Source organism: Paenibacillus sp. G2S3, assembly GCF_030123105.1.
Lineage (GTDB): Bacteria > Bacillota > Bacilli > Paenibacillales > Paenibacillaceae > Paenibacillus_AQ.
Map to the genome: position 1 here is coordinate 5,017,417 of NZ_CP126095.1, position 57,671 is coordinate 5,075,087.

The window sequence follows — 57,671 nt, forward strand, 5'->3', positions numbered from 1 at the left end:
CTGCGGCTACGGCCGGATCATTGGCATTATAGTTGCTGATACCGCCCTGGTTAATCATCCACGTTGCATGAGTCAGTTCAATATCATCCATTGCATTATCCACATTAGTGCCGCCACTGAAGAAGCTGTTCTGAATTTCCGGACGTACTTCTCCGCCAACAGATTGCGTGATCCATTTATTTTCCGAACCAGCCTCCAGCATTTTGGTCAAAAACGAGTAATAGGTTCCGCCCATACTCTCCGGCTGGGTTACACTCTGCAGCGGATCACCTTCCTTATACCCGAAAGAGTCATCATGGTACCCGATATTGAACTCCGATGCGCCCGGCAAGCCGGGATACCGAACCTCAAGCTTAGTTTGATTGAAAGCTGAATCATAGGTATTGAAAATGGTTCCCATAGTTTCAGCACTAGGCATATAGTTCGGCAAACCGTCCGCATCATCCTCATCATAAGGGTAAGTATGCCACTCTCCCCATAGTCCAACGAGGCCCATATGAATAAATCCGATACGCGGATCTCCGTCATACTTTGCGCCGAAGGCTCGAATAAAGTTCGTCAAATAAGTTACCATAGCCGGGTCATCGTAATCAGGCTCGTCTTGGTCAAACGTATCGTTATGCCGCATGGCAATGCCGCTGTCATGAATAAAATCCGGGATGGCATCCTCTTTTCCCGGATATTCAAGATACACTCTGATCGCTGCCTGATTCCCTCTTGCCGCAATTGCATTCAATGCCGGTTCCAGACCAGCTTCAAATGTATAGGAGTCAGGACCGTTCATCACTGCTTTCAGCGGGACATAATACCATTCCAGGCTGTGGGGGAATGAGGTCTCCGTTTCCCAAGGATAGAAAGGTGCGAACCCCTTGAGCGGATTGTCAAGCGGACTTGGAGCATACGTCAAATCATGCTTGGTTAGTGCACTATCCACTTCAGGGCTTGGATATGGATTTGAGGGTACACGCGCCTGCTCCGGGTCCGCATTGACTGTGCCTGCAGCATTCCCAAAGCACGTACTCAGTAACAAAAATACGATGAGCAATACTTTAAATGATGCCTTCCTAGTATATTGTACGGATAATGGATTCATAGAACCTCCTCGTTAACGCTGTTATCCATCAGTGTGAACGATTTCAGAATGCCAAATAAGAAACTGTCGGTTTATCCTTTGTGCGCACTGAATGCAATTCCTTCGATAAACTGCTTTTGAAAAATAAAGAAGAGGACGATCATCGGAACTACCGCCATAAAGGCGCCTGCCATCAATACTGGGTAATCCGTTCCGAACATAGAGACTAGCGTCGCAATACCTGATGACAAAGTCATCTTCTCAGGTGAGCTGTTAATGATAAGTGGCCACTGCAGTTCATTCCATGCCCACTGCAATTGAATAATAACAATCGCAACTAAAGCCGACTTAACTAAAGGAAGCATGATATGCCAATAAATTTGAAATGGATTGCAGCCGTCCAATACTGCCGCTTCTTCCAATTCCTTAGAAATAGTCAGGAAAAATTGCCTTAAAAGAAAAGTAGCGAAAGGACTGATCAGCGAAGTAATCCAGAGGGCAGTAACCGTATTGACCAAGCCCAAGTCACTCATCATCATATATTGCGGCGTATAAAAAACAGGATTAGGTACCATCATGACCGATATAATCAATGCAAAAAGAAATGAGCTTCCTGGAAATCTAATCCGTGCAAAGGCATACGCTGCCATCGAACTAAATATAACTGGAAACACGGTTTTCATTAATGCCGTAAAAATTGTATTTAAGTAATAATGCGGAAATGCCGATTGCTTGATCGCCTCTATATATCCTCTTAAGCTGGGGGCCTCCGGAAAATAACGGATCGGAATTTGCGTGGCTTCCGTCGTTGTCTTTAGCGAAGTTAGCACCATCCATATAAATGGAACGAGCATAGCAATAGCGCTAATCATTAGAATGATATGAACAATCGAGTTAATCTTCCGCGCTGATGAGATGTGCACTTCTGACTCCCCCCTTCTTAGTCGTAGACGACCCATTTTTTTTGCAGAGCAAATTGGATCCCTGTCAGTATGACGTTAATAAACAACAATACATTTATAATTGCTGCGCCATAATTAGGATTAAAATATACGAAAGTGTTTTGGTAATAGGCATAAACAAGTGAGCGAACGGATGGAAGTGCTACATTCGTCTTCCCGATAATCAGATAGATGGAGTCGAAAATTTGCGTTGCTCCAATCAAAAGGATGATGCTCGTGAAAAAAAGTGTTGGTGTCAACATGGGAAGTGTAATATAGCGAAACTTCCCCATTCTCTTGGCGCCATCAATCTCTGCAGCTTCATAGAGTGATTTAGGTATCCCTTGCAAACCTGCAAGAATCAACAGCATATTCAAGCCAATTGCCCCCCACACGCCAACGATAACCAACACAAACATCGCATAATTGGGATTAGACAACCAGGCTACACGAGTTCCTAATATATGGTTGATGAGCCCGAAGTCCTGGGCGAATAAGACGACCCAAACCATCGCTGCCGCTGCAGGCATTGTGACTTGAGGTAAGAAAAACACGACCCGGTAAACGGACAATCCTTTAATCTTCGTATTCAGCATTACAGCAAAAAAAGTAGAAAGGGCAAGTGTAATCGGTACAAACAGAACAACATAGTATAAAGTGTTGCGCAGATTCTGCCAAAACTCTCCGTCATTAAATAACTTCACATAGTTATCAAATCCAACCCAATGATTAACGAGCCCGAAATTCTCCGACTGCTGGAATCCCAGCAGAATTGATTGGAGAACCGGCCAACCCCAGAAAACCAATGTGCCTAGGAGAGTCGGCGCGATCATGAAATAAGCCCATACATATCTGCTTCTGGAATTCAATCTGACCACTCCCTATTCATCGGGAACGTTCCTAATCTCCAAGAACGTTCCCTGAATCACTTTATTTTGGATAACTGGCTTATTTCGTTTCTTCTATCGCTTGATTCATCATTTCAGCGACCTTCTTCGCAGCTTCTTCAACCGAAATGGCTCCGCCCCACGCTTGCGACATAATCTCAGGCTCTTTCGCGAACCATACCGGATAAGCTAACGAACCACTCGGATACGGAGTCGCATCAGCCACCTGTTCAGTGAATATTTTCAGATTCAAGTGAGGTCTCGAAGTTAGCCACGCATCCTGAGTGCCATTGAATGCCGGTATAGCCGCACCCATTTCCGCCGTAATTTGCGCTGCTCTTTCAGATCCAAGGAACTTGAGGAATAACCAAGCCTCATCTTTGTTTTTACCACTTGCGGACATGACATTGCCCAGACCATTAATGATATTAGCTCGTTTCACTTTACCCTTTGGCAATTTAGCCCAATCCCATTTGCCCTTAATAATTTCGCTGCTGTCAATGTCGCTGATCCGCCAGGATCCGTCGAAAATCATCGCTAATCTGCCGGACTTGAACATTTCGGTAGCTTCCGTATCCGTCATTTGCTGATGCGTAGGAGAGGCGCCATCGACAGTCATTTGATACCGGGCCTGCAAAGCTTCAATGGAAGCCGGATCATCGTACCCCGACTTACTCATATCAGCAGACAAAATACTCCCGCCATTAGCCAATATATCGTTCCAATACCCGGTCTGAGTGTCCATTTTCGCCCCAAAGCCATAGATGCCTTTATCAGGCTGACTTAATTGCTTGGCAACCTCGGCAAGCTTGGCATAATCCCAAGTATCGTCTGGATAAGGGATCTTAGCTTGATCGAAGAGCTCTTTGTTGTACGCTAAACCGATCGTATCAAAATCCTTCGGTATGCCGTAGTTTTCACCATTCAGTGTATATATGGAAGCAAGGTCTGCCGCATAATTATTTAGATCAATTTCTCCAGCCTGTATCTTGCTTGTGATCGGCTCAATGAATTTACCTGTTGCATATTTGACAAATTGACCACCATGCATCCAGAAAACATCAGGCAGTGTACCGGCAGGAGCAGCTGCGGACATCTTTGTCCAATAATCACCCCATGGAATAACTTCAACCTTGATCTTGATATTTGGATTTTCTGCCGTAAACTCCTTTGCAATGGCTTCCATTGCCGGTTGCTGAATTTTATCCCATATGGAATAGGTAAGCGTTACGTTTTTTTGAGGCTTATCAGTCGCTTTCTCAGCATTACCGGCATTACTTTTCGGACTATTATCTGCTGTGTTGTTAGTATTGCTGCTGCAGGCAGCTGTGACCAGAGCAAAAACAGTTAAGACAGTTAGCAACAGGAATGAAAACTTGTTTCTTTTCTTCATATAACATCCCCCTAATTTGTTGTTTAGGCAAAAATTTGCGTAAATATCGACTGCAAATCACTTTGCCTCCTTACATATTGATTTTAATTCAATCACACACCCCCTTTAAATGCCTCATTTTAAAGATTTGATGCCTAAATATTAAGATAAAAAAGGTTTGCATTGAAATATAGATTAATCCATAATGTTAGTAAATAATTGCGCAAATTATTTCATACCTCAGATTGGAGTGTCTGCAATGACAATCACTGTATTGCCTCAAAAAACCGGAGAGTTCTGGTGGGGAGGTGTTATAAACGAAGGGCATTCAATGCCGTTTGGCGACCAACCACATACACGCGACTTACGTTTTACGGATGACAATCAAGCTTCTCCCTTATTACTCTCTAATCTGGGAAGGTATATTTGGTGCGAAGAGCCGTTTGCCTTTTCGTTTAATGAGAGCAGCCTTACCATCGATCACAAACAGAAGCTATGGATTGAAGAAGGACATGAATCCCTTCAAGGCGCGTACCGCCATGCATCTAAAAACCATTTTTCCCCTTCCGGTGTTACACCTGATAAACTAGCCTTCACGGCACCGCAATATTGTACCTGGGTGGAAATGTTTTACGAACCGACACAGGAAAAACTCCTCAATTACGCAAAATCCATTATTCAAAATGGCATGCCCCCCGGTGTGTTAATCATTGACGATAACTGGATGCAAGACTATGGAACATGGGACTTTGAAAAGCATCGATTCCCCGACCCCGCTGGAATGATCAAATCCTTACACGAATTAGGGTTTAAGATCATGCTTTGGGTGTGCCCGTATGTAAGTCCCGATAGTATTAAATTCCGTCAATTACTAGACCTGGGCATCTTGATGAAGCATGCTGATGGCGCCCCTGTCCTGAGGAGATGGTGGAACGGGTACAGTGCGATCGTTGACTATACAAGTACAGAAGGCTCGGCATGGTTCAGACAGCAGTTAGACAGACTGATTGAAGATTACGGAGTTGACGGATTCAAGCTCGATGCAGGAGAACCTCTATTACCTGACCTAATGGATGACATTACAAAAGAGGTCGCATGGTCACGTCCTGTTCGCCCAATGGAAGATTGTGAGTCATATGCCCGATTGGGAATCGGATACGCCCTTAGCGAACTGCGCATGTGCTGGAAACTCGGGGGACAGGCGCTCATTCAGCGGCAACGCGATAAAACACACACATGGAATGCTGCGACCGGACTGAGAGGACTTATCCCAAATGCTATTGCCCAGGGCCTGATGGGATATGCCTACAACTGTCCTGATATGGTAGGCGGAGGGATGGATGGTGACATTAATTCACCCGATTTCCGTTTTGATTCTGAACTTTTTATCCGTTTTGTTCAGTGCTCGGCTTTATTTCCCGTGATGCAGTTTTCCATGGCGCCCTGGCGGGTTTTGAATGGTGATGAATTGTCCTGGTGTATGGACGCCGTACAGATACGATCGGAGTTAGGGCCTCTGCTATCCGAGCTTGCCAGCCAAGCTGCTGAGGATGGGCTCCCAATCCTGCGTAGTCTGGAATTCGTTTTCCCGCGTCAAGGTTTCCATACAGTTCAAGATCAATTCATGGTTGGCGAAGCCATTCTGGTAGCACCAGTCATGAATAAGGGGCAAACAGCTCGAATGATACAATTCCCGAATGGCCAATGGCTGGGTGATGACGGAAGCATCGTTGAAGGCCCAGTTCAGGTCGAAGTGAGTGTCCCGCTTTCCCGTTTGCCATGGTATCGAAAAATCTAAACACTTATATTCAGGAGATAATTCTATGAAAACAATCAAATTAGCTGTCATAGGAGCAGGAGCAAGAGGTTTTTTATCCTATATGCCGTATGTCCAAAGGTTTCCCCACGAGGCGGAGGTAGTCGCAGTTGCCGAACCAAACGACGAGAGAAGAACGCGATTTGCGGAAGCATTCAACCTAACCTCTGAGCAAATTTATTCAACATGGGAAGATCTATTGAACGGGCCCAAGCTTTGCGATGCACTCCTCATCTGCACACAGGATCAGAACCATTACCTTCCTACAATTGCTGCCCTCAGGAAGGGGTATCATGTTCTTTTGGAAAAACCTATGTCCAACAACCCGACTGAGTGCATTGAAATGGAGAAGATCGCACGTGAAGAAAGACGCTTGCTTTCAATCTGTCATGTCTCGAGGTATATCCCTTTTTGGAATAAAATAAAGCAACTCATTAATGACGGTTTCATTGGAAACGTAATGTCTATTCAACATAACGAAAACGTGGGGTACCTCCATTACGCCCATAGCTTTGTAAGAGGCAATTGGAGGAATGATGTACTCTCGAGTCCAATGATATTGGCCAAGTCTTGTCACGACATGGATCTAATCCGATGGATTGCCGATGCAGACTGCAAGAGAGTTAGTTCCTTTGGTTCTTTAGGCCACTTTCGCATCGAAAATGCGCCTGCTGGATCGACCAACCGATGTACGGATGGGTGCGAGGTGGAATCCACTTGTCCATATTCGGCATTGCGCTTTTATATGCAAGACCCTACATTAAATCACTTTGCAGCACTCATAACAGATCCGCCTACCGAAACGAATAGAATGAACGCAATATTGAATGGTCCCTATGGCAAATGTGTCTATCGGACGGATAATAATGTAGTGGATCATCAAACGGTTAATATGGAATTCGAGAATGGAGTTACCGTTATTTTCAGCATGTGCGGGTTTACGCGCGATATAAATCGCACCATCCAAATCATGGGGACCAAAGGGGAAATTCGCGGTGATTTGCTAAGCGGCTGTATCGATCTATTCGAATTTTCATCAGGCACACAGTCTATCATTCATACCCCAACCAGTGACAGTGGTCATCAAGGAGGCGACGATGGGATCATGCGACAATTCCTTTCCGACCTCCGAAATGAAAGATATGTGGGTACCTTAACTTCTGCGGAAGCCTCTCTAGAGAGTCATCTCATGGCCTTCGCCGCCGAAGAATCCAGACGGAGGGAAGGCGCCGTTATAGACATGAAGCTCTTCCGCCAATCTCTTACAACGACCTCTTCAAACGACACTCTACCTGTTCAAACCTCCTAGTAAATAATATTATAATGACCGGCCCGCAGACTGCGGGCCGGTCTTGTTTTACGACGTTAACTATATTCTCCTTCGTTCGGATATAAATTCAAAGCAAATTTTTGCGCAATATCATCCCAACTTGCGTATTCTCTACCATCATCCTCGGCAGCTGGAAACGCCAAAAAGCCATCCTCGAATTGTAGTCATTGAAGGACGGCTATTTCGGATCGAGCGTAGAGCGCCTGCCTCTACCCCTTATTTACCACTTTTGCGCATGATTCCCGCTCAATTAGTTCAGTCTTCAGGCTGATTTGGACTTCTGCTATATTCTTGTTCATAATCAGCTCGGTCAGCACTTTTACGATGATAGAGCTAATATCGTATCTAAACCGTCGGACGGTAGTTAATGGCGGAACCATGAACTCTGATAGCTTTAAATCATCAAAACCAACTAAGGAGACATCCTTTGGAATGCGGATGTTCATCTCAGCCAATCCTTTCATCGCACCAAAGGCAATGATGTCGTTAAACGTAAAAAATGCGGTTATAGACGGATCCTCACTCATCAATTGCTTCACTGCCTCATATCCATGTGCAGGATCAAATGCACCCATTAGGACATTGGTTTCGGACCATGGCATTTTAAAATCGCGGAATGCATCTTTGCATCCTTCCAGCCGGTTTAAATTCACCAAATGTTGCTTAGGCCCTGCAATGATCCCAATTTTCTGATGCCCCAATTCATGCAGATATCGAATCACATTATAAGCGCCTTTACGGTTATCGTAGTCAATATAGTTATGACCGATCTTATAGGTTCTTCCATTCGTAAGCAAATACGGAATTCCGAGTTTCTCAAACTCTTCAAACACCTTGTCATTGACAAATGGGTCAAAAATGATGGCTGCGTCCACCTTTTCCTCACTTAAAAGCTTATATGCTGGAGAGGACTGCAAGTCCGTACTATGCTTCACAATATGAATCTGATGACCATAATCCTCAAATTCTTCCTTCAAGTGATTCAAGTCGGCAGAGGTAGACGGATCATTGTCGAAGAAGTCATTATTTCCCGGAACGATAACGACTATTTTATAGGATATATTTGCAAGTTTGGAGGGAGCGACACCTGGTTTTAAGTGTTCATTAGCAATTTCCAATACTTTTCTGCGTGTCTCTTCACTGAAATTACCCTGATTGTTCATGATCCTGGACACCGTGCTAATTGACACGTTTGCCTTTTTCGCAATTTCTTTTAGTTTAATTTGCTTCCCCTCCTATCTTTAGGAAATTTTTTGCGCACTAAGGAAATTATAGCGTTTATTATTGTATCGAGTCAATTTCTCCTCAACTATACTTGAGAGCAATATTTATTTACAGGGCTTCAACTTCTACAAGCTCCATACAAAACAAAAAAACCTTGATTTCTCAAGGTTTTCACTGTGATGCCAAGGATGGGGTACGTACCGCATATTTCGAGGCAATTGTTTCAACCATCAGCGACCATCGTCTGGTTTCTCCCCCTGCTCTTGGCCAGGTATAACGCCTGATCCGCCTTCTCCAGCAGCCCCTCCCGCTCCAATGCATGAACGGGATAATGGGCGATTCCCTGGGAGATCGTAACCTGTGTCGGGATTGGCCCGCTGCTTTGTTCCAGTGCCCGACGGACTCTTTCAGCTACGGTGAAAGCTTCCTCGGGTCTAGTGTGAGGCAGCAAGATGATGAACTCTTCGCCGCCGTAGCGGTGGCAAACATCGTCTGGGCGAAACGAGTTAACTATAACTTCGGCTACATGTTTCAGCACTTCGTCGCCGACGAGATGGCCGTAGGTGTCGTTCACCGATTTAAATTTGTCTACATCCAGTACAATGAGCGAAAACGGTTGCCCTGAGGCAATCCACTGGCTCATCGTATACTCTAATGATCTCCGGTTCATTAAACCGGTCAGAGCATCCGTCACAGCCTCTTGGGTCAGTTGATCCGTCTGCTTCTGAATATCCGTCACGGCAAGCAACACAGCCTTGGTTAGCAGATCTGCCTCTCGGCTCCATTGCGGCTTCGCTTCTGGCAATACAAGCTTCTCCTTGCCCATCCTACTCACCAGATTTGCCAGGTAGACAAAAGGTCGGGCCAACTTGCGCGCTACGAGAATGACGCCCATCAGGAGTATAATGAACGGAAATAACGAATACCCGAGAATTGTCCGAAGGTGACCCATCAGTTGATGATGAATGACACTAATCGGCGAAACGACCACAATTCCCCAGCCGTTGGCCGGTACGCTCGAGTATCCGGCAAGCATTTCAACGCTACGGGTGTTGCGCACTTGCTGTTCCCCGCTTTCCCCTTTCATAAGTTTCTGTACAACCTTGTTACTGCTGACATCCTCCCCAATGAGCCGCTTATCCGGGTGGTACAACAGATGCCCGCTTGAATCCACAATATAATAATAAGAGCCAGAATCGTCCACGTTGTTGTCGCCAAAAATCATAGACAAAATATTATTCTCCTGCAGATAAAATGTGCCGCTCAAAATACCGCGATATATACCATTGTTGCTGAAAATCGGCTGACTCATAAACACGATTAGTCTCTTGGTGGTTGGGGTCATGTAGGGGGAGGATATGTAAGGTTTTTTGTACGCCAGAGCTTCCAAACTGGCCTTAGAAGTAATACGGTCGCCTAATGTCCCCAAACTAGCCGGTACTACGTTGCGGACCAGCCCGTCGGCATCGACCACAGTGATAGAATTGAAGTAATTGCTACTATTGCGCATCAGTTCCAAATAATCATCCACTTGCTTCGGCGTTGAGGTATCATCATCGGAGAGTCTGGCAGCGCTGTATTCCAAACTACTGCGCATAGACTGAAATAAGGAATCCATTGTCTTGGTCATTCGGTCAGCGTTGTAGTAATTCAGATGGAGTGTAGTCTCCATCAATGATTGTTTTTTGGACTCGTAAGAACCGATCAGAAGAATGCTTGAGGTTAGTAGAACCACCAGCGTAACCAAGCCCGTAAGCAGCGATGTGAGACTGAGCTTTTTACTTTGACGCGGCTCGGCTCTTCTCAGTGTAAGCAAACTATAACCCTCCTTGAATCTTGAAAACTAGCTTAATCAATAATACAACAAATTAAGATGTTATTCGACAATAATCAATGAACTCCAATCCCTCACACCACTGTACGTACCGTTCGATATACGGTGGTTCATGAAATATTCCATATAAAAAAACTCCTCTCCAGAGCTTGTGAATTGACAAGTACTGAAAAGGAGTATTTCCAACCTGAGTTCTGTGTGCTCTGATGTGATTCCTAAGTACAAAGGACCTTTAGCTTTTAATAAAAACTTTCCTTCAAGAAAAACAAAAAAACCTTGATTTCTCAAGGTTTTCACAGTGATGCCGAGGACGGGGGTCGAACCCGTACGGTACTCACGTACCGCAGGATTTTAAGTCCTGTGCGTCTGCCTGTTCCGCCACCCCGGCATATTATGTGTTGTAGCTTCATACGATGTTTACGTATAACGCGACAAGAAATATAATATCATGAATATCGATAACGCGCAATCCCTTTTTCAAAAAAAGTTTTATCACATTAAAAATAACCCGCTCCAGCGTGTGCCGACACGGGTTATTAGGCATGTGAATTATCTGCGTTCGTCACTTCTGCTTCTCATTCCGACGAGGCCCAAAAGTCCAAACAAACCGAGCCAACCCCAATTAGATCCTCTGCTGGTAGTACCAGTATTCGTAGTTGTGCTGGTTGCCCGATATCTACCATCCGTTGTAGTGTTGGATAGTGGAGTTACCGTATTTCTGTTGTAGTTATCCCGGGTGTAATTTTCATTGTAGTTATTGGTGTTAGGTCTGTAATTTTCCCCTGTGCGAATCTTATCTCTCATAATGCTCTCATGCTGATTCATCGTTCCCGTGGTGCCGTTCATTAGATTGCCTTCTGTATTCATCATCCGAGTGTTATTCACAGTACCATCCATGCCCGTATTCGCGTTCGGGATACCGCCTAAAGCAGCTGACCCGATTGGATTAGCGTAACTAGCTCCCATTACACTCATCGACAGTACAGTGCAGCATGCAAGGCTTGTTATCAGCTTATTCACAACGTTATGCCTCCCTTTATGGTTAGTTATCATTGATAATTTCCCCTTGGGTGGCATTGTCTATACATGAATAGCTCTACTCTTTTACCACATTCACTGTCTTGCTCGCTGCATCATACGTGACCTTTGCTCCAAGCGCCTCAGCCAGAACTCGTATAGGCACGTACGTTATACCAGTATCAAGAACACCATCCGTAAGTTTACTGCCATTCAAGGTTATCGTTACTTTAACGTCTTTGTTCACCTGGTCATCCTCCCCAGTAATCCTTTTTAAAGCTTCATTGACCTGATCCGTCGTAGGACGTATACCTGCCCGAAGTTGAGTCGTGGTTAAGCCGAAGGCCATCTGCAGATGGGAATAATCTTTAAAAGACGTCCAGTCCCCTCCCCATTCAAGCCCTAGCTGTTTGCCCACCTGTACAACCTCTTGCCAGTCCGCTATCTTATCTTTATCACCATCACGATTCATATCCCAGGAAAGACTATTTCCATCCGGCAGCAAAAGCGCAAAGTCAAACGCAAGGCCATAATTGTGATAGCTGGTTCCCCCTTTGGCATTGGTAACTATAGGTCCCGGCTTACTTCTGCCCTGCGCATATAAGGCATTTTGTTCCGCAATTGACCGCAACCCCTGAGTAATCACGATGGCCACTCCTCTGGCATAACTTTGCTGAATCAAAGCCTTCGCCCCTGCTGTCAAAACAGGATGAAGCCCAACAAGCCTCGCCGCCGATTTATCCCTCACTTGATCTAAAGTCAGCATAGAATCACCCCTTGGTATAATCAATGATCCCGGCTCCCCATTCGCTTGTACTAATATCCCTGCTTGCCTTAACACACAAGCATAAACGTCTTCGGCGTCCATATAAGGAAGGACGATAAGCGTTTAAGCGAGAAATATAAGACATAAAGGATAGATGCATAACTTTCTTATATTTAAAAAAAAGACCCCGGTATCCCCGAGATCTACCCTGTAAAGTACCTATTCACAGCTTCTCCACCTTGGATCAATTCCACAAAAAAGGGCAAAATATTTGCGAAAGGTGGGAACATATATGGACATTCATAGCGATAGCTATAAAGTTGCTGCCCTGAGCGAGCAGGAAGAAGCACTCGAGATTATTCGTAATGCTGAGGCTTCCATTGCACATCTGACCGGCAATCCAACCGTGACCCTAATTGCTTATGAAAAAAGTGAAGGCAGCGGTTCTCAGCATTAGACGATGTAAACCTCAACAATATCATCCACATCGATCCACTTCCATTCCTCCGCCCACTGCAGCTTAAACTCACGCGAGTGGGTGTGAATGGAAGTCACAAAACCACTTAGTGTCGTATTCTCAAAGGGATCAAACAGTACAACAGTCACGCGCACATGACTCCGTAACGATAAGGCCAGTGTACATTCGATCTCCTCCAGCTTCTGCTCATCCAGAATAGGCTTGATGCGGCGCAGCGTCTCCCGTTCATCCCTTATAATTCTTACCTTGTGCTCCGGCAGCATCATGCGACTGCTTTCCCACAGTCCGTTTTTCTCCAGCTTTTTGCCCATGGTAATCCCTCCCTAATTCTATACTTATTCCGCTATACACGAACGTATGTTTGTATTATATCCACACCTTCGCTGAATAATCAATAATCAGGAAAAAGATACCACTTTAAAATCCTTCTCTTTTATCTAAAAGTTGTATAATAATGAATATCTAGTCGTATATCAAAGTAATACGCTCTCAGACCTCACAAAAGGAATCGTAGCTGGCTTATTTATAGGATTGGCAGTGATACCTCTGCTCAAGCTCAAAATCGCATCAAAAAGACGCTGACAGTTGAACTGTACAGCGTCTAACTTTCGATCTATTCTTGAACGTTCCCTGACTCAGTGGTGGACTGACCATCTGCATCGATGAGTCCTGTTGCTTCTCTTGCTTCATTAAGCTTGGAAATGCCGTATAACATCGCTACGTCAGCGTTCTGATTCAATTCCTCGAACTGCTCAGCAGTGACCTCTGCGGAATCAGCACCTTGAGAGGCCTGTTCTTTTAGAGAATAAGCACTTTGAAAAGCAATTTTGGACTCCTCAAGCAGCTTCCGAATGTCTTCGGGCAAGCTAGAGGAGATTTTCACTTTCTCAGCCTGATTAGATAGGTCTGTTGCGGTCTTCTGGAATTCGTTAATCTTCTTCTCCAGCTGCCTGTCCGAAATTTCTCCTGCTGAATAAGCGGCAATAGCTTCGTTGAATCCCGCTAAAGATGATTTTCCTAATTCATCAAGTTTAGACATTTCACTGTAGAAGTTTTGCACGGTCTCCTGCACTTCTTCTTCTGAGGCAGGTGCCGATGAAGTTGAATTATTATTGCTGCAGGCGCTAAGGATGATTGTCAACATTAGCGTTCCTATTAGTAACACTTTTTTCATTATTTATCCCTCCACTTAACAGAATAATGTCGGTTTGTGTAAAGCGCAAATGAAATTTATGTAAAATGACTATTATGTTATAATTATTTCAATTGTAATGAGGGAAGGAGAGTATTTATGGCTTATTGCACAACCTGCGGATCAGAATATAAGCAGGGCGCTAAATTTTGCGGGGAATGTGGATCCAGCATTGACGGCACCGCTCCAGTGACCGCCCGCCGTCCATCAGCAAATCAAAATGCTATTCAAGAAGTCGTGCTCTGGAAGGGTAAACCTGCCAGCATCTCTGATCGTCTTAAAGGAATCGTACGCCTAAACACGACTACGTATACTATTACAAGCCAGCGCATTATGGTAAAGACCGGACTTATCGGTAAAAATGTCGAAGAGATTGAATTACTGCGTGTACGCGATTTATCCGTAGCACAATCTATCATGGACCGGATGCTCGGTATCGGTACATTAACTGTATTTTCTGATGATGCTTCAGCGCCTCAGCTTCTTTTTCGAAAAATCCATAATGCCCAAACGGTCAAAGATGTTCTTCGCAAAGCCGTTCGTGACGAGAAGATCGCCAACAACATTAGCTACCGCGAACAAATTTAAGACCCTTTCACATTAAAAAAAGCCCCGAAATTCGGGGCTTTTTTCGCTCTCTTATGGAAGATAGAACGCTCCTGCTGGAATAATCCCCTTGGGTTGGCTAGGACTTTCCCACTGCAATACAATTCGCGCGTCACCTTCATTCTCATAGTACTCCACCTTTACTTCATGCAGCTTGCCTGCAATCAGATTCACGGTACCCTTTCGCTCCTGTCCACTCTGATTCACCCAGCTATCAATAATCAGCACTCCATCAATCCACACCCGCACCCCGTCATCAGAGGAGGAGTAAATAGTATAAGTCTCACTATAAGCTGCAGTTAGCTTGCCACTCCAACGTATAGAGAAAGCGTCGACACGAATGGTCGGATCGGGCGAACCCTGTTTCCACGAAAATTGAATGTTAGCATCGGTTCGCGTCAGCGCAGGAGCGCCGCTAAGGTTCATGTTATTGTAATATTGCCCCCATAGTCCACTCTGCAGTACACTATCTCCCTTAGCAGCCACAATCGCCGCTTCAGCAGCATACTCTTCCCGTGTGAATACAAAGCTGTCGTTCATAAAGGCTTTTATCACCGCATCAGTGTTCTTCTCATAAAGAAGCTTGCCCCAGGTCATCTGATAAGACCATTTGGGCTGTGATTTAGACAGTAGTGCAGGGGACGGAAGCTCTCCATTTTCTCCAATCGCGATCACTTTTCCACGACCCAGATCCCATAGACTATCATAGTGACTTCCCTTAAAATCCCCACCATAGATATCTAGTGCCAGCACATCTACTTTGTCACCGCTCGGGTAGTATTCCGCAGGGTCATCACTCCATTGATTTTTAGCATTTGGGCTCCAGACCCACAATAAATTATGCAGCTTATGATAGCTAGTAAAGCGGTCAAACATAAGGTTCCACAGTCCCACGTAGTTGCTCTTCTGCCCCCACCAGAACCATCCGCCATTCATTTCATGATACGGCCGCCAGAGCACAGGAACGCCTGCGTCATTAAGCTTTTTTAAAGAAAGGGCTATCTTATCCAGATCAGCGATCAGTGCGTTGTACTGAGTGGTACCCGGAGTTATATATTTGTCAAAATCAGCGTTGCTTATGCTCGTAGATACGTTAGCCCAAGCGGGCGCTGTCCCTGGCAACTGAGCGTGATAGCTAATCGTTACGATTCCACCGGCTTTATACCAGCGAATAGCGCTGCTAACGACCCAATCCCGCTGATTGTCTATTAGCGCCGCCGTCTGATTATTGATTGCTCCCAGCTCATAGCCGTGAAGTGCGGCGTATTGCCCACTAGTATTTTTCAGTTTCCCATTAAACTCATCCGCGCTCTCCAAATAATCATGCTGTCCACTAATCCATCCTTTTCCTTGCAGAAAATAAAGGGTATTCAACAATTGCTGAGCAGAAGGAATCGTTTCCGAATCTGCCGGAGCCATTTGTAATTTACGATACGCTATTTGCCACTGAACATCGCTCACAAACCTCGATGCCGAATCAACCATATTTCGAAGGTTGCGCTGTTCCATCCACTCTCACATCCTTTTAACTTTTTTAAGTTATAGTATGGGGATACTAGTGACATGAACTCAGCGAATGGACATGAAGTTGTAAATTAATTTAGGACAGTGTAAGGAACTGCTGAATAAATTCACGGCTCAATAAGAAAGGAGCCTAGCGGCTCCCGACCAAACTCTCCAAATTACCTCGTATATCTCAGCGGCAGTAATTCAGTAATATCATATTTGGCTAATTGGCCGTCCTCGGATACAATGACTTTGCAGTCCTTCCCATAATCAGCAATTAACTCACGACACATCCCGCAGGGAGAGACTACTTTAATCTCTCTTTCCTCGCTGTCCGGATCAGGATGCCTTACCGCAACAATCGTATCAAATTCCTTGTAGCCTTCGGATATCGCTTTTCCAATCACCATCGCTTCTGCACAGACTGTAATCCGCCCCATGCTAGCTTCTACATGCACCGCTGTAAAGATCTCACCCGTCTTAGTACGGAGCGCTGCCCCTACATGGTGTCTTTCCCATTCATAACGTCTAGTAATAATATCTTCAGCAGAGGCTATAAGCGTCTGATCTTCAATCGTAATCAAATACTCCATATCCAATTCCGTCCTCCTCTTATTTTTCCTAAGTATATTAAATCGCACTGCATTATGATATAAGATATACTATTTTAAGTTCCAAAAAAGGAGGAGCAGATTTGAAAATACAGAAATTACTCACCAGTCTCATCATTGTTGTGTTACTTGCTTTGGGCGGTTACTGGTATGAACAGAACGGAGATCCGGCAGCCCCCTCGTCCACATCTGATTCAGAAGTTGTTCAGCTGATCTTCCCATCAGATCGTTATCCTGAGACCGCCAAGCACATTCAGGACGCGATTGCCAAAGGGGAATCTGCCACATGCACCATTAACCGTGAGCAGGCTGAAGAGAACCGCAAAGAATCCTTAAAAGGGATCCCCACCAAAAAAGGCTACGACCGCGACGAATGGCCCATGGCCATGTGTAATGAAGGTGGCCAAGGGGCCGACATTGAATACATAACCCCAAAAGATAACCGCGGCGCAGGAAGCTGGGTTGGCAATCAATTAGAAGATTATGCGGACGGAACCCGCGTAGAATTTATGTTCAAATAATAAGCTAACGTGAACAATGCTTCAAAAGAATAGCCCCATCCGGTATACACCGGATGGGGCTACAATGTGCATTAGCTAGCTTAGAATAAGCAAGCTTTAGTGATGATAACCAGCAAGATGAAGAGTACCAGAATAGCTCCTGTTGAAGTCCAAGGGCTACACACCGGACCTACTGCTGCTGGGCTTACTACCGGACCTACGTTACATCCACAACCATGTTCAAATCCCATTTTCAATTCCTCCTAATGATTAATGACTACAGCACAAGATATGTAAAAGGGAGATAAGCCGTTTGGGCGAATTGGCAAACAAATGCTATTCACCTAATGAATTCGGTAGGCACAGTCGATAAACAGGATATACACAAAGGAGGTGCAATATGGATATAGCCGCATTATCAATAGCAATGAGCCAAGCATCCTTAGCTCAAAATGTAGGAATACAAGTCATGAATATTGCCAAAAATCAGGCTGAAACCCAGAGTCAAACGATGGTGGAAATGCTGGGCAAAAGCGTTGCTCCGAATTTAGGAAAAACACTTGATATTAGTGTTTAATTGCATTATGCTAAGGACACACAAGAACACTCGTTCTTATGTGTCCTTATATTTTTTACCCTACATAGCCCCTCGGGCTTTTCTTTTGTCTTATTATACGAACATACGATCCTATAATTGATTCTGAATGAGGTGAATGATGTGAATAACATGAAATCCTATTATCAAATGACTGCGCTGGAGAAGTGGACGGAAGATTTATACAAGCGTCTGAACCTTACTCAGCCTTCGCAAATTTCGATTGCTTATATTGCAGAACGGCTTAATATTTGGGTTCATTATTTGGATGTAAGAAGCAAGAGCATCGAAGCATCAGCGGGGATGTACACCATGTTTATCGACAACCGGCTTCCAGCCAGTCTGCAGCGGCTAGAGTTTCTCCATGAGCTCTGTCACCTGCTCCGCCATGGTACTAATCAAATATTGATGCCAGAGCATTTTACGCGGGCACAGGAGGATGAATCCGAGCGTTTTATTCTTTATGCAGCTATGCCCTACTCCATGATTTCACGAATGACATTGCCTGAACAACGAGAAGAGGCGATCAGCTATCTTGCAGCAGAATTTCAAGTGCCAAGCGAGCTGGCTTTACAGCGGATTGATCAAATTCAAAGACGTGTTTTTCAGGGGCAATTATTGGCCGTGATGGGAAGAAACGAAGAACGATTAACACATATTCAATAATGACTGCGGAGATAATAAGGGTAGTCGCAATGAAGGACCATTAATAATTATGGTGGAATTTCTCGCAAGGGGGAACGATATGGAAGCCATTAAAGTAATTGAATTATTGATGACTCATCCAGATTATAACGTAGATGCAGTACACCCCGAAATTCCGGATTTTGTTGGGATCGAGTCGATTGAAGTGGATCATGAAACGGGAACCTTCTCCATTTTATTGCAAGAACCTAAAGACGACTGAAGATGATTTGTGTAAGTTCATAATAAAAAGGCAGCAAGTATAGTATACCCAGGCAATTCTTTACCTACGCGGGTTTAACTATCGGTGGGAAATTTGCTGCCTTATTTGTAATTATAAGCTCTGTTATGCGACAAATTGAGTCAAACCAATAAGAATTAGAATGAGGAATATACCCACAAACCCCCAAATAATAAACCATAAGATTCTGAGACCTGGTAGCCTGGGACTAGTATGATTCTCCAATACCTTAATTCGCCGCTCCAACTCCTGTATTTTCTCTTCTTGTTCCGTCATCTTCATTCCTCCCTTCTAATGTGTAGTTACAAGATACAATAGATATGACATACCAGTCACAATATATTATCTTATAATATATACATTTTATCTAAATGGAGGGAATTAATGAAGAAAAGAACAAAAATATTCCTTATTACCTTCACTATTGTATATGGAGTCGCTTCTTTAGCGCTTCATACCTTCCGAAATCATAAGGGTTTGACCCAAACTATACATATAAACATATTGAGGAGACCCTCCCGTAAAGGGGAACTACTACTATAAAAACGCGATTGTCTCAGCAGTCATGATATGGCTGCTGGAGCAATCGCGTTTTTTTGATTCTAACCCTTGAAACAGTAAAAATATCATTTGAGTTAGATACTATTTTGGGCGTACTTTGCAGCTATCGGACACAGCTGACCTTATACGCAGCATAATCCCTCTTTTAGCTTACTAACGGACCCCATAGCCTCTATTGGCATAAAAAACACCAAATATATACCACTTGAGATGGAATAGCTGCACTTGAGTCCGAACCCCCGCTCCAAAAGCAATAAATTTGCAAATAACGACATCTGAGTCCGGAAGTCTCAGGAAATAAATTGTGACTCGGCAGTTGTTTATCCCAATCGCTAACAAATTTTCTCAGGAACATAATGTGACCAAATGCCGTCCTAAATGGTGTTATAGGTAAAGGGGGCATAGAATCATGCAACGATCCATGACCCGGCCGGGAAATCATGTGATAAAGAGTTACGAAATCTACGCAGATATGCTGTTCCGGATTGCTTTGGTCCATTTAGGCAGCCGCCAAGATGCCGAAGAAGCCACTCAGGATACCTTCATCAAGCTAATAGAAAAAGCGCCAAAGTTCAAAGACGCTGAACATCAGAAAGCATGGCTGATCCGGGTAATCACCAATCATTGTAAAACATTACTGGGCAGAGGCTGGCGCAAGCGCGAGGTTAAGCTAGAAAATGCTGAGCCGATTGCGGTAGACTCCCCCGAGGATTTGGCTCTACTACAGTTAGTTATGGCGATGCCTATGAAGTATAAAACCGTAATCCATCTTTATTATTACGAGGACTATCCCATCCAGGAAATCAGCAAGATTCTGCAGATTAGTCAGTCAGCTGTGAAGATGAGACTTCAACGGGGACGGCAACTGTTAAAACTGGAGCTGGAAGGAGTGGAATCACAATGAAAGAAGATCAGTTTCGAACATTATACAAGAAAGCGGTGGATTCTATGAAACCAGGTGAAGAGATGAAAAAAGATTTGATCGACAAACTGGAGCAACCGCAGGAACGGAAACGTCCACGCAAGACGGTTTATATCGCGGCAAGTATCGTCCTCGCCGCCGGGATCGGCTTGGCCGCACCTAATATATGGCAGCAGTTAAATGGCCAGAGTCCCCAAGAGCAGATTGCCCAGGTTACTCCGGGCTCAAGCAATTCTGGTACAAATGCGTCTGGAAGCATTGTCATTCCGAAGGTGGAACTGCCGGATACCAAGTCTGGAGCTATGACAGATATGATCGCCTTGGTCGTATATAAAGATAACATTTATACACAGTCTGCGACTCGAATCAACGCAGCCGATGCTGCCGCTCTGCGCGGTGACAAGCTGGGACGTACTACTGGTGGCATCGATGAATGGAGCGGCAAAGACAAGTATATTGAGTTAGCTTCTAACATCGGTGAGACAGATATCTATTCCGTGAAGGGATATGATTCCAGTTTCCTGATTATGTCCTATTCGGAAATCAACGGCGAGGTATTCGCCGAACTGTATGAGCATACAAACGGGATCACCGTAAACAGCGGCGCAGATCTATTTGGCAAGCTAAATCTTGAAGGTCGAATTACTTCCGCACAGTGGGAAAGCTTCGACAGCTGGAACAACGGACAGCAGCAGTACACACCGCTCGCTGACGGCGAGGCGCTTAAAGGCTTTCTGACGGCACTCCAAGCAGCCAAACCACTGGCAGCAGAGCCGCTTATTGAGCAAGGCATCTACGATAGCGAAGACCGCAAGGTCTTCTATCTCCAGTTGGATGACAACGCCCGGGTAGAACTGACGCTGTTCGGTCAAGGACTTGTACGCTACGGCCAGGCGCCGGTATTCTTCGAGGTCGAGTCCGGGGCATTCCAGCAGCTATGGGAAAGTATGAAACTATAAGAATGATGATCGGAAACCGAGAGTACAGCGATAGGAGCAAAGCTTGGGACAACTTTTCGGGCACCATACCCATTAGAAAAGTCTAGCTGGATACAAAAAAAAGGCGCTGCTGCAAAACCATTTCATGGCTTTGCAACAGCGCCCTTTTTGTTGTCGATTAATATATATGTTGAAGAAGAAGTGATTAGATGGGTGCAAAAAATAAAGTTATTGCTGGTGACTATGAAGGTAAAGTAATAATGTCTACTCTTGGAATTGTAAATTTGCAAACTGGTTTTTTAAAAACAATCACAATAGACAAAAACACTGTAGAGGATTAGTGGGAGGATTTCTACTCGGACCGGTTGGTTTGCTCGATGGCCTTTCAGCTAAGAATAAAGGAGTTCATATAATTGCAGTTCAGTTCAAGGATGGAAAGAAGAGTTTAATAGAGATAGACGAAAAACTTTACAAAGCTTTTTTGAAGAATTGTTTTTAGAGAAAGTACATAGTGTAAAAGAGCCGTTGTAGGTTAATCCTATGATGGCTCTTTTACATGTTCAATACCGCTATGATAACGGGACTCAAAAAAAGAACGCCCACCATGGACGTTCCTGAGATTCTTATTCGTATACAACGTTTCAGCTAGTTACGCATTTACACTTTCTGTTTTACGATCCTGTCTTGTGTGTAATGTTTTCATCGCAAATCTTGCTATCGGCTGAGCAACCAACAGTTCAATCCAAAATGCTATACCAAAGTTTCTTGGCCAGATATGAAGGAAGTTTTTAAGTGGCTCTAGACTTATTTGTTTCGTCCCAACCCATGTGCCGATAATCGATAGTAAAATAGATAACACCGTAACATTCAATAAAGTATTCAACAGCACCCTAGCATTAAATCCATCGGTTTGTCCCATGAATTTCGGCATCACTTTCCCAACAATCGGCCCAGCAACTAATCTTACGGAAAAAACTACGATCATCCACATAAACGGAATAACCTTTAGTGTATCTATATACACTTCCTTACTGAAGCCACGTTCCAACCCCACAATAATAGGGGCAATAGTGTTTACTGAAATGATTGAAATAATGAGTAAAAATAATATACCTTCTTTTCCGTTTCTGGGCAGTCTTGTGTCTCCATGCATGTTTGTCATCTCCGTGAATCATATTTCAGATGGCAGACGTATCATGAGACATATATTTTTGGCCCAAAAAAAGACCAATATCTCTACACACTGATTTAATAATTATAGCACTTTTTTTCAAATGAATGTCAGACCTCTATTTAAGATATATTAAATCCCTCTGCCCTTTAGTTCAATCATAAAGATTTATACTATCTCTGCGATAAGCGCATGGCGATAAATCTGGTATCAGTGCATCCGTTAGCAAGCTCAAAATTCCAGCCTTCCTAATTCTCTTCCTTTTGAATTTTTGTGCCTGTAGACAGCAAAAAACCTTACAAAGTAAGGTTTTTTGCTAAGTGGGCCCTGAGGGACTCGAACCCCCGACCAATCGGTTATGAGCCGACCGCTCTAACCAACTGATATAGAGGAAAGGGATAAACGCCTTAAACTCTATTCAGAAATTCTTGTTATTATTGGAATTATCTAATATTGATTAAATTGAATTAAAATGAGTTTGTGACCAAATTCGTGACCAATGTGACCCTTAGACCCTGGAGTTTGTCCTACAATCAATCTATCCAATGGCCGCGCCTTGAAATACTCATAAGTTCTGTGTGCAGCCATCCGTCGAAGATGATAGCCGTTTCAGTGGCATATCCACTTCAATCTTCCGCTGAGTAATTTCACCTGTTTTATCCAGATATATCATTTCAATTGTTTGGCCGATACTCATTCACATATGTAAAAAATCCGTCAGTTGTGCTGACGGATTAAACGATTGAGAGTTCGGCTAACATTTTATAACAAGATAGTCTTAGAAATAATTACAAGGAGAATAAACAGTACCAAGATTGCACCGGTAGATGTAAAGGCTCCTCCGATACCACCGCCATATCCACCGCCAAAGCCAGCAACATTTTCGCTCATTTCAAATTACCTCCTCTGCATTTGAGTACATCTTAGCTTATGCAATTCCCCCCATAGCGCTTGGGTAAATAGGTAATGAGATATCTATCCATTTAAAGCCCCGACTGTGGGCAAAGGTTAGAATGAGGATCTGGACCAAATCAGGCATGCTGCATAGTCCAGTATTTACAGAGTTTATCGTATAAACCTAAACTACCCCCAACGACTTAATGTTGATGGGGGCAACTTTCATTATCTTCATTACAAATCCGCAAGTATCTACTGGCAGATATCCACTATGGGTGCTGGTCATAGTGGGAGGTTTGAAACTTAAATCAAGAAAGTTTTAGATATGATTACCAACAATATAAACAGAACCAGAATTGCAGTCGTAGAAGTAAAACCTCCGCCAAACCCTCCAGCAAATTCACCCATCATAATTCCTCCTTTGTAAATTAATACTACTTAAAATATACAGGCTTTTGTAATGATGACCAACAAGATAAAGAGCACCAAGATTGCACCTGTGGATGTAAAGGCTCCACCAACAAAACGTTCAGGTTCACGTTCACGTTCTCCAATACCGCATCCGCATCCACCAACAAATTCGCCCATTCGTGAATTCCTCCTTTGTAATTGAATACAAATGTAGGATATGCCAGTTTCCTGATCGTGCTTGGGTATTGAGATATGAAATTAACCCCGCTAACCAATTAAGGTAGACGGGGTATTTGATATATTCATTTCTCAAGTAATAAACATCAGCAACCTTAACGCTCCCATTTCTGGACTGGACCCTCACAATCAATTATGCAGCCAGCTAGATCACCACGGCGTTCAAGTATATCTACCTGTGACTATGACAAAGCAGCCGAAAGGAATTCAGAGTCTGTCTTTAGGACTTTGTATATATTACTCAATATAATCACTCCTAAAAAGATAAGGTACAAAGCGCTGCTCCTAATACAATAACTCCTACGATCATCACAACAACACCTTTTCTGTTTTTCAAATAGTTATATCCACCAATAGATATGAGGGCTCCACACATCATTACAACCAACAAAGATTGTTGTTCCTCAACATCATAATCATTGAACAATAATGAAATGCCTAGAAGAATTGTTGCCGCACAAAAATGGACACCAAATTCTTTGAAGATTTTCTTCATTACAGCACTCCTATGTATTAGAATCCCTGGCCTCATTTTCTCTGCTTTATGTATTTCTTAATCAAATAAAACAATACAAATCCTAACAGTATCATTCCAAGTATGGTGATCCATAGAATCGTTTGATTCCCTACGAAAAAGTATGTATTTCTGTATTGAAAATCTTCATTGTTCATCAGTATAAAAGCTCCTTGTTCTACGAACTATCTATTTCTTCGCAACCCATCGTTTTCCAACTTTGAAGTCCTTCTTAATTACTTTATTATCCTATGAATCCAGTATAAACCTGGGCTCTGACTCAAGGATATCCTTTGCTTTATCAATCTGCCCTGACTTGAAAAAGTTTATAATTTCTATAAGGTCACTTCTACTATGTAATCTTACGGCGTTATAACTAGCAAGTTCTTCACACGCTGAGGTATATTGATTTGAGGATATTACCATGGACTTTTTAGCCCTGTAATATCTCATGGAACTATAGATCTCTTGAACAGCTCCTAACCCTACTGGATAGGAATAACGCTTTGCCTGAACGACATTTCGAACCCCCTCCCCGTCTGTAAACACTAAGTCAGATCCAAAATTTCTGCCTCCTTTCGTTTTATATGCATCACTATAACCCATGGCCAAAAATAAACGATACAGATATTCTACAAAGCCAGTTCCGTCTTCCATTCGGTCTATGTCCTGGATCGTAATCTTAAGTGGATCAATTACTATACTTTGGGGAGGGTAACTCTTCTTTCTTGATAAAACTTTGAATACAAAAACAGCAGTAACGATAACAAGAATAACCAACAAAATTATCATTTTTGTCAACCAGCAACCCCCATTAATATAAATTATTTGGAACATTATGTATATATGACTGGTAAGAAAAAGCCCTAGACTACTGTTGGTTTTTGGACTCACGTTTCCCGTTAGCGTAAGCCCTTGCTAGTCCTGAATATCATTAACTAATGAATACTTGTGTTCTTCTTCCTACTTCAATTCGTTCAGTAAATTTTCCTCCTGTATATTCTTCTATTGCCTTTTTCCAAAAGAGTTGAGCGGGCTTGTTGTTATCTATTTGGTAAACTTCCCATTTTCCCTGGTGCATATCAAATATATCTTTAGCAACCAATCTCCCTAATCCCAGCCTACGATACTTCTTCGCAATAAAAAATTCAGCAATAGAAAAATAGGCGTCATCTTCTTCCCGATTTTTTAATTTGACTAAGACAAATCCAACAATTTTCCCATTGAGACTGATTAAATATGGATAATTGGGGTCTTTAGACCAATATTCATCAATTGGATAATTACCATATTTACCGTTTGCCTCAAACTGCAACTCCATAAATTCTGAGAAATCATAAATATAGAATTGTAACAGGTTGCTGAGTATTTCTTTATGTTCCAAGGTTGCTATTTTGATTTCATAGTCCATGTTTGATACCATCCCTCTGTAGATTCAACTATCGTTTCCCGTTAGTTAAGTCCCAAAAAAAACATGTTGCGATAAATTACTTTATAGTGTCGTGCTCATAGATTTTGGTGGGTCGTCCCCATTCGAAATTATCCAAACCGATTTCTCTGAATCCATATTTCTCATAGTAACGAATATGGTCAGTCGTTATATAAACCTTCGTATATCCCAATTGCCCCACCATTTTTCTGGCATGCTCCAACAATACTGAACCTAAACCTTGCCCTCGCTCATTCTCGTCAATGAACAAAGGAGCAATCCATGGCGATAAATCTTTTCGAATTATATATTCCTGCTCAATCAATTGATAAAATCCAATTATTTTGTCGTTTTTTAATAGCAGAAATGTTAATGGCAAACCATCTTCAGCCGATAAACTCTCGTCAATTTTAGGGAGTACCACGTTCTGTACGTTTGGCCATTTTTCTTTAACATATTCAGCAAACTCTATATGACGCTCTGGACAATCTATTATAGATTTAATAGCTTGCATTAAGTCACTCCTTCATAAATACGGTTCTTGATGAATATCACCTTCAAAAAAAGGTGCTTTCAGATTACACCTTATGTTAACTGCGGGAAACGGAAAGTTTAGTTTAAGTTAAACTATACTGCCTGTTAGCTTGATGAGGCGCCCGCCAGTCTAATACATTATTTTTACAGAAATGTTTCGATAGATGATGCACAGTACGAAAACACAAGTTACTAAACGAAAAAACACCCCATCAACTTAATTGGTAGAGGGGGTGTTTTTATGAGTTCTACTCCATCGAGTAAGCTGCCAAGGCATCAGAAAATTGCATTGAATCTGAATTCCCCTCGTCATCAAACATAAAAGCTATGCAATAAATTAGCTTTGCTCTATCTTTATTTTTAATTGCTTCTTCTGCTGACTCTTGATTCAAGAACTCTTTTATCTCAGTATCATAGTAAAAATTGAGGTTGTGTTTTGTCGTTTCAACTGCATTTTTCTCTCCATACATTTTCTTTAGTTGTGCTTTTGTCATTCCAATTTCCGTACCCCGCTTCCCCCCCATAAGTTCCTTTTGATTCTGTTGGCAAATAGAGCAACACAATTTTTCCATTCCTAAAAATAGCAGATACTCCAGAGTCATAGTTTATAAACGGGAGCATGAGCTTATCTTCTTCTCCATTGCCCAACACCTTATCCACCTCTTCACGACTCATCCCATAACTCACGATTTCCTTTTCTTTGTCCAATTTAACAATAGCAAGATCTTCAGCTGAAATACTACTCTCCGTTGATCCGCAAGCAGCTAATACAACTAAAAACAACAAGGCAAGGAAACCGCGGCGCATCTTCATCATCCTTTGAATATTTTCCTGATTTTACCATGTAATAAAGAAAGAAAAAAGCCCACCAGCCGAAGCCAGCGAGCTTAATTAAATCCTTGCTTTAATCAGATACCAGAATAGCATCAAAGCTTTCTGGACCAACACGAATTGTCCCAAGCAAGTTAGACGAAACAAAAGCAGTATAAGTCAATTGCGGCGTTACTGAGGGATTAAAATCATCAGCAGAGAAAGTAATTACTTGTGGCGCCAATACACTTAGGTTAAAGGTCGATGTGGCTGAGTAAACTAATGGATCAGTAGGTAATGTTCCTCTTACAATGGTTATAGTAATCCCTAAGAAAGCCAAGGGCAGTTGTAATGATATAGTACCTTTCAAAATAACACGAGGATTGGTTGTCACTCCTTCTGATATAAGCCCTACTTGTCCGAATAACTGTGGAGTGTTTAGTAATGTAATTGGAATTGCAATAGAATTTGCATAGCTCGCATTCTGCGACGTTCTTCCATCAAGATAAGTTCCCAAATGAAAAACCTCCTTTTTATAAGATACAGTATTGTATGTCCTAAAGGGTTTTATAGTTTGGACCTTTCATCAGAGAAAAACGTTTGATTAAGAGCTTATTTACAATGAGAGAAATGAAATAGACCCCACCGACCATTTAAGGTTGACGGGGTGTTTTTTTATACACGCTTATGATGGAAGTGTTGCAACTAAGAGCTTAACTATTGCTCAAGGACATAATAATTGGAATCCAGCATACTTTATTACCGAGCAAGGTACAAATAATCCTGGATATATTACAGGTGGATATGCATATGGCTGGGCAAAATGGAAAATGTCATCTACAGGCACTGTAGGAGCTCTTAGCAGTACTTAGACTGTAGATATTAAGGGAAGCAATGCTAACCATGTTTATAGAAAATTAACTACTGATAAAATTAATGGAAATGGTTATGATTGGACACAAATTCAACTATTAATTTAGCATGTAGTAGTATATTAATAACATTTATGTATCAAGGCTCAGAAGTTCTCTACAACTGAGCCTTGATTTTTATAATCATACAGACAAAAAATAATCAATAAGACTATAAAGTCATTAATATGATTATACTAATTATACAAATTATACAAGTCTGAAACAATTTTTATAGATATTATCAATAATTTCAGACTCTCCTAGTGATAATAACCTTCTTGCTGGCTGCGTCATAGATGACTGTAGCCCCTAATGCCTCTGCTACAGCTCGTGTCGGTGTATAAGTAGTGCCTCTACCATCCCGATTACATGACCATCAATGATTGCTTGGATAACCACATCTTTTTTAAGTTTGGCAGCGTCAGTGGCCACATCCAAAAATAAATTTTCCGTTAGCACTGCTGGCATGTTGCTCTCTCGTACCATGTGCAGAATATCTACCTTCTTACCCCGATTTATCACACCAACAGCAACCTTATTGAGCGTATCCATATTTTCTGTGTGCAGGACGTTTTGCAGTGCTACCGATGCGGTTGAGGCTTTTGTATATCTATACGTCTCAAAACCGCCAGAGCCACCCCCAGCGTTACTATGGATTGAAACCAGGATATCAGCGCCTGCTTTGTTGGCTAGATTTGTACGCTCTTTTAATTCCAGAAATACATCAGTGCTACGGGATAGCAACACCTGAACTCCATCATAATTTGTCTACATAAAATCGCCTGCAGCACACTGCCCACATTTAATCAATTAGTCAGTACAACTAGGATGATTGCGGCTAAAGTAACTGCGTAAATAATTGTCCAATCAGGTACCTTTGGAGTTTGTTTAAGGATATACCCAAGACTGAGTAATTTGTTTTAAATGATAAGCTGCTGCTATAAGGCTATATAAAGCTAAAATGAATTACTGAAGGTATGGACGTACTTGTACGTAAAGCAGGTATCAAAAAAATTAGTTTTCATGATCAGCGACATACACATACATCATTCTTATTATAGTTCTCGTTAGCAAATCCGTTGGCAATCTCAAAAACCTGGCCATTCCATTCTATTTTCTTAATATTTCTAAACCTACAGACAGCAAAAAACCCTTACAAAGTAAGGGTTTTTGATAAGTGGGCCCTGAGGGACTCGAACCCCCGACCAATCGGTTATGAGCCGACCGCTCTAACCAACTGAGCTAAGGGCCCGGATCTAAAAATATCCGAATGTACAATTGCTGTTGTAAATAAATTGGTTGCGGGGGCAGGATTTGAACCTGCGGCCTTCGGGTTATGAGCCCGACGAGCTACCGGGCTGCTCCACCCCGCGTCAGAAAAAATATTCAAACAGCGACAATAAATAATATACAGTACAAATTGGGTCTACGTCAAGGAAGAATTTATAAAAGTTCTCAAGGCAGAAATCTAACCCCGTACCTTCCTTTGCGGGATCGATAAATTTCTACAAAACGTGGATCATGATATCCGTAAATCCAGCCATCTTGCTCCAATCTTTTAGCCAAACAACCTGCTTGAAATCTGGTCCTGAACAGTTTCGCGAAGTATATCCAATTCATGATGCCCTCTTCTCCTTTTCGCAAATTTATGATACACCGCTCTGAACTTATCATGCCCAAGTTCCACAAAATAAGCCACCAGAAAACTGGTGGCTAGGGGCATATTCCAGAGTCATTCACCGATCGAGTCGAAATAGACCGTGGGATCTTTTTCAAGTGTATCCAGCATGGTATTCCCTTGCTTCTCCCAAGCTTTGAGTGCATTCTCGACGGTTTTCTTACCCTGATAAACATCAATGAATAGTTGACGTCCAACATCGCTAATTCGGCTAATCCCAGGCTTCTGCATCTGTAAATTGATCAATAAAGGATCCGTTGCAGGTAAAGGCTTAAGCGTATAAAAAGCTTCCAAATTTACAGAAGGGGTTTGAGCGGTAATATAATCCTTACGGGAAGTCAGTTCACTCTTGTTATGGGCTTTAATTTTCGCAACCTCATTACTGTTGACGAACTTAATCAAATCCCAGGCATCTTCCTTATTAGTAGCCATAGAATTAATAGCCATCATATTACCAAGCCATGTTCCAATGGCAACATCCGGTTTTTCCTGAAAGGTAGGTACAGTAACCACGCCCCATTTGATGGGACTGTAATTTTTGATCTTAGCAGCATTACGGGCCACTCCCGCCAGTTCATTGAGATAACCATATTCTCCAACGACCATTGCTGCTTTTCCTGTGAGGAACAGATCGCCTTGGATTGGACTGTAGGTATTCCCTTCTGTTCCTGCAAAATCCAGCCCATTTAACTCAGGTACAATTTGTTTCTTAACCAACTGGCTGTAAGTAGTCCAAGCCTGATTCCACTGTGCAGTATTTACAGTCATGTGCTGACCCTTATTATCGTACATCGTAAGTTCTAGTGGTGCGACATAGCTCTGCATATCCCAAAATGGATCACTTAAGTAACGGTTCATTGAGAACCCGTATATCCGAGTTTCTTTATTAGATGACTTCTTCGTCACCTTATCTGCCAGCGTAAACAGTTCATTCCAAGTCATCTTATCCGTCGGATAGCCCACACCAGCAGCATCAAAGATTCCCTTGTTATAAAAAAGCGCACTAGACGAGAAGATCGGCGCCAACGCATAAAGACTTCCTCTACCCAGCTCACGAACTCCATTCAGCATTGTAGGCGCCATATTGCTTAAATCATACTGATCACGCGCTATAAGCGGCTCCAGCGATTGAACAAGATTATGATCCACCAAACTCTTCACTAATGCGCTATCACCGACGATCACATCAACAGGCTTATCCCCGCCCATAATCGCTCGGATATTTTCCAAATTATCAGAACTTGCGTCTGAGGAGGTGTTATTGTACCGAAGGTCATTCGTATCTATAGCCGGAATGATCTCCAATTTGATTTCTGGATGCTGCAATTCATACATATCCGTAAACTGCTGACGAAAAAACGAATCGTCCTCTCCAGACCATAGACTCCCAATACGCAATACACGTTGCTCCACTGGAGCTTTAGAAGCCTCAGCCCAAACCGTATTCCACCCATCTGATATTAGTGGTAGTAACAGCGCAGCGCACAACCCAAAGCTTAACCAGCGGCGCCACAGCCGTTTATTGTTGTTTATATGATTCATTATAATATCCTCCCATAAAATACTTGATTCCTCTACATCTTATGGATAAATAATCCATAACCTAGTAACAGTATAAAGCTTTAATCAAGAAGGGAAGTTACAGGACGTTTAAAGTTATACTACGATTTCTTCATATTATTCTCATAAAAATGTTACTAGGAGCTTATGCAAAGACACGATCTCCACTTTCCCACTAACCTGCTATCCTTCCTATGGTCGGCACAATCGGACCACCTGCGACTGAATAGTTGCACTTTCTGCAATTATTAGAGCTTCATTTATTTTGTTTCCCCTTTTAATTGCACTCTGTGCAGTTAAAAGACGTTACTATGAGCTTTCGGCAGATACTAGGCTGATTATAATTGCACAAAGTACAACTATAGTGCCGATTCCTCTAAGGAGAGTTAGTTTAAGTGTACAAAATACAACTATTCGTGTCTTGGATGACAGTTGAGTATGTTGTGTCCCTCTTTTTATTCGCACTCCTCACAATAAAAAAAGCCCCCCACTAAAAGTGAGAGGCTCGCTTAAACTATACTCATTATTTAAAATTAAACACCAAATGATGACGGATCTTTTCTCCAAGACTTCAGTGCTTCTACGTCCGTCGATTCAATTTTGCCTTGTGCAAGAGCCACATCAATCAATGTGCTGTAGTTGGACAAGCTTTGTAATGGCATTTCAGCTGCAGTAAAAGCATCCACTGCACGGTCCAGCTCGTAGCTGAAGATCGCGAGTACAGCCAGCACTTCTGCGCCAGCTTCTTGCACGGCCTGAGCCGCTTTGATGGAGCTTCCACCAGTGGAGATCAGATCTTCAATAACAACAACCTTTTGCCCCGGCTTAATCAGTCCTTCGATCTGATTCTGCTTACCGTGGCCTTTAGCTTTATCACGGATATAAGCCATAGGCAGATTGAGCTTATCTGCTACCCAAGCCGCGTGTGGAATACCAGCGGTTGCTGTACCAGCGATCACTTCAGCGTCCGGATACTCGCTCTTAATAAGCTGAGCGAAGGCATCTGCAATATAGTTACGAACCTCTGGGTAAGCCATAGTCAGACGGTTGTCACAATAGATCGGCGATTTGATACCAGAGGTCCATGTAAAAGGCTCCTGTGGACGCAGCGCCACTGCTCCAATCTCCAGCAAATAACTTGCTACTTGTTCACTTCTATTTAATGAGCTCATGCTAGGGTCATCTCCTCAATAATGTTTAGTGCTGCTTGACGTGGATCTGGTGAAGCTGTAATCGGCCGTCCTACAACAAGGTAGTGACTCCCCTGACGAATGGCTTTTCCAGGCGTCATAACCCGGGACTGATCGTCCAGGGAAGCACCTGCTGGTCGGATACCTGGTGTAACCGTGCAAAATGCTGGGCCGCAAGCTTCTGCGATAGCTGCAGACTCTTGTGGCGATGCTACTACGCCATCTAGACCTGCATCGGCTGCCAGTTTAGCGTATCTTACCACAGTATCCGCTACCTCACCTGCGATCCCAATTTCATTATTCATCACTTCTTGACTCGTGCTGGTTAGCTGAGTAACTGCAATAATCAAAGGCATCTTCAGGGCTGCATTAGCACTAACTGCAGAAGCCGCTCCTTCGCGCGCTGCAGCCATCATAGCTGAGCCCCCTGCCGCGTGCACGTTAAACATATCAGCGCCAAGATTAGTAAGACTTTGAGCGCCACCTTTTACCGTGTTAGGGATATCATGCATTTTCACGTCAACGAACACAGAATAGCCACGAGATTTCAGCTCTTGAATAAATTCTGGTCCTGCCGCATAGAACAGTTGCATGCCTACCTTCATATAACAAGGAATTCCTTCCAGCTTATCGATCAAGGCTCTTGCTCCAGTCACATCAGGATAATCCAAGGCGATCATCAGACGATTCGCCATTGCTTTCCACTCTGCTTCTCCAACTCCCATAACCATGCTCCTATCCAGTGCAGACTACATCCACACCCTTTATTTATTAGACCCTAGGCATAGCGGAACGGTCTGCGTAAACGCAAACCGCCCTATGCATCTTTATGAAATTAGTTCAGTTGTCCGACAAAAGCAGGCATGGACTGTGACGAGAAGTTAATCGTCTGCAGCATTCTGAGAAGTGCCGTCACTGTATCCAGTGAAGTCATACATACGACGCCATTCTCAACCGCTTCACGGCGGATACGGAATCCGTCACGTTCTGGTGTTTTACCTTTAGTCAGTGTATTAAAGACGAAGTTCGCTTGCCCACCACGAATCAAGTCGAGAATGTTAGGCGCACCTTCATCCAGCTTGTTAACATTCATTACGTTGAGCCCTGCTTCTTCAAGCGCTTGTGCCGTGCCTCCAGTAGCAATGATTTTGTAACCCATGGAGTGGAAGCCTTTCATAAGTTCTACAGCTTCTGCTTTATCTTTATCTGCCACCGTAACGATGATAGCGCCTGTAGCTGGAATTTTCATTCCTGCTCCAATCAGACCTTTGTATAAAGCTTTTGCGTACAATTTATCACGGCCCATAACTTCACCGGTTGATTTCATTTCAGGTCCGAGTGTAGGTTCTACTCTGCGCAGTTTGGCAAAAGAGAACACTGGAACTTTAACCGATACATAATCGCTTTCCGGCCACAGACCTTCTGTATAACCGTCATCCTTCAGCTTGCTGCCGAGAATGATTTTGGTTGCCAAATGTGCCATTGGAATTCCTGTCACCTTACTCAGGAAAGGAACCGTACGCGAGGAGCGTGGATTTACTTCGATTACATATACTTCGTTCTGATAGATAACAAACTGGATGTTGACCAGTCCGATCGTCTTCAGTTCCTTAGCGATCTTGATCGTGATTTCCGCGATTTTCGCTTTCAGACCTTCATCCAGATATTGCGGAGGATATACAGCGATAGAGTCACCGGAGTGAACACCTGCGCGCTCGACATGTTCCATGATGCCCGGAATAACTACTGTCTCACCATCACAAATCGCGTCTACCTCAACCTCTTTACCTAGCATGTAACGGTCAATCAATACCGGATGCTCAGGATTCACTTTCACCGCTTCTACCATGTAGCTAAGCAGTTCAGTATCGTTATATACGATTTCCATTGCACGTCCACCTAGTACGTAGGAAGGACGAACCAGCACCGGATATCCAAGGGATTGTGCAGTTTCTACAGCTTGATCCACGTCGGTGACCGTCTTACCTTTCGGTTGAGCGATATCAAGGCGTGCCAGCAAAGCTTCGAATTTCTTACGATTCTCAGCTTCATCAATGCTGTCCAGGCTAGTTCCGAGAATCTTCACACCAGCAGCACTTAGGGGTGCCGCAAGGTTGATCGCTGTCTGACCACCGAATTGAACGATAACTCCAATCGGATTCTCTTGTGCAATTACGTTCATGACATCTTCGAAGAATAATGGTTCAAAATACAACCGGTCCGAAGTATTGAAGTCCGTGGATACTGTCTCAGGGTTATTATTAATGATAACCGCTTCATATCCAGCCTTTTGAATGGCCCATACCGCATGCACTGTGGAGTAATCAAACTCAATCCCTTGACCGATCCGGATTGGACCAGATCCCAGCACGATAACCTTTTGCTTATCAGAATGAATGACTTCATTCTCAGTCTCATAAGTCGAGTAGTAGTAAGGTGTAGTAGCTTCGAACTCAGCCGCACAAGTATCTACCATTTTGAACACAGGTGTTAAACCTTGCTCCAAACGCAGCGCACGCACATCAGCTTCTTTAGTAAACTTGCCGTTCGCTTGTCCTTCTGCACGAATTTCAGCAATCGCACGGTCTGTAAAGCCTTTACGTTTCGCTTGGTATAGAGTTTCCGCAGACAAAGTTTCTTCGCCGCGGATAACCTCTTCAAAGTTAATCAAACCTTCAATTTTGGAGAGGAACCACCAGTCTACGTTCGTAATATCCTGGATTTCTTGCAAACCGTAACCACGACGGAAAGCTTCAGCAATCAGGAACAGACGCTCATCATCAGGCTTCGCAAGACGTTCACGCAGCACGCTCTCTTCCAGTGTCTCTGCACCTGGCAGGCGGAAGCGATGAACACCAATTTCCAAGGAACGAATCGCTTTATGAATCGACTCTTCAAAAGTACGGCCGATCGCCATTACTTCGCCTGTCGCTTTCATTTGCGTACCCAGCTTACGGTTCGCATGAATGAACTTGTCGAACGGCCAGCGTGGAATTTTACTTACAATATAGTCAAGTGTAGGCTCGAAGCATGCATAGGTCTGTTCAGTAACCGGATTGACGATTTCATCCAGCGTGTAACCCATCGCGATTTTGGCAGCCATTTTGGCAATTGGATAACCAGTTGCTTTGGAAGCCAAAGCCGAGGAACGGCTGACACGCGGGTTTACTTCGATTACATAATATTGATAACTTTGCGGATCAAGTGCGAACTGTACGTTACATCCACCTTCAATATTCAGGGCACGGATGATTTTGAGCGAAGCCGTACGCAGCATTTGGTATTCGCGATCTGACAACGTCTGGCTAGGTGCCACAACGATACTGTCACCTGTATGTACGCCTACAGGATCAAAGTTTTCCATGTTGCAGACAACGATACAGTTGTCATTGGCATCACGCATAACCTCGTATTCAACTTCCTTCATGCCGGCAATACTCTTCTCAACCAGACATTGTCCGATCGGGCTATAACGAATACCTGCTTTGACTGTTTCGCGCAGCTCTTCTTCGTTATCGCAGATCCCGCCGCCGGTTCCGCCAAGTGTATAAGCAGGGCGTACAATCAGTGGAAAACCAATTCCCTCAGCGAACTCCATAGCTTCTTCCAGCGTCGTAACGATGGTGCTATCAGGTACAGGTTGTTCCAATTCACGCATTAAATCACGGAACAAATCGCGATCTTCTGCTTTCTCGATGGAATCAAGCTGTGTACCGAGAAGCTTAACATTCTCTTGCTCAAGCACGCCTGCACGAGCCAATTCTACAGCCATATTTAGGCCGGTCTGACCGCCCAGCGTTGGAAGTAATCCATCTGGACGCTCCTGACGAATAATAGCAGTTACGAATTCAAGCGTAATAGGCTCGATGTATACTTTATCTGCAATATTAGTATCTGTCATAATTGTTGCTGGATTGCTGTTAATCAGTACGACTTCCACGCCTTCTTCTTTAAGGGCTTGGCAAGCCTGAGTTCCTGCGTAGTCAAACTCCGCTGCTTGACCAATGACGATCGGTCCGGAACCGATCACTAGTATTTTTTTAAGCTTATCGTTCTTAGGCATATTATAGAGCTCCTTTCACGGCTTCAAGCTGTAAGTTAGTTTTTGGCGCCGTGATTCTGGCGTTTGCCGCAAGTTGTGCCTGACGTGAAACAACAGGTGTCTTTGCTTTATGATCTGCAATCAATTGCAGGAAGCGATCGAACAAGTAGCTGCTGTCATGCGGTCCTGGCGCCGCTTCCGGGTGATATTGCACCGAAAACGCTGGGTAACGTGTATGTTTAATTCCTTCAACAGTCTTATCATTATTATTGATGTGAGTAACTTCTAGTTCAGTGTTCTTCACAGATTCCTCATTCACGGTATAACCATGGTTCTGGGAAGTGATGAAGCAGCGTCCGCTTTCCAGTTCCTTCACAGGGTGATTCCCACCGCGGTGACCGAATTTCAGCTTCTCTGTATCCGCTCCACAAGCAAGTGCAAACAACTGATGGCCTAGGCAGATGCCGAAGATCGGGTATTCACCAAGCAATTCAGAAATCGTCTTAACAGCATGAGGTACATCTTTCGGGTCCCCAGGGCCGTTGGACAATAGGATACCATCTGGGTTCAAACGGCGAACTTCTTCCGCTTTAACATCATGTGGCACCACGACAACATCACAACCACGTTCGTTAAGCTCACGTAGGATACCAGCCTTCGCACCGTAATCCACAAGCACAATTCTTTCTTTGTTGCCTGGGCTGCTGTACGAACTTGCAGTTGATGTACGAGCTACCTGATTGCGCAATTCCTCAATCGTAGTATTTCCCATCATTTCCATCAGTTCCTCTACACGTTTGTTAGAGGTAGTCAGGATGGCTTTCATTGTTCCGTAGTGGCGAATAATCCGAGTCAACATCCGAGTATCAATCTCGCTGATCCCTGGAATATCGTATTCTTTTAGCAGATCGTCCACACTATATTCAGCACGCCAGTTACTAGGTACCTCTTCATGACGACGCACTACAAAGCCGTGTACGAAAGGTCGAACAGATTCAAAGTCATCCCGAGTAATCCCGTAGTTCCCGATCAATGGATAAGTCATTGTAACGATTTGTCCGCAATATGAAGGGTCAGACAGCACCTCTTGATATCCTGTAATTCCTGTATTAAAAACAACCTCGCCTGTCTTTTCGCCCTCAGCGCCAAATGCGGTACCTGTAAATAAAGTTCCGTCTTGCAGCAGCAATCTCGCCTGCATTCCATTCCACTCCTTCTTGTTTCTGTAGTCTAATGCTTATGCCTTACAAGCCTTCCGGAGTGTACGTGTACACAATCGCTGCTCCGTAAAGATCAGCAACTCCGCCCCACCAGTCCGCTAGTTTTTCTCAGTCCATACGGCTTTGCCGTCTACCCATGTCATTACTGGCCAGCCCTTAAGCTTCCAGCCACCAAAAGGAGTATTCCGTCCTTTACTTGCAAAAGATCCTGGGTCTACTTCTTTTTCCTGCTCCAGATCAATCAGTGTCAAATCTGCAGGAGCTCCGATATCCATCACACCAGTGTTCAGTCTGAATACCCGTGCAGGATCAGCGGTCATTCTTTGTACTAGTAAGGATAAATCCCATTTCCCAGTTGCTACAAACGCTGTGTATAGTAGTGGGAATGCTGTTTCGAATCCAACGATACCAAAAGGTGCAAGTTGCATGCCTTTAGCCTTCTCTTCCTCACTATGTGGTGCATGATCCGTAACAATCATATCTAGTGTGCCGTCTAGCAAACCTTCGATACATGCCTCAACATCGCGGCGGGAGCGTAGCGGCGGGTTCATTTTCCAATTGGCATCAAGGCCTGGAATATCTTCTTCAGAGAGCAGCAAGTGATGCGGACACACTTCAGCAGTTACTTTAATACCGATTTCTTTCGCTTGGCGAATCAGTCGCACCGATTGTTCAGTACTTACATGGCATACATGGTAATGAACGCCTGTCGCTTCAGCCAGCAAAATATCGCGTCCAACATGGATGGCTTCTGACTCATTTGGAATTCCTTTCAGGCCATGCTTTCTTGCGAACTCACCTTCGGCTACACAGCAGCCTTCAACCAGTGAATTATCCTCGCAGTGAGCAATGACAGGCATATCCAGTGCTGCGGCGATGTTCATTGCATCTTTCATCATTTGAGCACTTTGCACGCCCACGCCGTCGTCGGTGTAACCGATCGCTCCAGCTTCTTTAAGCGCCGCAAAATCAGTCAGCTCACGTCCGAGCTCATTTTTCGTAATGGCCGCATAAGGAAGTACTTTAACTAGTCCTGCTTCACGCGCCTTGTCTTTCACAAATTGTACGATTTCCGGCGTATCTGTTACTGGACGGGTATTAGGCATACAAGCTATGGTTGTAAATCCGCCTTTGGCAGCCGAGCGACTTCCGGTTTCCACTGTTTCCTTGTGTTCAAATCCCGGTTCGCGTAAGTGCACATGCATATCAATGAGTCCTGGAATGAGCAGCTTGCCTTCAGCATCAATGATCTCTCCAGCTTCTGGAGCAGCTTCATTTCCATCGATTAAGGCCGAGATAACACCTTCTTCAAGTACAATATGTTTCCGCTCTAACAAGCCTTCCTTATTCAATACGCTGGCGTTTCTAATAATCATTGTCATGATTCTACCTTTACCCTCAGATCCCGGCTGCGGGCCCTCTCATTATTATATAATAAAAATTCATGTTTGTGTATATTTATTAGTCCTTATTCATCATCATTCTTTTAACTTTATAGTAAAGCTCTTTCGAGTACCGCCATCCGAACCGGCACCCCATTAGACATTTGCGGGAAAATCCTTGATTGACTGCACTCTACAACTGCATCATCAATCTCGACATTCCGGTTAACCGGAGCTGGATGCATAATGATTGTATCTTTTGCGAGCTTTGCTGCGCGTTCTTCCGTTAAACCATAATGTCTGCGGTAATCTTCCGCGGAAAGTACGATGCCAGAAGAATGGCGTTCCAGCTGCACACGAAGCATCATGACCACATCTGCTTTAAGAGCTTCCTCTATAGTTACATAAGGTGCGTATTCCATAAGCTCAGGAGCCTTCATATTCTCCGGTGCGCAGAATTGCACTTTAGCCCCTAGCTTTGTAAGTCCCCACAGATTGGAGCGTGCTACCCGGCTATGCATGATGTCCCCGATAATAGAAACCGTGAGACCCTTTAAATCTCCGAATGTTTTGCTCATAGTGTAAAGATCAAGCAGCGCTTGAGTTGGATGTTCATTGTTGCCGTCACCCGCATTAATAAGCGGTATGGACACCTTCTCAGCTAACTGCTGCAGCACACCTGCAGGCTTCAAACGCACAACTCCGGCATCGATCCCCATCGATTCCAGTGTGCGTACTGTATCGTAGATCGACTCCCCTTTTTCTACACTAGAAGCTGCAGCTGTAAAATTAAGCACTTGTGCACCCAGTCGTTTCTCTGCCATTTCAAAAGAGAAGCGTGTGCGTGTGCTGTTTTCAAAGAACATATTAGAAATAAAATGCGAGTTCAAAATGGGAGTTAGCTTCTCACTTTGATTGTCCCAAAATGCTGTTCTTTCCAGCAGCTCAGTAATTTCCGACCGATCAAGCTCTTTTATTCCCAGCAGACTACGTTCCTTTACCTTGGTAAGTGTCATGATGTTATCGTTCCTCCCGGTTTGAAATAATGTAGACCTCGTCTTTGCCGTCGTATTCCTTCAGCGCCACTTCAATCTGCTCATGCTTTGAGGTAGGTACATTCTTACCGATGTAGTCTGGTCGGATCGGCAGCTCGCGGTGTCCACGGTCAGCCAGTACTGCCAGTTGAATCATTCGTGGGCGTCCGCAATCCATCAGAGCGTCCATCGCCGCGCGGATCGTGCGTCCGGTGTAAAGCACATCGTCGAACAAAATGACCTTCTTATCATGGATGCCATCACTGCCAGAAGTAATAATGACGTTACTCTTCACTACCGCTTCACTGCCTCCTACTTCACGGTCATCCCGATAATGCGTGATGTCGAGTTCGCCGTAAGGAATCTCGACGCCTTCAATTTCCTTGATACGCTCAGCGATGCGCTGTGCCAGATATACGCCTCGTGTCCGAATACCGACCAGCAGACAATTCTCAATCCCTTTGTTCTTCTCCAAAATCTCATGAGCAATACGCGATAATGCCCGGCGGATCGCCGTTTCGTCCATAATTACATTTTTTTCAGTAACCATAATCTTGTCACCCTCCACTTGTTTCGCCTGTTCAAGTTCCTGGAAATCAAAAAACTCCTTGCCTATAACAGGCAAGGAGTGAAATCCGCAGATGAAGAAGATGATGGCCGCGCGCATAAAAAGACAGTCCGGTGTATACACACGGATACCTTTCTAAGAGTCGCGAACCTCGATTCACGTTACCTTGCCAGCCTCACAGGACTGAATTAAAGGCGCTATTCATTTAATGAGAATTATGACAGAACAAACCCTGCATGTCAACTTTATCTGCCTAGACTACAACACTTTCCAAGCCTGCTTCTATTAACAACAAGAGGAAGGCGGTATCGTTGCATATTGCTTATATTTCCGTATTTTCTACCCGGATTAACTTCCCTGCTCACTTCAACTATGAAAGTAAAACAGAGATTGCGTGTTAAAGGGTAATACAGGGAAAACCTCCCTATAATCAGGCCATAATAGTCATTATGATCGGGATATGCGGAATTCCTCCCTATAAATTAAAGGATTTGCTTGATTCCAACCAAATAAGCTGAAATAGAGGGGGGAATTCCCTATCTTACAGTAGATCTATTCCACAATAGACTAATCCACAGTAGACAAGCCATCACATAAAAGAAAAGCCGCCCAAGGTTTCCCCAGGCAGCTTAGCTTCATTTTCTAATTAAAGATTAAAATTCAAATTCCACATCGCTTAGGCGTCTTTGAATTTCAGAGATGACACGTCTTTCTTCCTCTTCCCCTTTAGCAATAAAGGTAACAGAGAAACGCACAAACGGACCTGCATCATCCCAAGGCACGGTGGAGATTAGCTTCTCACGGATCAGGAATTGCGAGAAATCCTCACCAGATTCAAAACGGCGACCACCTTTGACACCCTTCGGTGCTGCAACATAAAGGAAGAAGGAACCCTTTGGTTTTTCAGCTTGGAAGCCGAGGCTGTTCAGTGCATCAACCAACAGGTTGTGACGACGAGAATACTTGGCAGCAATCGCTTCAGTAATCTCTGGATGAGCAAGACCGTAAGCCGCAGCTTTTTGAATCGCGATAAATTGACCGGAATCGTTATTATCCTTCACATCACTGAAGGCTTTAACTACTAGCGGATTACCAGCCACAAAACCGATTCTCCAGCCTGTCATATTATAGGACTTGGACAGGGAATGTAGTTCCACGCCAACATCCTTCGCACCCGGAACTGACAAGAAGCTAAGTGGCTTCAAACCGTCATAGGTCAGGGCCGCATATGGTGCATCGTGGACAACGACTACATCATATTTTTTAGCCCATGCAACTACCTTAGCAAAAAACTCAGGAGTCGCACTAGCGCCCGTTGGATTGTTTGGATAGTTCAAGTAAAGAAGCTTCGCTTTATGAGCAACTTCTTCCGGAATTTCGTTCAGATCTGGAAGGAAGTCATTCTCCTTCTTCAGTTCTACTGTAAATACTTGTCCACCCAAGTATTTAGTATGTGTACCCAGCACTGGATAACCCGGCACCGTCATGATCGTAATATCACCTGGATTAATGAAGCAAGAAGGCAACATCGCCAGCGCAGGCTTAGATCCGATTGAGTGAACTACCTCTGTAACAGGATCAATGCCTTCAACACGGAATACTTCCCGCAAATATTCAGCAGCAGCTGTCTTAAACTCAGCAATTCCATTGTCCGCATAACCACGGTTTTCTTCCTTCGCTGCTTCTTCAGCAAGCTTAGCCACGATACCTGCATCAGCCATTTCATCTGGTTCGCCTACGCCCATGTCGATCAATTCAATATCAGGAAAATCCTGTTTCGCGGATGCTTTGGCACGTTTGATTTTCTCGAATTTATAAATCGAGGTATCTTTACCGTAGTTCGCACCGCCGATGCGGTCTGCAAAATTAGTCTGAATGAAGCTGTCTTGGTATTGTTCAATACTCATACTGTCATCTCATCTCCTGGCTATCTACTCTAATTTAGAAGAAACGGCTTCGCCGTCCCTTGGATGGCTTATGTTTCTAGAGATCCGTTTCTGTGATAAAAAATAAGGATAAAGAATAAGGCATAACCTTCTCTTTATCCTTATGTTATTAAATATGATGGAAAGCAGAGTTCAATACCATAGACTAATTATCACTTCATTTGTACTTATCTGCTGCGCAATGTGAACAGAACTTCTTCCATGTCTTCCGGAATAGGTCTGCTGAATTCTTTATATTCACCTGTTGTAGGATGAATAAATCCAAGCACCGCCGCATGTAACGCTTGTCCATTCATAGTTGTTCCTTTGCTGCGTCCATAAATCGGATCGCCCACAAGCGGATGACCAATGAATTTCATATGCACTCTAATCTGATGCGTGCGCCCAGTCTCTAGCTGCAGCTCCAGCAGTGTACAATTGCCGAACCGCTCCATCACCGTAAAATGGGTCACAGATTTCTTGCTGTTCTTTTCCGTTACAGTGTATAGCTTGCGATCATGTGGATCTCTACCGATCGGAGCGTCAACCGTTCCTTTGTCATGCGACAAATTACCGTGTACAACTGCTATATAGCGGCGCGTTACACTGTGCTCCTTAAGCTGTGCTGCGAGTGATGCGTGACTAGCATCATTTTTAGCCACCATAATAAGACCAGAGGTATCCTTATCAATACGATGTACAATACCTGGACGAATCTCACCGTTAATACCGGACAGATCCTTGCAATGATACATCAGTGCATTCACTAAAGTGCCTGACGGATGCCCAGCTGCTGGGTGCACAACCATACCACGTGGCTTATTAATCACAATGACATCGCTGTCCTCATAGACAACATCAAGAGGGATATTCTCCGGAATCAAATCCGTCACTTCTGCTTCAGGAACGACAATGGAAACTACATCGCCTTCTGAGAGCTTATAATTAGCTTTCACGGTTGCCCCATTAACCGTAACATGGCCACCACTGATCCACAGCTGTACCTGAGAACGAGAAATATCCTCTTCCCAAGATTCCGTGATATATTTATCGATTCGCTCCCGCGCGTTCTCCGCCGAAACGGTCCACTCCGTGACGTCCCTCTCTTCTTCGCTCGTAGATGCCGCTTGTTGATTGACGTCTTTGTTCAAATCATTCATTCCCTTCTTTTACTTCCTTTGCTTCTTTTACTTCTTTGATTTCCGTGATTTCTTCACCATTCTTAAGATCGCGGAAGGAGTCCAATAGAATCAACCCAACCCCAATGACGATACACGAATCCGCAACGTTAAAAATCGGGAAGCTATAGCTTCCAAAATTAAACAGAAGGAAATCAACAACCTCACCACTAATCATCCGGTCGAGGAAGTTACCTATCGCTCCACCCAGAACAAGTCCAAGGGCAACAGACAGCATCTTCCGCGAATGTCTAGTTTTGTTCAAGTACCAAACGATACCTGCAACCACTACAACCGTAACTAAAAAGAAGAACCATTGCTGACCTTGTAGAATCCCAAAAGCAGCCCCGCGATTACGATGTGAGGTAATTAGGAAGAAATTCCCGATAACCGGAATCTGATCCCCAATCTCCAGACGTGTGGCAATGAGATATTTCGTTCCCTGATCCACCAAAAATACAATAAGAGCAATCAAATAGTACACCACAGAAGTTGTCACTCCGTTCTTATTTTTCCCGCTAAATGCGGTACGAATACTGTTATAAGACTTGTATATTGTAGCACAGCCCTTAGAAGATCGTCTATTGCGTGACATCTCTCCAGTGCTTAATCTTGGGGACTATTTTCCATCGCTAAAATAACGCCTCTCAGGTCAACCTAACAAAGAACCATCCGGTGCAAATCGGTGAGTCGGAAGGATTCTCAAAAAAGTACAGAAAGGAGCTTACTCATCATGACGCACCTGACAGTACAGCAGCTCTCAGAGCTACGCGCCCGATTAGAAAAAGATCGTGATACTATTCAGCACAGGCTTCAGAATAATGAACATTACGGCTTACAGGAATCCATGCGGGATGGCACCGGAGAACTTTCCGAGAATGATAACCATCCTGGGGATGCAGCCACAGATTTGTATAATCGCTCCATGGATATTTCATTGCTAGAGCGGGACGAGCATGAGCTGGATGACATTGATGCTGCTCTCACCGCTATGGATGAAGGCACCTATGGGATATGTAAGGCTAGCGGTAAGCCGATTCCTTTTGAGCGTCTGTCTGCTATTCCCTCCACGCTTTATTGTAAAGAGCACGCTCCACGTCAAAATGCACCTTTTACTCGGCCAATTGAAGAAGAATTTTTGTCTCCTCCATTTGGGCGTACGAGTCTCGATGAGCGAGAGGATCAAAACGGCTTTGACGGTGAGGATGCCTGGCAGATTGTAGAAAGCTGGGGCACCTCGAATACTCCCGCCATGGCGGAAGGCAACAATATTGACTCTTATAATGATATGGAGATTGAAGCCGATGAGCTTGAAGGCTGCGTAGAGCCTTGGGAGAACTTTATCGCCACTGATATTACGGGCAACAATGTAGTTGTAGTACCGGGACGTAGCTACGAGCGTTATAAGGATAGTGGCGAGGGAAGTTACATGCTTGATCCGCTCGAAGGCGAGGAGTAAAAGCATTGTCCCCCACAAGAAAAATGAACAGCGTGCGGTTCCAGTTTCATTGTGGAATGGCCCGCTGTTTTTTTTGTTTTTTCAGCTCTACTTCATTTTGTTAAGAAAATGTTCAGATTTAGCTGTTAAACTGATCTAATGGATGATGAAACCGACATACAAGGAGTGTACCGTAATGAATCACGACTATTTTAAAAATGTACAGCAGCTCAGTCATGAAGATGACCGACGATATTTATTATTAATGAGAGGCTTACGCATCATACACGAGGAAAAAAAGCAGCGCAGCCCTCTCCAAAGATTAAAGAAGGAACGGTACGGACTCGGGAGAAACATAGAAGCCCAAGGCTGGGTAAATCCACCAAAGAAAATTGACCGAACCCCACTCTCTCCTACAAACCAAGTAAAGACAGCTACGCCTTAAAAAGCTATTTGAATTCCAGCTGACGTTGAACAATTCGTACAATATCCGCAATATAATCTCCGATAATCGGTAGATTCAATGCTCCAAGTACCTGAAGAACATAGATGATCGTTGCCGCAAAAAAAGTAAAGCCTAGCGCGATCCCTACTCCACGAGCCGCTCCATATAAAATATTTTTCCAAATTAGAGTCCAAGGTGAATATAACAGCTCCGTATACTGATAAATTCGTGATTTCTCTAAGATATGGGCCCATTCAAAGGTTAATCGATACATTGTATTCATTTTTTCTTCCAGTGGAATGTCTTCTGGATTGCGATGATCTGCTGTCAAACGTTCAGGGTTCGCTTCAGGAATGATCTGCTTCTCCGCTCCCTTGTCCGGGTCATTCTTGTTGCCGGATGTCTTTATGGAGATTCTGCTCTTCTGATCCTCCACAGCCGCAGCTCCTCTCATACGTCCTACACTCGTCACAAAGTAAACGAGCCCGGTCAAAGAGAATGAATCTCTTTGAGCACGAGGCTCGTTATTTTTGCGGACGAAATATAAAGACTATATTTCCCGCATAAACAGAAGTTCTCTGTTTACACTTGTGCCGCTAGTATATGCTGTTTTGGGACAGGTAATGCAGATTTACGCTCCGATATGGATACCGATGGATTTACCACCGACATCTACCGTTTCAAAAGCGTGCTCTCCGCCAAAATCAACCGTAGTCACAAGTACATTGTCGCGTAGTACATTCTCAAACGCTGTAACCGCTGTTTTAAGCTCATCATCTACATTCAGCGTGAGTGCGATCCGTTTTTCGATCGGTAGATCCAGACGTTTACGGTAATCTTGAACCGCACGAATGATCTCACGAACCCAGCCTTCTTGCTCAAGCTCAGGTGTGATTTCGGTATTGAGCGCAACCGTAATTCCATAACCGGAAGCTGCAGCGAAGCCTGCTTTGGCTTGTTTTTCTACGAGCAGCTCTTCGGAAGTGATTACCAGCTCTTCTCCCTCTGGTGTCGCAATCGTGATTGAGCCATCTTGCACCGCTTTGCGGGTAGAGTCACTGTCCAAAGCTTTCAGGAAGCCTTGCAGGAAGCCGACGTTTTTACCGTATTTTTTACCGGCAACTTTAAGATTCAGCTTGAGTGTGAAGTCAACAAATCCACTGTCGCTATTCTCTAGCACGATGTTCTTGATGTTGATCTCGTCTTTGATGATCTCTTCGTACTCAGCCAAATGGAAGTCACGGTTCATCGAAACGATCAGCTCGGACAGCGGTTGACGATTCTTAATGCCTGTTTCGTTACGAACGTTACGCGCCAGCTCAACGATCTGTCTTGCACTTTCCATATCCTCTTCCAGCTCTTTATCGATCAAGCTCTCATCAGCAACCGGATAATCTGCTAAATGCACACTTTCTCCACCGCCAAGGTTCGTGAAGATATCTTCAGACAACATCGGTGTAAATGGAGCCATCAAAGACGCTGTCTTCAAAAGCACATGGGTCAGTGTACGGTAAGCATCCAGCTTATCTTCACCTAGACCACTACCCCAGAAACGGTCACGGGAACGACGGATATACCAGTTACTCAGCTCATCTATAAAGTTCTCAATGGCTTTAGATGTATTCACGAAGTCATTTGCCGCAAGTCCTTTGTCCACCAAAAGAATCAAGCTGTTCAGACGGGACAAAATCCAGCGGTCCAGCTTATGTTCCGATACTTTAAAAGGATGATCGGCTGGATCATAACCATCGATGCCTGCATAAAGCGTCAAGAACGCATGCGTATTCACCAGTGTATCTACAACTTTAGATTTGGTTTCCCCTACAAGACCACGAGAGAAACGTTTGTTATTCCACGGTGCACTATCAGATAGGATCGCCCAACGGAAAGCATCCGTGCCGTAATCGTTCATGATTTCCCAAGGATCAATAACATTGCCTTTGGATTTGGACATTTTTTGCCCATTCTCATCAAGGATATGACCGTGAGCAATTACTGCTTTATATGGAGCTTTACCTTTAAACAAGGTAGACACAGCTAGTAAGCTGTAGAACCATCCACGTGTCTGGTCGATCCCTTCACAGATCATATCCGCTGGATATTGATCATTCAGCTTATCCTCGTTCTCAAATGGATAATGACTTTGCGCAAATGGCATCGAACCACTATCGAACCAAACATCGATAACTTCTGGTGTGCGAACCATCTCTGCACCTTCACTGAAAGGACTGCGTAGCTTGATTTTATCTACAAAAGGCTTATGCAGCTCGATATCCTCAGGAACATCGCCGATAGCCATTGCTCTCAGTTCTTCAATGCTGTGTGGAGCGAACTCTTTGCCCGTTTCTTGACATACCCAAACGTTAAGCGGTGTACCCCAGTAACGATTACGGCTGATATTCCAGTCCACCAGTTCATCTAAGAACTTACCGAAACGACCTTCACGTACATTCTCAGGGTACCAATCTACACTGTTGTTGTTAGCAATCAGCTGATCTTTGATCGATGTAGTGTTGATGAACCAGCTGTCTGTTGCATAGTACAAGAGTGGTGTATCACAACGCCAGCAGAACGGATAGCTGTGCTCATATTTTTCTTTGCCGTAAAGTAGTCCTTTTTCAGACAACACCTTAACGATATCCAGATCGCAATCTTTTACGAAACGTCCAGCAAAATCAGACACTACATCTGTATACTTACCAGAATTATCAACTACGTTCACGAAGCTGATGCCATTCTCGCGGCAAGTCTTGTAGTCATCTTCACCATGCGCTGGTGCCATGTGCACGATCCCTGTACCACTGGAATCTGTAACGAAGGAAGCACCTACGATGACATTGCTTTTCTCTGCCTTGATGAATCCGAATGGAGGTGCGTAAGTTTTGCCGATAAACTCGGAACCTTTATGTGTAGAAAGGACTGTGTGCTCGCCTTTCATTACTTCTTCCACCAAGTTCTTGGCAACGATGTACACACCGTCTTCTTGTTGTACACGTACATAATCCATGTCCGGGTTCATAGCTAGTGCCATATGGGCTGGCAAGGTCCAAGGTGTTGTCGTCCAAGCCAATACGTAGTCTCCGCTGTCATCCATCTTGAACTTTGCAGTCGCACTGAGATCCTTGACAGTCTTGTAGCCTTGGGCTACTTCATGGGAGCTTAGAGTAGTCTGGCAGCTTGGGCAGTAAGGACTAACGCGGTGTCCGCGGTAGAGCAGCCCTTTGTCATGCACCGTAGCCAAGATGTTCCACACGCTCTCGATATAGGTATTATCCAAGGTTACGTAAGGATTATCTAGATCCGTCCAGTATCCGATCCCCTCTGTAAACTCGCGCCATTGCTTCTCATAGCCAAAGACGCTATCTTTACATTCCTGAATGAATTTTTCTACGCCATATTCCTCGATCTCTTGCTTACCGGAGATGCCAAGCTTCTTCTGTACGCCTAGTTCTACTGGCAGACCATGTGTATCCCAGCCCGCTTTACGTACCACGCGGTAACCTTTCATCGTTTGGTAACGACCGATGAAATCCTTGATTACACGGCCCAGCACGTGCCCGATATGCGGTGCACCATTCGCTGTTGGAGGACCTTCGTAAAATACATAGTTCGGACGTCCTTCACGATTCTCCATGGATTTACGGAACGTATTTTCGTCGCTCCATTTCTTCAGTATGCGGACATCTCTTGCCCGTGCTTTTTCTCTGACATCTACTTTTTGCATGTGATGGTCAATCCTTCCATGGTTTAGTCTTTAAAGCTCTTTCGATCCTTGGGCGATCCGGGTGCAGCAGTTGCCGCTTCTTTGCCGGGCACCCGAGCCGCGATCCCGTAGGGCAGCACTGGCTCGGGGGCCATAGGGATGGCGAGTGAAACGCCGGTCTGCTCTAACAGTGAAGGCCCCGCAGGCGAACCCGCCAGGGGAGCCTAAGAAGGGCCGCTCCTTCAGCCACATGAGTCCGTTCGCTTCCACCACCGTACCCGTTTGCACGAGGCTTTACATTGCGGGTGTCCAGAGGGCGGCAGCCCTTTGGGGTCCCCCTTAGAAAAGGGGATTTAGGGGGATGGCCACCCCGGAACAACAAAATAAGCGTCATCCCACCCCCAAAGGGGCGAGACGACGCTCGCGATACCACCCTAATTCTGCGCATGAGCACATCCTTAAGGGGAGTGTATTCAGCACAATCTCAGTCCTGCGCGTAAATCTCATGCACAGGTCCGGTGTAACGTCCGGCAGACGGCTAAGCTTACGCACGATCAACGCTTCAGCTTAACTTCTAGGGGAAGATCTTCCGGCAGGGTTCGAACAATCGGCTCTCAGCAATCGCCGACTCTCTGGAGAACGTTACCTTGTCGTACTTGTCCCGTCATCGAATACATATAAACATTATACAGATATGTTCTATTTATAGACTTTTTAAGTCTAAATGTCAACAACCGCTAGCGAAATCCGCATTTGGAGTATACCTGTGCAGGCGGAATACTTTATTATGATCGATTTTAGCGAAAAATAAAAATAGAGGGAATAACTCCCTCTATTTAGCCGATTTTAGTATGAAATTATATAATCACAAACCAAATCAGCATTCATTCATCATAATGCATTAGATACGATGTAGAACATCATCCTTAAAAGTTACGCTCTCGCTTGCCTCACGACTCTCCAAGGCATTCCAGTCATCCTGTGACAACAGCTCGAGCTGTGCTTCCACCAATGTGCGGAAACGAGTGCGATAGATCGAAGCTTGCTTACGCAATTCTTCAGTCTCAATAGCAACCTTACGGGATTTGGATAACGCTTCGTTAATAATCCGATCCGCGTTCTTTTCCGCTTCCTTGATAATGAGCTGCGATTCCTTCTTGGAGTTGTTCTTCACATCATCCGCTGCTTCCTGAGCGACTAAGATCGTCTTCGATAAACTCTCTTCAATATTCACAAAATGATCCAAGCGCTCTTGAATAGACAACAGCTGATTCTGCAGCTCTTTGTTCTCACGGATGACACTTTCGTAATCCTTAATTACTTGATCCAGAAATTCGTTGACCTCGTCCTCATCATAACCGCGAAGTCTCCGAGAGAACTCCTTGTTATGTATATCGAGCGGTGTTAATGGCATGCTGTGCACCTCCTAGAAATTTCGGACCTTCTAAGTCTCTGAATCATACCTGCGCAGCAGACAAAGAAGAAAGACTGTACTTCAAGTAAAGGCAGAGGATGTATCGACGTTCCAACTGCCATTCATGGTTCGCCTCTTTTATAAAATATCGGCGTCCTGCTTTAAAAATGTTTGATTCCCTCGAAATAATCAATTTCGACAAGTAAAGCCGGATTCCTGCAAGGGATTCACACAAATTTACCAACCTGAACACGGTATCGGCCCTTTTTCGTCAAACTACCAACCTCTAGAACCTTGAATCGACCAAATCCTTGAATAGATACCATGTCACCATCTTTAAGTCCGCAGGAAGGGTCTTCTTCCACTTTCCAATTTACCCGAACGCGCCCAGCCTTGATGGGAGCAAGAATTTTGCTTCGGCTCAGCCGTGTTACATCTGCGGCAATGCCATCCAATCGTAGGGACGCTACAGTCAAATCCATCATTTCCAGCTTCACCTCACTATTACGCAAGGCAGAAAGTGGCAATACCTCCGTGCTCACCTGTATTCGGTGTACTCCAGTTAAATTCATGGCTAAATAATCTGCAATATCTGCAGCTACTACCACATGACAACCATCGTCCAGAACATGAATATCACCGATTTTTCCACGTTTTACTCCAAGACCCAGTATAGAGCCCATGTAGTCCCCATGCTCTAGCGCCAAAAACTTTTGCTCACCAGAGGTTATCGCAAGAACGCTCAGCTCCATGTCCTCATGATCCAGATCACGATAATCAGGTGCAATGAGTGCTCGCTTCCGCTCTGCCTCAGGGTGGCCGCCTTCCCATCTGACAATAACGTCCGGATGGCGGTTAACCAGACTTTGCAGAATAAATCCTTGGCGCGGATCTAGAAATTCGGTCAGTTTCGTCTCATGATATTCTCCAGCATGGGTAACCCATTCCCAAGCCTTGTCCACAAATTGTCTTTCATCGGGATGAAAATGCCCGTAAACTTCTGTCTTCATCACTTCTGCCTAAAAAATTAAGTGCAAAATGGATTTGAGTCCACCTGCCGCAAATTCCAGGACGAATAGTGCAATGATCGGGGAAATATCAAGCGTACCAAATAGTGGCGGAATAAACCGACGAAATGGTGTCAAATAAGGCTCAACAAGCTTACTTAGCAGTTCTCCGATAAAGCTCTCACGAACGTTTGGTAACCACGACATCAGTACGTAGAAAATAATCATGAAAAGATAAATATTAAATAGCATATCAATAATGTAATCAATTTGGGGCAAAGCTCATTCACCTCATTCTGTTATAGTCTGGATCGTCACCTAGGATTTCCGTAATGGCACCTTGAATTTCAACGGTATCTGGCGTGCACATAAATATATTGCCCCCAATTTTAGAGATTCCTCCCCCAAGGGCATAAACGGTTCCACTTAAAAAATCAATAATTCTCATTGCCTGATCATTACGGACACGCTGAAGATTGATCACTACCGTCCGGTGAGAACGGAGATGGTCCGCAATTTCCTGAGCCTCATCGTACGAACGTGGCTCATAAAGTACAACTTTTACATTCTTCTGCGAATGGATACTGACAACGTTGCCCCTTTGATTTTTGCGGGTTTCGACAGGGGCTGGCTCATACTCATCCTCTTCGTGGATTTGCTCCCGCTCCACAACTTCTTCTTCCTCCTGCAAGCCCAAAAAACTCATAAATCGGTTCATAACGCTCATCACGATCCCTCCTAATGGCCTACTAACACCGTACCCAGGCGTACCCAGGTAGCTCCTTCTTGTATCGCCACCTCAAAATCATTCGACATTCCCATTGAAAGCTCCGTAATCGGCTCAGGTGTCAAAGCAAGTTGATTGAGCTCATCGCGCAGCTCACGAAGTCCGCGAAATACAGGGCGGGTAAGCTCCGGATCACCTTCTAAAGGCGCCATCGTCATTAGTCCAATTACTTTTACACGGTCGAGACTAGCAATTTCACGTAAAAATCCAGGTACCGCCTCAGGCGACAGACCAAATTTCGTATCTTCTCCAGAAATGTTTACTTGAAGAAAGACATTCACTTCTTGATCTGCGGCAATCGCCTTTTTGTGTAATTCTTGTGCCAGGGATATCCGGTCCAAAGAATGTATATATTGAAACTTGCCAATAACGTCTTTAACCTTATTGGTCTGCAAATGCCCGATAAAGTGCCATGTCCCTTGGTCCCCTAAAACCTTCCATTTGTGCTCAGCATCCTGCCAGCGACTCTCGGCAATATGCTCTAGGCCTGCCTCCAATACGGAGGACACCATTTCCAGAGAAACATATTTCGTCACTGCAATTACCTTGACGTCATTTCGTTCCCGGCCGCTTGCCGCGCAGGCACGTGCTACACGTTCCTCTACCTCAGCAATTCTCTCCTGCAGTGTTAAAGCCAACTTTCAACTCTCCTTTATTCCGATCCAGCTCGTCATCCTGCCTGTAACCCCATTTTCTTTACGATAAGAAAAGAACAATTCTTGATTACAGCTTGTACACCAAGATGTACATTCGATATGAGTCGGCAATATTCCTGCTTTAATCATAATGCGTCGATTCATTTCTTTCAAGTTTAGCATGTATTTGTTCTCATCTGTGTCAGATGTTCTGTACAGCTCCACAGTACCGGCTGTTTCTGTTGACTTACTCAGATCACCTTCCAATTGGCGGACATGCTTCATCACATAATCGTCCACTTCATAACAGCAGTCACCAATGGAGGGTCCGATCGCTGCAATAATGTCCTGCGGGTGGCTGCCGTAAATGGTCTCCATTTTACTCACCATAGCTGCTGCAATCTGGGCCACAGTTCCCTTCCAACCAGCATGCGCAAGACCGACGACTTGGTGCACTGGATCATAAAAGTAAAGAGGCACGCAATCTGCATAAAAAGAAGTCAGCAAAACTCCCGGTACATCCGTAAGCAAACCATCGGTTGTCTGAAATGCCGAGGTTCTATCCTTTTGACCCCGACCACGATCAGCTTCCCTTACCACTGCTATTTCTGCTCCATGGGTTTGTTCTCCACAGGTCCAAGCTTCCAGCTTGAAATCAAGAGCTTCCGCAAGCCCCCTACGATTCGTTAAGACATCTTCCGGAGCATCCCCAACATGAAATGCACAATTCAGGCTGTCATAAGGCTTTTTGCTAGCCCCTCCCTGTCTACCCGTAAAACCTGCTGTAATTTCTTTATGCTCCTCACGCCAAGGCTCCAGATGGAGCAGCATAAGTGTTTCCTTCCCCTGCACAAACGGTTCCATATCCTCACCTCCGCCTTAGTGTACCACATGTAAATACCCCCACAAAATGCTGTTTAAGCTAGAAAGCTAAATTTACTAACTTTTAAGCCATGCCATTTCGAACTTTTATAAAAAACAAAAAACGCACCTAATTAATAAGTGCGCCGTTCGCCTCGTTCCAAATACATCGTTTCTCGCTCGTCCTGCCCTTGAGGCATTCTTGATTCTTCAATCTTCACAAGCACAACATCAGACCCGATTTTGACAATATTTCGCCATGGAATAATCAGATCCGTTCCTCCACCGAACAATCCCATAAACCGAGTGTATCCGGGAATTACGATGGCATCAATAACACCTCGGCGTAAATCAAGCTCTAAGTCACTGATTTGGCCCAGCCGCTTACCGTCCACAATGTTAATAACGTCCTTAGTCTGAAAATCAGAGATTTTCATTTTTTTGGCTGATCCTAAATAATCCTCGTTCATCTCACCACCCCTGTACAATCAGACCTATAGTCCAATATATGTTATGAAAGCTTGGCCACATGCATGAAATATCCCCACAAAGTGAGGCTATGCTTCGAGGCTTACTCAGGTACTTTGCGGGGCCCCCAATATATACTTCCTGAAACATTAAAAAGAGGAGATCATCTAAAATCCTTATAACGGATTCTAGATATCTCCTCACTTCAGACGATTTAAGACTTCACATACTTTTGCATTTGCTGAATCGCAGATTTTTCTAGACGTGAGACCTGTGCCTGTGAGATACCAATCTCATCTGCGACTTCCATTTGAGTTTTCCCTTCGAAAAACCGCATAGATAAAATTCGTTTCTCCCTTTGACCTAACTTTCGCATCGCTTCACGTAAGGCGATTTCTTCGATCCACGACACATCCTTATTCTTATCATCGCTAATCTGGTCCATTACATAAATAGGATCGCCACCGTCATGATAGATCGGTTCGAATAAGGACACTGGATCCTGAATAGCATCAAGGGCAAAGACTACATCTTCCTTCGGTACACCAAGTGCTTCAGAGATTTCGAATATCGTCGGTTCCCGCGAATTCTGATTGGTCAGACTATCGCGTACCTGCAGCGCCTTATAAGCAATGTCTCTGAGTGAACGCGATACTCGAATCGGATTGTTATCACGCAAGTAACGGCGGATCTCACCAATAATCATCGGAACTGCATATGTGGAGAACTTAACGTTTTGTGATAAATCGAAATTATCGATGGCTTTCATCAGTCCGATGCAGCCCACCTGAAACAAATCGTCAACAAATTCTCCCCTATTATTGAACCTCTGGATAACACTTAGAACGAGCCTAAGATTACCATTTACCAATTTCTCTCTGGCGGATCGCTCGCCCTGCTGCTGCAGCGAAGTGAACAGTTGCCGCATTTCCACATTCGTTAGAACAGGCAGCTTAGCAGTATCCACACCGCAAATCTCGACTTTATTTCGGGTCATGATGATTTACCTCCCAAGGAGAAACATTACTGTACATTATCTCCCGGGTTGGCCATTTTATTCCTTGCTAATTTCACCTTACACCATCTTGTTAAACTCCTTACGCAGCCGCTTAATAATTCGTTTCTCCAGACGAGAAATGTAAGATTGGGAAATGCCGAGCAGATCCGCCACATCTTTTTGTGTCTTTTCTTCGCCTCCACGCAGTCCGAATCGCAGCTCCATAATGAGTCTTTCCCGTTCACTCAGCTTTTCCAGCGCCTTTTGCAGCAGCTTGCGGTCGACCTGTTCTTCAATGTTCCGATAAATGGTATCATTTTCCGTCCCTAATACGTCTGAGAGCAGCAACTCATTACCATCCCAATCGATGTTAAGAGGCTCATCAAAAGAAACCTCACTCCGTGTCTTGCTATTACGCCGCAGATACATCAAAATTTCATTCTCTATGCAACGTGATGCATAAGTAGCTAGTTTTATTTTTTTCTCGGGATCAAATGTGTTAACCGCCTTAATTAATCCGATAGCCCCTATCGAAACCAGGTCTTCAATATTGATTCCGGTATTCTCAAATTTACGAGCGATATACACTACGAGGCGCAGGTTACGCTCAATCAGCATCGCACGAACAGCAGCATCGCCGCTAGATAGCCGCTGAAGCAGATACTCTTCTTCTTCCCGTGTCAGCGGTGGAGGTAGAGCCTCGCTCCCGCCGATATAATAGATTTCCTGACTCTTCAGCCCCAGTAGAAACAGCATGCGGTAATATTGCAGCTGCAGAGCAATTTTCCATTTGACCATTATTGTTCCTCCTCCAAGAAGTACACGGTTAGCGTATGAAGCTTTCAATTCCCGCTTTCAGCCATCAGAAGTTTGGTTCAGCTAGCTTTAAAGATTAGGAAGGTAGTGCTGCATCAGTGGCGCTCTCTTTTTGCGTTAAATCCGGATGTATGACCGCCCGATAGGCTCCATCTCCTGAGAGTGTCCCGCCATCCAGCCCAATTAAGACTCTTTTACTATAAAAGATATCTTCACCGAGCTTTATCGTCACAAGGTCTGGCTTCAGTGCGAGCATAAATGATGCCCCTCGGTTAATCCCCCTGTAAGGTACTAGTCGCATCCTATCCTGCCAAGCAAACGACTGCCCGTCCGTTTCTAGCAAAAGTCTGTCCGCACCATCCTGAGTGAGTCTCCCTTTCCATGCAGCAGGCAGATGCCCCTCCCAGAGCGTCGATTCCATCACCATCACCGGTATGCGGGTCAAAGGATCACAGAGACGATTACCTGTGTCTAACAGGCCAGGACAGGAAACACTTACACCATCAATTTCAACAACCACCTCACCGATATAGGTTTCAAGCTGCTCCCTTCTGATTCGTGAAGAATGCACTGCCTTGAAGCAGATTAACACCAGGGGGAATACTGCAATGACAAACCAGAAGCCGATCTTTAGGCCGTAGGCATGCCCTCCTGAAGCAGTGAACATAATACCATTCCAAATGTCGCTGGAGCTCTGCAGCAAATAGTGAATACCAACAATTCCACCTGCGGCTGCAAAATTGATAATATAGAAAGCTCCCATAGTACGAAGGTAGCTTTGCAGACTCCCAAAACCAAAGGCAATCCATAACATAACCACCGACAATCCAAACTTGATAAGGAAGGTATACATGAAAGACAGCTCCGGTACAAACATCATCACTACATACAGTGCGCCAACGAGAGCTGAGAGGATTAAACGCCACCATGAGATTCTCAGCTTAACCATCCAGCCTGTCAGCCACAAAAGAATTCCGTCGATCACTAGATTGGCGGCGAATATCAAGTCAATATAAACAACCAGTGCATTCACCTGCTTAATGGCGGAATCTATCCTCTAGCCAAATTGGATCAGGCTCTGTTTTTTGGACGATATGATTAGTATAGAAAGTCTCGCATTCAAAGTCTGTCTAAACTTGGGGGGCATTCTTGCGGTTTTTTTGTCGAGTTATAGCGCGTGAGGATTTATTCCTTCTTCATGGAATTTTTTGGCTCTATTATTTCAAAAAAAAACACCGTACCGCTATAGCTAGTCAGCTAAGCGATACGGTGTTCTCGTATAATCTTGATTCTCTTTAATTAGTCATTGTTGC

Annotated in this window: 65 protein-coding genes, 3 tRNA genes, 1 pseudogene and 1 other annotated feature (2 of these 70 only partly in view); of the genes and pseudogenes, 13 read left to right on the top strand and 56 right to left on the bottom strand. The window is 44.2% G+C overall.

The features are described from left to right. The 4 genes from QNH28_RS22025 to QNH28_RS22040 all read right to left on the bottom strand — a co-directional run. Positions 1–1,093, bottom strand: partial view of an S-layer homology domain-containing protein gene (locus QNH28_RS22025; protein ID WP_283908561.1) — the 5' end (the start) only. Its footprint begins 5,396 nt before the window's first position; the window shows 1,093 of its 6,489 coding nt (coding positions 1–1,093); its start codon is at positions 1,091–1,093; its stop codon lies beyond the left edge, outside the window. Between the two features lie 71 nt (positions 1,094–1,164). After that, a complete protein-coding gene (locus QNH28_RS22030) occupies positions 1,165–1,995 on the bottom strand; it encodes a carbohydrate ABC transporter permease (RefSeq protein ID WP_481858335.1) in 831 nt (276 codons plus the stop codon). A 17-nt stretch (positions 1,996–2,012) separates the two neighbouring features. Continuing rightward, positions 2,013–2,882, bottom strand: coding sequence for a carbohydrate ABC transporter permease (locus QNH28_RS22035; protein ID WP_283908562.1), 870 nt, complete (start codon positions 2,880–2,882; stop codon positions 2,013–2,015). A 79-nt stretch (positions 2,883–2,961) separates the two neighbouring features. Next, positions 2,962–4,293, bottom strand: coding sequence for an ABC transporter substrate-binding protein (locus QNH28_RS22040; protein WP_283908563.1), 1,332 nt, complete (start codon positions 4,291–4,293; stop codon positions 2,962–2,964). A 238-nt stretch (positions 4,294–4,531) separates the two neighbouring features. Between QNH28_RS22040 and QNH28_RS22045 the strand changes: the two genes are divergently transcribed. Beyond that, a complete protein-coding gene (locus QNH28_RS22045) occupies positions 4,532–6,070 on the top strand; it encodes a glycoside hydrolase family 31 protein (RefSeq protein WP_283908564.1) in 1,539 nt (512 codons plus the stop codon). A gap of 25 nt (positions 6,071–6,095) precedes the next feature. After that, positions 6,096–7,397 (top strand): Gfo/Idh/MocA family protein, encoded by a 1,302-nt coding sequence (locus tag QNH28_RS22050; protein WP_283908565.1) that lies wholly within the window; start codon positions 6,096–6,098, stop codon positions 7,395–7,397. 230 nt (positions 7,398–7,627) lie between these two features. On the opposite strand, the gene QNH28_RS22055 is transcribed toward QNH28_RS22050, so the two are convergent. From QNH28_RS22055 to QNH28_RS22075, 5 genes are all read right to left on the bottom strand, one after another. After that, positions 7,628–8,641 carry a LacI family DNA-binding transcriptional regulator gene (locus QNH28_RS22055; RefSeq protein WP_349655073.1) on the bottom strand — a complete coding sequence of 338 codons (1,014 nt, stop codon included), beginning with the start codon at positions 8,639–8,641 and terminating at the stop codon, positions 7,628–7,630. A gap of 224 nt (positions 8,642–8,865) precedes the next feature. Then, positions 8,866–10,458 carry a sensor domain-containing diguanylate cyclase gene (locus QNH28_RS22060; RefSeq protein WP_283908567.1) on the bottom strand — a complete coding sequence of 531 codons (1,593 nt, stop codon included), beginning with the start codon at positions 10,456–10,458 and terminating at the stop codon, positions 8,866–8,868. 320 nt (positions 10,459–10,778) lie between these two features. Beyond that, positions 10,779–10,864 (bottom strand) — tRNA-Leu (locus QNH28_RS22065). A 161-nt stretch (positions 10,865–11,025) separates the two neighbouring features. Beyond that, entirely contained in the window at positions 11,026–11,496 is a 471-nt protein-coding gene (locus QNH28_RS22070) for a hypothetical protein (protein WP_283908568.1), read from the bottom strand. A gap of 76 nt (positions 11,497–11,572) precedes the next feature. Next, positions 11,573–12,259: a M15 family metallopeptidase gene (locus tag QNH28_RS22075; RefSeq protein ID WP_283908569.1), complete on the bottom strand. Its 687-nt coding sequence runs from the start codon at positions 12,257–12,259 to the stop codon at positions 11,573–11,575. 292 nt (positions 12,260–12,551) lie between these two features. Here QNH28_RS22075 and QNH28_RS22080 point away from each other — a divergent pair, with 292 nt between their 5' ends. Then, positions 12,552–12,716: a hypothetical protein gene (locus QNH28_RS22080; RefSeq protein WP_172628852.1), complete on the top strand. Its 165-nt coding sequence runs from the start codon at positions 12,552–12,554 to the stop codon at positions 12,714–12,716. On the opposite strand, the gene QNH28_RS22085 is transcribed toward QNH28_RS22080, so the two are convergent. Together QNH28_RS22085 and QNH28_RS22090 are read right to left on the bottom strand one after the other, a co-directional pair. Next, positions 12,713–13,048: a YolD-like family protein gene (locus QNH28_RS22085; RefSeq protein WP_349655006.1), complete on the bottom strand. Its 336-nt coding sequence runs from the start codon at positions 13,046–13,048 to the stop codon at positions 12,713–12,715. The genes QNH28_RS22080 and QNH28_RS22085 overlap by 4 nt on opposite strands. Positions 13,049–13,350: 302 nt before the next feature. Then, positions 13,351–13,911, bottom strand: coding sequence for a hypothetical protein (locus QNH28_RS22090; protein ID WP_283908570.1), 561 nt, complete (start codon positions 13,909–13,911; stop codon positions 13,351–13,353). A 117-nt stretch (positions 13,912–14,028) separates the two neighbouring features. Between QNH28_RS22090 and QNH28_RS22095 the strand changes: the two genes are divergently transcribed. Next, on the top strand, positions 14,029–14,517 hold the full coding sequence (locus tag QNH28_RS22095) for a PH domain-containing protein (RefSeq protein WP_283908571.1): 489 nt from the start codon (positions 14,029–14,031) through the stop codon (positions 14,515–14,517). A 51-nt stretch (positions 14,518–14,568) separates the two neighbouring features. On the opposite strand, the gene QNH28_RS22100 is transcribed toward QNH28_RS22095, so the two are convergent. Beyond that, entirely contained in the window at positions 14,569–16,044 is a 1,476-nt protein-coding gene (locus tag QNH28_RS22100; RefSeq protein WP_283908572.1) for a glycosyl hydrolase, read from the bottom strand. Between the two features lie 173 nt (positions 16,045–16,217). Continuing rightward, the gene (locus tag QNH28_RS22105) at positions 16,218–16,634 is read right to left on the bottom strand and encodes a cytidine deaminase (RefSeq protein ID WP_283912234.1); all 417 of its coding nucleotides are present in this window, start codon (positions 16,632–16,634) and stop codon (positions 16,218–16,220) included. 107 nt (positions 16,635–16,741) lie between these two features. Here QNH28_RS22105 and QNH28_RS22110 point away from each other — a divergent pair, with 107 nt between their 5' ends. Next, the gene (locus QNH28_RS22110; protein WP_283912235.1) at positions 16,742–17,173 is read left to right on the top strand and encodes a NucA/NucB deoxyribonuclease domain-containing protein; all 432 of its coding nucleotides are present in this window, start codon (positions 16,742–16,744) and stop codon (positions 17,171–17,173) included. An 80-nt stretch (positions 17,174–17,253) separates the two neighbouring features. Here the strand turns inward: QNH28_RS22110 and QNH28_RS22115 are convergent, their stop codons facing one another. Continuing rightward, complete coding sequence (locus QNH28_RS22115) at positions 17,254–17,403, bottom strand: hypothetical protein (protein WP_179281775.1); 150 nt, start codon at positions 17,401–17,403, stop codon at positions 17,254–17,256. Between the two features lie 149 nt (positions 17,404–17,552). Between QNH28_RS22115 and QNH28_RS22120 the strand changes: the two genes are divergently transcribed. The 3 genes from QNH28_RS22120 (at position 17,553) to QNH28_RS22130 (ending at position 18,654) form a co-directional block, all read left to right on the top strand. Beyond that, positions 17,553–17,729 (top strand): YjfB family protein, encoded by a 177-nt coding sequence (locus tag QNH28_RS22120; protein ID WP_283908573.1) that lies wholly within the window; start codon positions 17,553–17,555, stop codon positions 17,727–17,729. A gap of 150 nt (positions 17,730–17,879) precedes the next feature. Then, on the top strand, positions 17,880–18,413 hold the full coding sequence (locus tag QNH28_RS22125) for an ImmA/IrrE family metallo-endopeptidase (protein WP_283912236.1): 534 nt from the start codon (positions 17,880–17,882) through the stop codon (positions 18,411–18,413). A 79-nt stretch (positions 18,414–18,492) separates the two neighbouring features. Continuing rightward, complete coding sequence (locus QNH28_RS22130) at positions 18,493–18,654, top strand: hypothetical protein (protein ID WP_170880221.1); 162 nt, start codon at positions 18,493–18,495, stop codon at positions 18,652–18,654. 123 nt (positions 18,655–18,777) lie between these two features. Here QNH28_RS22130 and QNH28_RS22135 read toward each other — a convergent pair whose 3' ends face one another. Next, complete coding sequence (locus QNH28_RS22135; protein ID WP_283908574.1) at positions 18,778–18,948, bottom strand: hypothetical protein; 171 nt, start codon at positions 18,946–18,948, stop codon at positions 18,778–18,780. Positions 18,949–19,642: 694 nt separating this feature from the next. Here QNH28_RS22135 and QNH28_RS22140 point away from each other — a divergent pair. From QNH28_RS22140 to QNH28_RS22150, 3 genes are all read left to right on the top strand, one after another. Further along, the gene (locus QNH28_RS22140) at positions 19,643–20,137 is read left to right on the top strand and encodes an RNA polymerase sigma factor (RefSeq protein ID WP_283908575.1); all 495 of its coding nucleotides are present in this window, start codon (positions 19,643–19,645) and stop codon (positions 20,135–20,137) included. Further along, a complete protein-coding gene (locus QNH28_RS22145; protein ID WP_283908576.1) occupies positions 20,134–21,114 on the top strand; it encodes a hypothetical protein in 981 nt (326 codons plus the stop codon). Before QNH28_RS22140 ends, QNH28_RS22145 begins: the two co-directional genes overlap by 4 nt. A gap of 188 nt (positions 21,115–21,302) precedes the next feature. Continuing rightward, entirely contained in the window at positions 21,303–21,434 is a 132-nt protein-coding gene (locus QNH28_RS22150) for a hypothetical protein (RefSeq protein WP_283908577.1), read from the top strand. A gap of 308 nt (positions 21,435–21,742) precedes the next feature. Here the strand turns inward: QNH28_RS22150 and QNH28_RS22155 are convergent, their stop codons facing one another. The 28 genes and pseudogenes from QNH28_RS22155 to lspA form a co-directional block, all read right to left on the bottom strand. Continuing rightward, positions 21,743–22,246, bottom strand: a complete 504-nt coding sequence (locus QNH28_RS22155) for a DUF2798 domain-containing protein (RefSeq protein WP_076284742.1) — start codon at positions 22,244–22,246, stop codon at positions 21,743–21,745. A gap of 583 nt (positions 22,247–22,829) precedes the next feature. Beyond that, entirely contained in the window at positions 22,830–22,961 is a 132-nt protein-coding gene (locus tag QNH28_RS22160; RefSeq protein ID WP_283908578.1) for a hypothetical protein, read from the bottom strand. Positions 22,962–23,026: 65 nt separating this feature from the next. Then, positions 23,027–23,155, bottom strand: coding sequence for a YjcZ family sporulation protein (locus QNH28_RS22165; RefSeq protein ID WP_283908579.1), 129 nt, complete (start codon positions 23,153–23,155; stop codon positions 23,027–23,029). Positions 23,156–23,464: 309 nt separating this feature from the next. Next, on the bottom strand, positions 23,465–23,569 hold the full coding sequence (locus QNH28_RS22170; protein WP_231573505.1) for a YjcZ family sporulation protein: 105 nt from the start codon (positions 23,567–23,569) through the stop codon (positions 23,465–23,467). A gap of 30 nt (positions 23,570–23,599) precedes the next feature. Then, positions 23,600–23,749 (bottom strand): hypothetical protein, encoded by a 150-nt coding sequence (locus QNH28_RS22175; protein ID WP_283908580.1) that lies wholly within the window; start codon positions 23,747–23,749, stop codon positions 23,600–23,602. Between the two features lie 316 nt (positions 23,750–24,065). Beyond that, complete coding sequence (locus QNH28_RS22180) at positions 24,066–24,305, bottom strand: hypothetical protein (RefSeq protein ID WP_283908581.1); 240 nt, start codon at positions 24,303–24,305, stop codon at positions 24,066–24,068. Between the two features lie 267 nt (positions 24,306–24,572). Further along, entirely contained in the window at positions 24,573–25,115 is a 543-nt protein-coding gene (locus tag QNH28_RS22185; RefSeq protein WP_283912237.1) for a restriction endonuclease, read from the bottom strand. A 142-nt stretch (positions 25,116–25,257) separates the two neighbouring features. After that, complete coding sequence (locus tag QNH28_RS22190; protein ID WP_042190793.1) at positions 25,258–25,734, bottom strand: GNAT family N-acetyltransferase; 477 nt, start codon at positions 25,732–25,734, stop codon at positions 25,258–25,260. Positions 25,735–25,810: 76 nt separating this feature from the next. Next, positions 25,811–26,266, bottom strand: a complete 456-nt coding sequence (locus QNH28_RS22195; protein WP_283908582.1) for a GNAT family N-acetyltransferase — start codon at positions 26,264–26,266, stop codon at positions 25,811–25,813. A 268-nt stretch (positions 26,267–26,534) separates the two neighbouring features. After that, the gene (locus QNH28_RS22200; protein ID WP_283908583.1) at positions 26,535–26,780 is read right to left on the bottom strand and encodes a hypothetical protein; all 246 of its coding nucleotides are present in this window, start codon (positions 26,778–26,780) and stop codon (positions 26,535–26,537) included. Then, positions 26,731–27,102 carry a hypothetical protein gene (locus tag QNH28_RS22205; RefSeq protein WP_283908584.1) on the bottom strand — a complete coding sequence of 124 codons (372 nt, stop codon included), beginning with the start codon at positions 27,100–27,102 and terminating at the stop codon, positions 26,731–26,733. Before QNH28_RS22205 ends, QNH28_RS22200 begins: the two co-directional genes overlap by 50 nt. An 88-nt stretch (positions 27,103–27,190) precedes the next feature. Further along, positions 27,191–27,613 carry a hypothetical protein gene (locus QNH28_RS22210; RefSeq protein ID WP_283908585.1) on the bottom strand — a complete coding sequence of 141 codons (423 nt, stop codon included), beginning with the start codon at positions 27,611–27,613 and terminating at the stop codon, positions 27,191–27,193. A 647-nt stretch (positions 27,614–28,260) separates the two neighbouring features. Further along, positions 28,261–28,320: pseudogene (locus QNH28_RS29660) on the bottom strand (hypothetical protein); the annotation flags it as partial. An 11-nt stretch (positions 28,321–28,331) separates the two neighbouring features. Beyond that, positions 28,332–28,754: an N-acetylmuramoyl-L-alanine amidase gene (locus QNH28_RS22215; RefSeq protein WP_283908586.1), complete on the bottom strand. Its 423-nt coding sequence runs from the start codon at positions 28,752–28,754 to the stop codon at positions 28,332–28,334. 434 nt (positions 28,755–29,188) lie between these two features. Continuing rightward, positions 29,189–29,262, bottom strand: a tRNA-Ile gene (locus QNH28_RS22220). 44 nt (positions 29,263–29,306) lie between these two features. Then, positions 29,307–29,383, bottom strand: a tRNA-Met gene (locus QNH28_RS22225). An 82-nt stretch (positions 29,384–29,465) separates the two neighbouring features. Next, complete coding sequence (locus tag QNH28_RS22230) at positions 29,466–29,630, bottom strand: hypothetical protein (protein ID WP_019909365.1); 165 nt, start codon at positions 29,628–29,630, stop codon at positions 29,466–29,468. A gap of 112 nt (positions 29,631–29,742) precedes the next feature. Further along, a complete protein-coding gene (locus tag QNH28_RS22235) occupies positions 29,743–31,230 on the bottom strand; it encodes an ABC transporter substrate-binding protein (protein ID WP_283908587.1) in 1,488 nt (495 codons plus the stop codon). Between the two features lie 551 nt (positions 31,231–31,781). Next, complete coding sequence (pyrE, locus tag QNH28_RS22240; RefSeq protein WP_283908588.1) at positions 31,782–32,420, bottom strand: orotate phosphoribosyltransferase; 639 nt, start codon at positions 32,418–32,420, stop codon at positions 31,782–31,784. After that, entirely contained in the window at positions 32,417–33,163 is a 747-nt protein-coding gene (gene pyrF / locus QNH28_RS22245; RefSeq protein ID WP_283908589.1) for an orotidine-5'-phosphate decarboxylase, read from the bottom strand. Before pyrF ends, pyrE begins: the two co-directional genes overlap by 4 nt. Before the next feature lie 110 nt (positions 33,164–33,273). Further along, a complete protein-coding gene (gene carB, locus QNH28_RS22250) occupies positions 33,274–36,501 on the bottom strand; it encodes a carbamoyl-phosphate synthase large subunit (protein WP_283908590.1) in 3,228 nt (1,075 codons plus the stop codon). 1 nt (position 36,502) lies between these two features. Then, positions 36,503–37,681, bottom strand: a complete 1,179-nt coding sequence (gene carA, locus QNH28_RS22255) for a glutamine-hydrolyzing carbamoyl-phosphate synthase small subunit (protein WP_042190808.1) — start codon at positions 37,679–37,681, stop codon at positions 36,503–36,505. Positions 37,682–37,798: 117 nt separating this feature from the next. Further along, positions 37,799–39,082: a dihydroorotase gene (locus QNH28_RS22260; RefSeq protein ID WP_283908591.1), complete on the bottom strand. Its 1,284-nt coding sequence runs from the start codon at positions 39,080–39,082 to the stop codon at positions 37,799–37,801. Between the two features lie 110 nt (positions 39,083–39,192). Beyond that, positions 39,193–40,098 carry an aspartate carbamoyltransferase catalytic subunit gene (locus tag QNH28_RS22265; RefSeq protein ID WP_283908592.1) on the bottom strand — a complete coding sequence of 302 codons (906 nt, stop codon included), beginning with the start codon at positions 40,096–40,098 and terminating at the stop codon, positions 39,193–39,195. A gap of 4 nt (positions 40,099–40,102) precedes the next feature. Beyond that, complete coding sequence (gene pyrR, locus QNH28_RS22270; RefSeq protein ID WP_042130202.1) at positions 40,103–40,666, bottom strand: bifunctional pyr operon transcriptional regulator/uracil phosphoribosyltransferase PyrR; 564 nt, start codon at positions 40,664–40,666, stop codon at positions 40,103–40,105. A 671-nt stretch (positions 40,667–41,337) separates the two neighbouring features. Beyond that, positions 41,338–42,591, bottom strand: a complete 1,254-nt coding sequence (locus tag QNH28_RS22275; RefSeq protein ID WP_283908593.1) for an LL-diaminopimelate aminotransferase — start codon at positions 42,589–42,591, stop codon at positions 41,338–41,340. Positions 42,592–42,797: 206 nt separating this feature from the next. Next, positions 42,798–43,769, bottom strand: a complete 972-nt coding sequence (locus QNH28_RS22280) for an RluA family pseudouridine synthase (protein ID WP_283908594.1) — start codon at positions 43,767–43,769, stop codon at positions 42,798–42,800. After that, the gene (gene lspA / locus QNH28_RS22285; protein ID WP_283912238.1) at positions 43,762–44,274 is read right to left on the bottom strand and encodes a signal peptidase II; all 513 of its coding nucleotides are present in this window, start codon (positions 44,272–44,274) and stop codon (positions 43,762–43,764) included. Before lspA ends, QNH28_RS22280 begins: the two co-directional genes overlap by 8 nt. Positions 44,275–44,520: 246 nt before the next feature. On the opposite strand from lspA, the gene QNH28_RS22290 reads away from it, so the two are divergent. Both QNH28_RS22290 and QNH28_RS22295 read left to right on the top strand, forming a co-directional pair. Continuing rightward, positions 44,521–45,246, top strand: a complete 726-nt coding sequence (locus tag QNH28_RS22290; RefSeq protein ID WP_283908595.1) for a TraR/DksA C4-type zinc finger protein — start codon at positions 44,521–44,523, stop codon at positions 45,244–45,246. Between the two features lie 175 nt (positions 45,247–45,421). Continuing rightward, positions 45,422–45,670: a hypothetical protein gene (locus tag QNH28_RS22295; RefSeq protein ID WP_283908596.1), complete on the top strand. Its 249-nt coding sequence runs from the start codon at positions 45,422–45,424 to the stop codon at positions 45,668–45,670. Positions 45,671–45,674: 4 nt separating this feature from the next. On the opposite strand, the gene QNH28_RS22300 is transcribed toward QNH28_RS22295, so the two are convergent. From QNH28_RS22300 to ftsZ, 13 genes are all read right to left on the bottom strand, one after another. Beyond that, complete coding sequence (locus QNH28_RS22300) at positions 45,675–45,965, bottom strand: DUF5665 domain-containing protein (protein WP_371915735.1); 291 nt, start codon at positions 45,963–45,965, stop codon at positions 45,675–45,677. Between the two features lie 336 nt (positions 45,966–46,301). Next, complete coding sequence (ileS, locus tag QNH28_RS22305) at positions 46,302–49,394, bottom strand: isoleucine--tRNA ligase (RefSeq protein ID WP_283908597.1); 3,093 nt, start codon at positions 49,392–49,394, stop codon at positions 46,302–46,304. Positions 49,395–49,775: 381 nt separating this feature from the next. Further along, positions 49,776–50,050: a binding site (T-box leader), on the bottom strand. A gap of 224 nt (positions 50,051–50,274) precedes the next feature. Beyond that, positions 50,275–50,787, bottom strand: coding sequence for a DivIVA domain-containing protein (locus QNH28_RS22310; RefSeq protein ID WP_076299650.1), 513 nt, complete (start codon positions 50,785–50,787; stop codon positions 50,275–50,277). Positions 50,788–51,014: 227 nt separating this feature from the next. Beyond that, positions 51,015–51,797: a YlmH family RNA-binding protein gene (locus tag QNH28_RS22315; protein ID WP_283908598.1), complete on the bottom strand. Its 783-nt coding sequence runs from the start codon at positions 51,795–51,797 to the stop codon at positions 51,015–51,017. Between the two features lie 9 nt (positions 51,798–51,806). After that, a complete protein-coding gene (locus QNH28_RS22320) occupies positions 51,807–52,046 on the bottom strand; it encodes a YggT family protein (RefSeq protein WP_283912239.1) in 240 nt (79 codons plus the stop codon). A 34-nt stretch (positions 52,047–52,080) separates the two neighbouring features. Beyond that, positions 52,081–52,521, bottom strand: a complete 441-nt coding sequence (locus tag QNH28_RS22325; RefSeq protein ID WP_042190833.1) for a cell division protein SepF — start codon at positions 52,519–52,521, stop codon at positions 52,081–52,083. A gap of 11 nt (positions 52,522–52,532) precedes the next feature. Further along, positions 52,533–53,219, bottom strand: coding sequence for a YggS family pyridoxal phosphate-dependent enzyme (locus tag QNH28_RS22330; RefSeq protein WP_283908599.1), 687 nt, complete (start codon positions 53,217–53,219; stop codon positions 52,533–52,535). 3 nt (positions 53,220–53,222) lie between these two features. Further along, complete coding sequence (gene pgeF, locus QNH28_RS22335) at positions 53,223–54,080, bottom strand: peptidoglycan editing factor PgeF (protein WP_283908600.1); 858 nt, start codon at positions 54,078–54,080, stop codon at positions 53,223–53,225. 131 nt (positions 54,081–54,211) lie between these two features. Then, entirely contained in the window at positions 54,212–54,547 is a 336-nt protein-coding gene (locus QNH28_RS22340) for a YlmC/YmxH family sporulation protein (RefSeq protein WP_283908601.1), read from the bottom strand. A gap of 212 nt (positions 54,548–54,759) precedes the next feature. After that, positions 54,760–55,542 (bottom strand): RNA polymerase sporulation sigma factor SigG, encoded by a 783-nt coding sequence (gene sigG / locus QNH28_RS22345; RefSeq protein ID WP_189024991.1) that lies wholly within the window; start codon positions 55,540–55,542, stop codon positions 54,760–54,762. 78 nt (positions 55,543–55,620) lie between these two features. Then, on the bottom strand, positions 55,621–56,343 hold the full coding sequence (gene sigE / locus QNH28_RS22350; RefSeq protein ID WP_028530613.1) for an RNA polymerase sporulation sigma factor SigE: 723 nt from the start codon (positions 56,341–56,343) through the stop codon (positions 55,621–55,623). A gap of 91 nt (positions 56,344–56,434) precedes the next feature. Further along, positions 56,435–57,382: a sigma-E processing peptidase SpoIIGA gene (gene spoIIGA, locus QNH28_RS22355; RefSeq protein ID WP_042194361.1), complete on the bottom strand. Its 948-nt coding sequence runs from the start codon at positions 57,380–57,382 to the stop codon at positions 56,435–56,437. Positions 57,383–57,657: 275 nt separating this feature from the next. Continuing rightward, positions 57,658–57,671: the end of a cell division protein FtsZ gene (ftsZ, locus tag QNH28_RS22360; RefSeq protein ID WP_283908602.1), read on the bottom strand. Its footprint extends 1,108 nt past the window's final position; the window shows 14 of its 1,122 coding nt (coding positions 1,109–1,122); its start codon lies off the right edge, out of view; it ends in the stop codon at positions 57,658–57,660.

Coding starts and splice junctions, on each gene's coding strand:
- QNH28_RS22040 (WP_283908563.1), bottom strand. CDS start 4,293: ATGAAGAAAAGAAACAAGTTTTCATTCCTGTTGCTAACTGTCTTAACT.
- QNH28_RS22045 (WP_283908564.1), top strand. CDS start 4,532: ATGACAATCACTGTATTGCCTCAAAAAACCGGAGAGTTCTGGTGGGGA.
- QNH28_RS22050 (WP_283908565.1), top strand. CDS start 6,096: ATGAAAACAATCAAATTAGCTGTCATAGGAGCAGGAGCAAGAGGTTTT.
- QNH28_RS22075 (WP_283908569.1), bottom strand. CDS start 12,259: ATGCTGACTTTAGATCAAGTGAGGGATAAATCGGCGGCGAGGCTTGTT.
- QNH28_RS22080 (WP_172628852.1), top strand. CDS start 12,552: ATGGACATTCATAGCGATAGCTATAAAGTTGCTGCCCTGAGCGAGCAG.
- QNH28_RS22085 (WP_349655006.1), bottom strand. CDS start 13,048: ATGGGCAAAAAGCTGGAGAAAAACGGACTGTGGGAAAGCAGTCGCATG.
- QNH28_RS22090 (WP_283908570.1), bottom strand. CDS start 13,911: ATGAAAAAAGTGTTACTAATAGGAACGCTAATGTTGACAATCATCCTT.
- QNH28_RS22095 (WP_283908571.1), top strand. CDS start 14,029: ATGGCTTATTGCACAACCTGCGGATCAGAATATAAGCAGGGCGCTAAA.
- QNH28_RS22100 (WP_283908572.1), bottom strand. CDS start 16,044: ATGGAACAGCGCAACCTTCGAAATATGGTTGATTCGGCATCGAGGTTT.
- QNH28_RS22105 (WP_283912234.1), bottom strand. CDS start 16,634: ATGGAGTATTTGATTACGATTGAAGATCAGACGCTTATAGCCTCTGCT.
- QNH28_RS22115 (WP_179281775.1), bottom strand. CDS start 17,403: ATGGGATTTGAACATGGTTGTGGATGTAACGTAGGTCCGGTAGTAAGC.
- QNH28_RS22120 (WP_283908573.1), top strand. CDS start 17,553: ATGGATATAGCCGCATTATCAATAGCAATGAGCCAAGCATCCTTAGCT.
- QNH28_RS22125 (WP_283912236.1), top strand. CDS start 17,880: ATGAAATCCTATTATCAAATGACTGCGCTGGAGAAGTGGACGGAAGAT.
- QNH28_RS22130 (WP_170880221.1), top strand. CDS start 18,493: ATGGAAGCCATTAAAGTAATTGAATTATTGATGACTCATCCAGATTAT.
- QNH28_RS22135 (WP_283908574.1), bottom strand. CDS start 18,948: ATGACGGAACAAGAAGAGAAAATACAGGAGTTGGAGCGGCGAATTAAG.
- QNH28_RS22140 (WP_283908575.1), top strand. CDS start 19,643: ATGCAACGATCCATGACCCGGCCGGGAAATCATGTGATAAAGAGTTAC.
- QNH28_RS22145 (WP_283908576.1), top strand. CDS start 20,134: ATGAAAGAAGATCAGTTTCGAACATTATACAAGAAAGCGGTGGATTCT.
- QNH28_RS22150 (WP_283908577.1), top strand. CDS start 21,303: ATGGGTGCAAAAAATAAAGTTATTGCTGGTGACTATGAAGGTAAAGTA.
- QNH28_RS22155 (WP_076284742.1), bottom strand. CDS start 22,246: ATGCATGGAGACACAAGACTGCCCAGAAACGGAAAAGAAGGTATATTA.
- QNH28_RS22160 (WP_283908578.1), bottom strand. CDS start 22,961: ATGAGTATCGGCCAAACAATTGAAATGATATATCTGGATAAAACAGGT.
- QNH28_RS22165 (WP_283908579.1), bottom strand. CDS start 23,155: ATGAGCGAAAATGTTGCTGGCTTTGGCGGTGGATATGGCGGTGGTATC.
- QNH28_RS22170 (WP_231573505.1), bottom strand. CDS start 23,569: ATGGGTGAATTTGCTGGAGGGTTTGGCGGAGGTTTTACTTCTACGACT.
- QNH28_RS22175 (WP_283908580.1), bottom strand. CDS start 23,749: ATGGGCGAATTTGTTGGTGGATGCGGATGCGGTATTGGAGAACGTGAA.
- QNH28_RS22180 (WP_283908581.1), bottom strand. CDS start 24,305: ATGAAGAAAATCTTCAAAGAATTTGGTGTCCATTTTTGTGCGGCAACA.
- QNH28_RS22185 (WP_283912237.1), bottom strand. CDS start 25,115: ATGATAATTTTGTTGGTTATTCTTGTTATCGTTACTGCTGTTTTTGTA.
- QNH28_RS22190 (WP_042190793.1), bottom strand. CDS start 25,734: ATGGACTATGAAATCAAAATAGCAACCTTGGAACATAAAGAAATACTC.
- QNH28_RS22195 (WP_283908582.1), bottom strand. CDS start 26,266: ATGCAAGCTATTAAATCTATAATAGATTGTCCAGAGCGTCATATAGAG.
- QNH28_RS22200 (WP_283908583.1), bottom strand. CDS start 26,780: ATGACAAAAGCACAACTAAAGAAAATGTATGGAGAGAAAAATGCAGTT.
- QNH28_RS22205 (WP_283908584.1), bottom strand. CDS start 27,102: ATGATGAAGATGCGCCGCGGTTTCCTTGCCTTGTTGTTTTTAGTTGTA.
- QNH28_RS22230 (WP_019909365.1), bottom strand. CDS start 29,630: ATGAATTGGATATACTTCGCGAAACTGTTCAGGACCAGATTTCAAGCA.
- QNH28_RS22235 (WP_283908587.1), bottom strand. CDS start 31,230: ATGAATCATATAAACAACAATAAACGGCTGTGGCGCCGCTGGTTAAGC.
- pyrE (WP_283908588.1), bottom strand. CDS start 32,420: ATGAGCTCATTAAATAGAAGTGAACAAGTAGCAAGTTATTTGCTGGAG.
- pyrF (WP_283908589.1), bottom strand. CDS start 33,163: ATGGGAGTTGGAGAAGCAGAGTGGAAAGCAATGGCGAATCGTCTGATG.
- carB (WP_283908590.1), bottom strand. CDS start 36,501: ATGCCTAAGAACGATAAGCTTAAAAAAATACTAGTGATCGGTTCCGGA.
- carA (WP_042190808.1), bottom strand. CDS start 37,681: ATGCAGGCGAGATTGCTGCTGCAAGACGGAACTTTATTTACAGGTACC.
- QNH28_RS22260 (WP_283908591.1), bottom strand. CDS start 39,082: ATGACAATGATTATTAGAAACGCCAGCGTATTGAATAAGGAAGGCTTG.
- QNH28_RS22265 (WP_283908592.1), bottom strand. CDS start 40,098: ATGACACTTACCAAGGTAAAGGAACGTAGTCTGCTGGGAATAAAAGAG.
- pyrR (WP_042130202.1), bottom strand. CDS start 40,666: ATGGTTACTGAAAAAAATGTAATTATGGACGAAACGGCGATCCGCCGG.
- QNH28_RS22275 (WP_283908593.1), bottom strand. CDS start 42,591: ATGAGTATTGAACAATACCAAGACAGCTTCATTCAGACTAATTTTGCA.
- QNH28_RS22280 (WP_283908594.1), bottom strand. CDS start 43,769: ATGAATGATTTGAACAAAGACGTCAATCAACAAGCGGCATCTACGAGC.
- QNH28_RS22290 (WP_283908595.1), top strand. CDS start 44,521: ATGACGCACCTGACAGTACAGCAGCTCTCAGAGCTACGCGCCCGATTA.
- QNH28_RS22295 (WP_283908596.1), top strand. CDS start 45,422: ATGAATCACGACTATTTTAAAAATGTACAGCAGCTCAGTCATGAAGAT.
- ileS (WP_283908597.1), bottom strand. CDS start 49,394: ATGCAAAAAGTAGATGTCAGAGAAAAAGCACGGGCAAGAGATGTCCGC.
- QNH28_RS22310 (WP_076299650.1), bottom strand. CDS start 50,787: ATGCCATTAACACCGCTCGATATACATAACAAGGAGTTCTCTCGGAGA.
- QNH28_RS22315 (WP_283908598.1), bottom strand. CDS start 51,797: ATGAAGACAGAAGTTTACGGGCATTTTCATCCCGATGAAAGACAATTT.
- QNH28_RS22320 (WP_283912239.1), bottom strand. CDS start 52,046: ATGCTATTTAATATTTATCTTTTCATGATTATTTTCTACGTACTGATG.
- QNH28_RS22325 (WP_042190833.1), bottom strand. CDS start 52,521: ATGAGCGTTATGAACCGATTTATGAGTTTTTTGGGCTTGCAGGAGGAA.
- pgeF (WP_283908600.1), bottom strand. CDS start 54,080: ATGGAACCGTTTGTGCAGGGGAAGGAAACACTTATGCTGCTCCATCTG.
- QNH28_RS22340 (WP_283908601.1), bottom strand. CDS start 54,547: ATGAACGAGGATTATTTAGGATCAGCCAAAAAAATGAAAATCTCTGAT.
- sigG (WP_189024991.1), bottom strand. CDS start 55,542: ATGACCCGAAATAAAGTCGAGATTTGCGGTGTGGATACTGCTAAGCTG.